Here is a 57,671-nt window from a genome sequence, read left to right on the forward strand (position 1 = left end):
CTGCCATTCCGCCACGCCGGCATATACTGGAGGCGCCACCCAGATTCGAACTGGGGATAAAGCTTTTGCAGAGCTGTGCCTTACCACTTGGCTATGGCGCCATATTTTGGAGCGGAAGACGGGAATCGAACCCGCGACCCTCGCCTTGGCAAGGCGATGCTCTACCGCTGAGCCACTTCCGCATAATGGCTGGGGATATAGGATTTGAACCTATGCATGACGGAGTCAAAGTCCGTTGCCTTACCGCTTGGCTAATCCCCATTAAAAATTTAAAAAACAAAGGGGCGATCGAGGGGAATTGAACCCCCGAATGCCGGATCCACAAACCGGTGCGTTAACCACTTCGCCACGATCGCCACAAAAAGTTAAGTTTCAAAAAAGTTAATTGGCAGGGGCAGCAGGAATTGAACCCACACCAACGGTTTTGGAGACCGTTGTTCTACCTTTAAACTATGCCCCTAAAAACTGGTGGAGGATGATGGATTCGAACCACCGAACCCGTACGGGAGCAGATTTACAGTCTGATGCGTTTGGCCACTTCGCTAATCCTCCAGGATTACATGGTGCCGGCGAGAGGACTTGAACCCCCAACCTACTGATTACAAGTCAGTTGCTCTACCAGTTGAGCTACACCGGCATATTAAATTGTTTTAAAAATGGTGGCTCGGGACGGAATCGAACCGCCGACACGAGGATTTTCAGTCCTCTGCTCTACCGACTGAGCTACCGAGCCATAATAAAGTCTAATCTCATTTCCTTACACTTTATATAGGGCATCAGTGCCATACAGCAGATGTAGTGAACAGTTTGCCTCATGTAAAGATTAAATGGCGGAACCGACGGGATTCGAACCCGCGATCTCCTGCGTGACAGGCAGGCATGTTAGGCCAACTACACCACGGTTCCATATCACTTTCTCAAAGGAAAGTTCAATTGCGGGGGCAGGATTTGAACCTGCGGCCTTCGGGTTATGAGCCCGACGAGCTACCGGGCTGCTCCACCCCGCGTCGTTATAAAGGTTATATGGTGGAGGCTGAGGGGATCGAACCCCCGACCCTCTGCTTGTAAGGCAGATGCTCTCCCAGCTGAGCTAAGCCTCCGAACAACACATTTATGATCATACCATAATCTTGTTGTAAAAATCAACTTCTTTTTTTGAAGTTATTATGACCCGTAGGGGATTCGAACCCCTGTTACCTCCGTGAAAGGGAGGTGTCTTAACCCCTTGACCAACGGGCCTTAATATTATGGCGGAGAGAGAGGGATTCGAACCCTCGAGACGCTTGTGACGCCTACACGATTTCCAATCGTGCTCCTTCGGCCAGCTCGGACACCTCTCCATATGGCTCCCCGAACAGGGCTCGAACCTGTGACAACTCGATTAACAGTCGAGTGCTCTACCAACTGAGCTATCAGGGAATATGCTTCAGAGATCGTTCTCTGAAAACTAGATTCGAAACGAAACACGCGAGTTATCACTTGCAAATTGGATAAGCCCTCGACCGATTAGTACTGGTCAGCTCCATGCATTGCTGCACTTCCACCCCCAGCCTATCTACCTCGTCGTCTTCAAGGGGTCTTACATACTGGGAAATCTCATCTTGAGGGGGGCTTCACGCTTAGATGCTTTCAGCGTTTATCCCGTCCGTACATAGCTACCCAGCGGTGCTCCTGGCGGAACAACTGGTACACCAGCGGTACGTCCATCCCGGTCCTCTCGTACTAAGGACAGCTCCTCTCAAATTTCCTACGCCCACGACAGATAGGGACCGAACTGTCTCACGACGTTCTGAACCCAGCTCGCGTACCGCTTTAATGGGCGAACAGCCCAACCCTTGGGACCTACTTCAGCCCCAGGATGCGATGAGCCGACATCGAGGTGCCAAACCTCCCCGTCGATGTGGACTCTTGGGGGAGATAAGCCTGTTATCCCCAGGGTAGCTTTTATCCGTTGAGCGATGGCCCTTCCATGCGGTACCACCGGATCACTAAGCCCGACTTTCGTCCCTGCTCGACTTGTAGGTCTCGCAGTCAAGCTCCCTTATGCCTTTGCACTCTTCGAATGATTTCCAACCATTCTGAGGGAACCTTTGGGCGCCTCCGTTACTCTTTAGGAGGCGACCGCCCCAGTCAAACTGCCCACCTGACACTGTCCCCGCACCGGATTACGGTACCAGGTTAGAACCTAGATACGATCAGGGTGGTATCCCAACGTTGCCTCCATGGAAGCTTGCGCTCCCACTTCAAAGGCTCCCACCTATCCTGTACAGATCGTACCCAAATTCAATATCAAGCTGCAGTAAAGCTCCATGGGGTCTTTCCGTCTTGTCGCGGGTAACCTGCATCTTCACAGGTATTAAAATTTCACCGGATCTCTCGTTGAGACAGCGCCCAAGTCGTTACGCCATTCGTGCGGGTCAGAATTTACCTGACAAGGAATTTCGCTACCTTAGGACCGTTATAGTTACGGCCGCCGTTTACTGGGGCTTCGGTTCACAGCTTCGGGATTGCTCCCTAACCACTCCCCTTAACCTTCCAGCACCGGGCAGGCGTCAGCCCGTATACTTCGCCTTACGGCTTCGCACAGACCTGTGTTTTTGCTAAACAGTCGCTTGGGCCTTTTCACTGCGGCCCCCTCGTGCTATTCACACTACCGGGGCACCCCTTCTCCCGAAGTTACGGGGTCATTTTGCCGAGTTCCTTAACGAGAGTTCTTCCGCGCGCCTTAGAATACTCTTCTCGCCTACCTGTGTCGGTTTGCGGTACGGGCACCATCACCTGGCTAGAGGCTTTTCTTGGCAGTGTGAGATCATGACCTTCGCTACTGTAATTTTCACTCCCCATCACAGCTCAGCCTTAATGATGTGCGGATTTGCCTACACATCAGCCTTACTGCTTGGACAGACATCCATCAGTCTGCGTCACTACCCTACTGCGTCCCCCCATTGCTCATAACGGCTTACGGTGGTACAGGAATTTCGACCTGTTGTCCTTCGACTACGCCTTTCGGCCTCGCCTTAGGTCCCGACTTACCCTGAGCGGACGAGCCTTCCTCAGGAACCCTTAGGCTTTCGGCGGATCAGATTCTCACTGATCTTTTCGTTACTCATACCGGCATTCTCACTTGTATAATGTCCAGCGCTCCTTACGGTACACCTTCAACCCTTATACAACGCTCCCCTACCCCTGATGCAAAGCATCAAGCCATAGCTTCGGTGGTGTGTTTAGCCCCGTTACATTTTCGGCGCAGAGTCACTCGACCAGTGAGCTATTACGCACTCTTTCAATGGTGGCTGCTTCTAAGCCAACATCCTGGTTGTCTGTGCAACTCCACATCCTTTCCCACTTAACACACACTTGGGGACCTTAGCTGATGGTCTGGGCTGTTTCCCTTTTGACAATGGATCTTAGCACTCACTGTCTGACTCCCGGAAGTAAGTCTATGGCATTCGGAGTTTGACTGAGCTTGGTAACCCTTGCGGGCCCCGCACCCAATCAGTGCTCTACCTCCACGACTCTGTTTTCCGAGGCTAGCCCTAAAGCTATTTCGGGGAGAACCAGCTATCTCCGAGTTCGATTGGAATTTCTCCGCTACCCCCACCTCATCCCCGCATTTTTCAACATGCGTGGGTTCGGGCCTCCAGTGCGTGTTACCGCACCTTCACCCTGGACAGGGGTAGATCACCCGGTTTCGGGTCTACGTCCACGTACTAATTCGCCCTATTCAGACTCGCTTTCGCTGCGGCTCCGGCTCTTCACCTTAACCTTGCACGGGAACGTAACTCGCCGGTTCATTCTACAAAAGGCACGCCATCACCCCTAAAACGGGCTCTGACTTTTTGTAAGCACACGGTTTCAGGTTCTATTTCACTCCCCTTCCGGGGTGCTTTTCACCTTTCCCTCACGGTACTGCTTCACTATCGGTCGCTAGGAAGTATTTAGCCTTGGCAGATGGTCCTGCCGGATTCATACGGGGTTTCACGTGCCCCGCACTACTCGGGATCCGTCTCGGAGGGAACAGACTTTCAACTACAGGGCTTTTACCTTCTTTGGCGGGCCTTTCCAGACCTCTTCGCTTAACCGGTTCCTTTGTAACTCCATGTGAGACGTCCCACAACCCCAAAGAGCAAGCTCTCTGGTTTGGGCTTCTCCGCGTTCGCTCGCCGCTACTGACGGAATCACTATTGTTTTCTCTTCCTCAGGGTACTTAGATGTTTCAGTTCCCCTGGTATGCCTCACACTAACCTATGTATTCAGTTAGGTGTAACTGGAAATTACCCCAGCTGGGTTTCCCCATTCGGACACCCCCGGATCAAAGCTTGCTTACAGCTCCCCGAGGCAGTTTCGTTGTTCGCCACGTCCTTCATCGGCTCCTAGCGCCTAGGCATCCTCCGTGTGCTCTTAGTAGCTTAACCATATTGCTCCGGTTTTGACTGCTCGCTTCCCTTGTTTTGCTTGCGCAAAGCCAAAAGTCGCTCCCATTCAATACCATCGCAAAAGCAATTTAACTACCTTTATACACTTGACTTGTTTAACACAAGTTCAGCTAGGATGATTGTTGATCGGTTACTTGAACCGAACAAGTATTCATCCCTTAAAGGAATGTTCTAATTCGCGTTTGTTTCGTTTCGATATCTAGTTTTCAAAGAACAAGCTCCATGCAAAAGCAAGCTGTTTGAGAGTTTGAGCTCTCAAAACTGAGCAACGAGTGAGTGTTGTGCTCTTCATTTCATCCACACCGAAGTGATGAACCAAAATGAATCGCTATTGCAGGTTCTGAGAACCTGCTTATTTGAATGTTTCCGTTGCAGGAAACGATTCTCCATAGAAAGGAGGTGATCCAGCCGCACCTTCCGATACGGCTACCTTGTTACGACTTCACCCCAATCATCTATCCCACCTTCGGCGGCTGGCTCCTTGCGGTTACCCCACCGACTTCGGGTGTTATAAACTCTCGTGGTGTGACGGGCGGTGTGTACAAGACCCGGGAACGTATTCACCGCGGCATGCTGATCCGCGATTACTAGCAATTCCGACTTCATGCAGGCGAGTTGCAGCCTGCAATCCGAACTGAGACCGGCTTTGTTGGGATTGGCTCCATCTCGCGATTTCGCAGCCCGTTGTACCGGCCATTGTAGTACGTGTGTAGCCCAGGTCATAAGGGGCATGATGATTTGACGTCATCCCCACCTTCCTCCGGTTTGTCACCGGCAGTCTATCTAGAGTGCCCATCCGAAATGCTGGCAACTAAATATAAGGGTTGCGCTCGTTGCGGGACTTAACCCAACATCTCACGACACGAGCTGACGACAACCATGCACCACCTGTCTTGAATGTTCCGAAGAAAAGGTACATCTCTGCACCGGTCATTCAGATGTCAAGACCTGGTAAGGTTCTTCGCGTTGCTTCGAATTAAACCACATACTCCACTGCTTGTGCGGGTCCCCGTCAATTCCTTTGAGTTTCAGTCTTGCGACCGTACTCCCCAGGCGGAGTGCTTAATGTGTTAACTTCGGCACCAAGGGTATCGAAACCCCTAACACCTAGCACTCATCGTTTACGGCGTGGACTACCAGGGTATCTAATCCTGTTTGCTCCCCACGCTTTCGCGCCTCAGCGTCAGTTACAGCCCAGAGAGTCGCCTTCGCCACTGGTGTTCCTCCACATATCTACGCATTTCACCGCTACACGTGGAATTCCACTCTCCTCTTCTGCACTCAAGTCACCCAGTTTCCAGTGCGATCCGGGGTTGAGCCCCGGGATTAAACACCAGACTTAAATGACCGCCTGCGCGCGCTTTACGCCCAATAATTCCGGACAACGCTTGCCCCCTACGTATTACCGCGGCTGCTGGCACGTAGTTAGCCGGGGCTTTCTTCTCAGGTACCGTCACCTTGAGAGCAGTTACTCTCCCAAGCGTTCTTCCCTGGCAACAGAGCTTTACGATCCGAAAACCTTCATCACTCACGCGGCATTGCTCCGTCAGGCTTTCGCCCATTGCGGAAGATTCCCTACTGCTGCCTCCCGTAGGAGTCTGGGCCGTGTCTCAGTCCCAGTGTGGCCGATCACCCTCTCAGGTCGGCTACGCATCGTCGCCTTGGTGAGCCGTTACCTCACCAACTAGCTAATGCGCCGCAGGCCCATCCCCAAGTGACAGATTGCTCCGTCTTTCCAGTTCTCTTCAGGCGAAGAAAACAACTATTCGGTATTAGCTACCGTTTCCGGTAGTTGTCCCAAACTTGAGGGCAGGTTGCCTACGTGTTACTCACCCGTCCGCCGCTAAGTATCAAGGAAGCAAGCTTCCTATCAACTCCGCTCGACTTGCATGTATTAGGCATGCCGCCAGCGTTCGTCCTGAGCCAGGATCAAACTCTCCAATAAAGATGAATTTCAACAACGCGGTTAAACGTTATGAAAATCATCTCAGTATTTGAAAAGAGCGATAAGCTCATTTGAATCTGACGAGATTAAAAATCTCGTTTTTGCTTCGAAATCATACAGTCCGAAGACTTGTACCAATCTCTCAGCGTCGATCTTGCAAGCAAGATCGTTACTCACTCGTTGTTCAGTTTTCAAAGATCAAACACGATTTGTTTTACTCTTTTTTTTTCGTCTCAACCAAGTTTCGGCGGCGACTTAAATAATGTATCACATTTCGTTTGTTTTCGTCAAGAACTTTTTTTAATTTCTTTTTTGAAGGTTTAGTTCTTCACTTTTCCTCTAAAGAATTTATCGTTTGTTGGCGATAAGCTCGTTTGAGGAACGAAATATAATGTATCATATATCACGAATGAGAGTCAACATTTTTTTATAAATTATTAAACAAACAAAAAAGGAAGGTTTCCCCTTCCTTATGTGATCAATATAATGTCAGGCTCTCGGAGAAGATTATGCCTCAATCCAATACCGAATCTCCCGGCCCTCTCCTCCGATCGATGGCCATCCTGCAGATTCTTTTACAATAGAACGAAAGACCAGCTTGCGCAGAACCAAAGGCAGATCTTCTCGAACAAACCTTAACTGCGGATGATGAACCAGTTCATTCATGCTCCACGGCTCTTTGCGACTTCTTAACACACGCAGCAGCAACTCTGAGCATTCACTCATTTTGGACATTACGGAAAACTCACAGGCAAGCAGGACAAGCTCCACTCGCTGCTCCAGCGTCTCGGAGCTTACGGTAAGTTCCTGATATAGCTTCCACAAAGCGCGATCCAGATTCTGTACATGAGTCCACACGGCATGATCTGGATATATCCCCTGTTCAATTAATACAATTCTTGCCCAGTTCCCCAAAGCCTCTAATACATTGTAGTAGGCGTCTACAACATGCCCTTCCTGGATATGACGCTTAGCCTCCACATACATTCTCAAGAAACTGGTAAATTCATGAAGCAGCTTCTGCTCACGCAATTCTGTCCCAAAGGCAGACAGTTCTTCTCGTAAATTACTTAAGGCGCTGTCTGCTTCCCAGATAATCTCACCTTCAATCAGACACTGGGTGAGATTATGATGATTCCCGGTAACGACACTACTCTGTAACTCATGACGGCTCGCATAGATCATTTGATAACGAAGATCACCATATCTATAATGTCCCACCGTCGACTTCAATTGGTCATCATTATGAACAACAAGTACTAATAATTCAAAATCTTGAACTAGGGAGCCGTGGAATCGCTCTCCCGGGTGGGAATAAGCGATAGCCCCAACTGCCCCCGTCTCTTCCGACTGTTCGGACAAAAAAGCAAGGTTCTTTAATTCCACGATTCCCTCCATACATTTCATGGCAGATAAGCGCCAAGTCAGTTATAATGTAATTCTACATCCAGACTGAAGTTTCCTTCTTTTCCAGGTCCGATACTACTCATACGATAGGAGCATTTTTCATGATTTTTAAATCAGCAAAAATTAATGCTTTTCGCACTTGGGGATTACTGCTGACCATGCTAGGTATGGGCCTAATGATACTGGGAACAGCCGGGATTGTATTCTGGGGACATGCAGGCAAGGTATTCGCAGCTGTAGGACTCGTCATCGGACTGATTGCCATGATGGCCAGTCTAGCCATTTATTTCTGGGCTGGCATGCTCTCTACCAGTGCTGTACAAGTCGACTGCCCGGAATGCGGGAAGTTAACCAAAATGCTGGGCAAGACGGATCGTTGTATGTTCTGTCATACCATCCTCACCCTGGACCCTAATAAGGCCAATACAACCAGTCAACAACTGAAAGCGCCTTCTACAACAGCTCCACCCACCGAAGGATAGTACGAATTGATCTCCAACCGCTAGATGTCTTTCACCTTAATTCTATTGAAGAACAAAAAAAAGGCCCGGTATGTCTACCGGACCTTTTTTGACTTGGCTTATAAATGTTACCCTTGTTACTGTTGTAACTAGCTAAGATATGAAGTTAAGTTATGAGTCCTAAGGCCAACAAAACGTTTGACTGCACATATGATGATATCAAACGGGAACAACTTTTGACTTTGCGAAGTAAAGGAAGTTAAGCCAGCAGTCAAAACTGGAGCACGAGCAAATTATTTTGAGTGACCAGCCTGCTTCAATATCTCCCACGCAGAAGCATTGGCAAAACTGCGATTCCACGCCGCTACTCCGCCCAGTTTCAACGAAGCAATCAAATCCACACGCGCCTGAAGGGACACGGCATCTTCGATCCATATTTTCTTGGTCGCTCCGTCTTCCTCATACTCCACATAGTTCTGTCCACTTGCCTGATCCAATTCGGGTTTGAGTTTCTTTTCTTGAATCAGGTCCACAATGGTATTCATGCCTACCGCTTTGGAAGACACCTTAACCTCCCCTTGATCGTTCGTCTCTTCCGTCCAGATCCGGGTATAAAGCGGCACTGCCATAATCAACTTGTTAGAAGGTACTTCATCTTCCTCAAGTATGCGTCTCATGGAAGCCTCAGTCCATGGAAGAGACGCTACCGAACCCGCCTTGGGACTAGCCGCCCAATGTTCATCATAGGCCATCACAATAACATAGTCGGCAAAAGAACCTAATGCACGGCGATCCAGAAAAGCAGACCACATCTCACTGTTGGATTTTGGTGTTACATCGATTGATAACATCAATCCATGTATACGAGCCATCGCCTTGATCTCGCGCACAAACTGAGTAATATTCGGCCCATCATCTGTATAGACGTTCTCAAAGTCGATGTTGATACCGTCCAACTGATACGTCTGTGCATACTCTAACATCTGCTCGATAATATGAGTTCGTGTCGCATAAGAAGCTACGGCTTCTTTGGTAATGTCCGGGTCAAAGCTATTATCCATGAGTCCCCATACTTCCATACCTGAACGGTGAGCCCAGTTCACATAAGCTTGATTTCCCTTGCTTTTCACAGTGCCCTGTCCATCTGTAATGTGGAACCATGTAGGGCTAACCACATTCACACCAGGCATTTTACCGATCGAGCCCACATCAGGCTGACGATTGTACACGGCTTCCCAAACCAGGTTTACCGGTTTATTCTGCCACTTCTTCTCTGCTGCAGTCAGTGTATACTTGGGCATGTCCACCTTCTTTTTCTCGGTGAGCGCAATATGATCATTATCTACGTATCCCGCATATCCATTATCGAGTTGAACAAAACTCTGTTTATCACCCGTCTGCCATACACGTACCCGTGCATTCTTTTCCATATCGGCAATGATTGGTGAGGATTCTCCCCCACGTTTATATAACGGCACCGTTTTGTCCGCTTTGGATGACAACGTATCAATCTCTGCATATTGTATCGTGTCTCCTCCACGCATCAGCAGCACAGCACCTGTTACCGAATCTTCCTGTATAGCTATGCCGTACACTTCCTTCAAAGGTTTGAGCGGAATGTATGCTTCTCCATCCTTAACCTCTGGCTTAACCGTCATAGGATAATCTTTATGATTAAGTTCTGCTTGTGTGCTGCCCTCTTTCATATGAAGGACTCGCTGAGGGGAGGCAATAATAATATCTCCCGACTCTGGTTCATAACGTATGCCCGCATCAATCGCCTCTTGCAGCACCTTTACAGGTAACTTAAGTTGATCTCCTGTACCCGAAGCGTCTCCGTCCATCAGTTGCCCATCCACAAAAATAGGCTGGCTTCTTCCTACCCAGTCGGGGTCTTCATGAGTCTGGTTCAACCATACATTCGTTATGAGCCAGTAAGCACCTCCGGCGATCAGACAAGCCCCGAGAAAACCGGGCCAAAATGAACGTCGCTTCTTACCTGTATATCTGCTTTTTCTACCCAAAAACGTCTACCTCCGTTAATTATGCCGAATCATAAGGATGTGCGCATAAGTTGTTATAGAAATGAGCATTTTGCATAAATGCTAAAAAAAAGCGTGAAGAATCCATACTGAATTCTACACGCTAATATTGTAATTCAACTCTCTTAATCCCTGCAACTTTTACAAACGCCATATACTTCCAATCGATGACCGTGTACTTCAAATCCCGTACTCGATTCTGCTTGTAGCTCCACACTTTTGAGTGAAGGATAGCTGAAGTCTTCAATCTTGCCGCATTGATCACAGATAACATGATAATGATCCGTCACATTGGCATCGAAGCGGCTTGAATTATCTCCGTATGTCAATTCCCGGACCATGCCCGCTTCCAGAAACATCTTCAAATTGTTATATACCGTCGCCACGCTCATACTGGGAAATTGGGGTTCAAGGGCTCGGTAAATTTCATCGGCTGTCGGATGCCCCATGGATTCCATCAGATAGTTCAATATGGCATGACGCTGGGGTGTAATACGGACACCGGTCGTTTTCAGATGCTCCAACGCATGTTGGACACGTGTTGCCATAAAACCCACCGCCTTACCTTTCATTCATTCTCTGCTGAAGAGTATATTGCTGGCTCATCGTACAGAGTTGATTCCCGGCCATTAACAACGACAACACATCTTTCGTGTCGTGTAATCTTGCCAGTGTACATTTATTGTACGGCGATTACAAGTTTATTGTCAACGCGGCCGTCAAGGAACCTCTGTAGAATCATCCTGGGAATTTGCTCCGTCTTCGGTCGTCTGTTCCAAATCTTCAGCCGTATCTTCTGCCTCTTGTGTAACTATATCCGGTGTAGATACAGCTGGATTGCTCTGAATGGTGAGATCGCTGTTCCCTTCGATTTTCACCCTGTACTCACCCTCACCGAGCTGGCCTTCTATCGTTTTATTCTGTACTTTGAAAGGCAGATCCGTGATTAAATCTCCATAACTGCTGGAACCAGCAAGACTATAGTCGCCCCGATCAGGCAGCAGCACGTTAATGGCACCTACAGCACTGTATACATCCCAGTCACCTCCGACTTTGGCAGATACAATGTTAATACTGCCATTGAGCGATTGAGCCTTGATTCCCAGGTTGGCACCGTCGAGTGTAATATTGCCGTTACGTGTCTCTGCCGTGAATTCGCCAACGGAGTCTGCGATACTGATACTTCCCACTTGCGTGGTCAGATCGACATCACCGGAAACGCCGCGGGCCTTCATGTCTCCACGGTTACTGTCGAGGTCCACATTACCAATAGCATTGGCTACGATGACATCTCCGTTCAACGTTTTGCCCGAGATATCTCCAACGGCATTGGTAATTCGAATCCGTCCGTTACCCGTTTCAGCGAATATGGTACTAATGGCTTCCGGACGGTTTAACAATATCGCACCATTGGAAGTTCGAATATCCAGATTAAAGCGACGATCATCGGGAATCGTTATGGTGATATTCATCCGTGGCTGCGTTTTTTCATTTTCTCCATACGTCTTGCCTGTAGCTTTGATATGAATCACTTTCGTACCATCGGTCTCCACAAAAGAAGCATCCGCTACGGCCTTCGCCTGTACTTCCGTTGTCTGATCCACCCAAATAACCGTTCGTACTTCAATCTCCTCCGTGTCTCCCCGTTGCACGGAGATATCCCCGTTCACACCTTCGACTACAAGATCTGACGTATCCATACCAACAGGAACACGAATCGTGCCCTTATCCTCCATATATCCTGCAGCTTGACTGTAGTCCATGGAAGCCGCTCCGAGATTTAGACTCACTCTATTCCATAAGTGCATGTAGTGATCCTGCTCAGTAACAATAAATACAGAAGCCGCCAAAATCAATGAGGTCAGAATACCTTTGGCATCAGGTCTGAAACGTACTTTTATTGATTCATCAGGATTACCTGGATTATCCGATTGAGCCTTTTTTCTTCTACGTGTCCACAGAAAGAGCAAGATATATTCCACGCCTAAAACAACGAGCAAAAATGGCCACCAGTCCACCATGTCATATACATAGTCAGTTCCCCACCGTTTATCCAAAATCAACAGCACACCGACCGCTATGATTAAGGCGGCAGCCGTATAGCGGCCAACCCGGACTTTACGGTTCATCACGTTCCCCCCTTGTATCGTTTCGACTACATTTTTTTCTTGTTCAACATTACCCAGAACTCACGCCCGAACAGGAGCAATCCTCCTATGATCATGAGAATCGCAAATGAATATCCGCCATACATGGCGAGGATCTCTTGGAACCAGCGTGGTTTGCGGAAGAACAGCACCATCAATGATCCTCCCACAATCAGAAGTAATCCGAACGATATGCCTTTCTCCCAGACCATCATTGCATCTCGTGTAGAACGTTCATTGGATACCGGCTTGTCCGAAGTTGCCTGGGTTACTGCTCTACGTCTGCGCATCATGACCCAATCCGCAGATTGCAGCACATCATATACATTGTAAAAGTAAATAACCGGAATACACAAAGCCAGCAAGATGAGCAATGGCACATTGATCTGTATACCAATGGATGAGAAGTACAACACTGCTGAAAGATCAAGCATAACAAGCAGCATAAAGGTCAAACCTCTCATGTACAATCTCAGATAAATATGACCCAAGCCTGGAATAATGGCACTCAATAACCCCGCAATAAATTTATGAGTCCGATTCCTGACCGGTTTGGTCTGAACTGTACTGGTCTTTTTGTTCGATTGACGTCTCCGTTTCATAACATACTCCTCTCTTCTGAACTGACCTTCCGCTCTTCATGCATTTGGTTAGATAGTACCCTAAAGAGCAAGGAGAGTAACTGGAAGAAATATGGATATGACCAAAAACCCTCCGGCACTACTGGCCTGGGGAGGGTTCTAATTCATTTATTCGATCGACACTTTGGTCACGTGTTCCCACTGTCTTAACTTGGATACCAAGCCTACTGTTTTGAAATCATGCGGTACCTGGACATGCAGCACAATCTCAATTTTGCGTTCAACCGATACCATTTCTGCATAAGCGAGATCCTGTTCATTCACGGTAATTTTACGAATTTTGATCTTCTCCTGCTCCATACATGACGACAGCTGTTCCAGGAAACCGGGTTCTGACAGGGTATGAAGTGTAACGACATGCAGTTTGTTCCCTCGTAAATACCTTAGCTCTAATTTGTTAAATACCCAGAGATTAAGCAGTACCAGAACGGTAGATACGATAGAGGCAAAGAAGAACCCAGCACCTGCTGCAAGCCCAATGGCTGCAACAACCCAGATTGAAGCTGCCGTAGTCAGTCCGGTGATGGATTTTCCCGTGAAGAGAATTGTCCCTGCTCCCAGGAATCCGACACCAGTAATTACAGCTGTAGCCAGACGGGCTGGATCGATCCTTACATTTAATTCATTGGCAAAATCTTTAAATCCATAAACAGACAACATCATAATCAGTGCAGAGCCAAGACATACCAGAATATGGGTACGCAAACCGGCGGCATGATTGGACCGTTCCCGCTCCAGACCTACGAGCCCTCCAAGCAGCATGGCCAGTAATAATCGTAATAAAATGTGCCACTCATCAATGAACCAGGGATCGCCCAAAGTCGGTATTCCTCCTCGAAGTTGTTAATATGATTAAAGTTTATTCTTGTGAAAAGTCGTTAATTCCACTCCAGGTGCAATCTGTGTGACTTCCACGGGGTTAAAACCGAATTTGGTATACAGATTCACAGCGGGTTGATTCAGCGTTCCTGTGGAGACGATATAACGTGGAAGATCCGCATGCTGTTCCAACACATACGTCATCAAAGATGCAGCAATTCCCTTGCGAAAGTGATCCGGGTGCACCATCATTCGTGTAATGGTCAGTGTGTTCTCCTCTTCCTCTGCTACAGCGACAGCCCCGATAAGCTCTCCATCATCAAGGATGCAACCGTAAAAGCTTTCCCCACAATCCCGAAGTGTCTCCATCGTATCCATCAAAGGAGGAATCTCCTGAAATCCGATGATCTCGGCTTCCAATCGATAAGCTACATGTTGAAGTCTCCATAACTGCCCCAACGTCTCCAGATCACTCAGTGACAATGGTTGAATGTTCATATCCGTTCCCCCGTCCGAAATACATTTGTCTCCATAATAACAAAAAGAGGCTGTCACAGGGACGAGCCTCTTTCTGTCCGGCCTCACCGGAAGGATTAGCGGTTCAGTACATCTGCAAGCAGTTGGTTGGCAAGAGCTGGATTCGCCTTACCTTTACTTTCTTTCATAACCTGACCAACGAGGAAGCCAATGGCTTTCTGTTTACCAGCTTTATAGTCTTCCACCGATTGAGGATTATTCGCCACAACCTGCTCAACGATCGCAAGAATGGCACCTTCATCACTAATCTGCACAAGACCTTTCTCTTCAACGATCTGCTGTGGAAGCTTGCCGCTCTCCAGCATTTCCTTGAATACCGTTTTGGCGATTTTGCTGTTAATGGTACCCTTCTCCAGCAGTCCGATCATCTCACCCAAACCTTGACCTGTCAGTGGAACCTGAGTCACCTCAAGATTGCTCGTATTCAGGTAACCCAGCAAGTCGCCCATGATCCAGTTGGATACGGATTTGGCATCCTGAGTGAATTTCAAGCTATCCTCAAAAAGATCAGCTATAGCCTTGGATGAAGTAATAACCTCTGCATCATAACTAGGCAATCCATAATCAGCTGTGTAACGAGCTTTACGCTCGTCTGGGAGTTCAGGTATGGTAGCCTTGATCCGCTCTTTCCAGGCTGCATCAATATGCAGCTTCACGAGATCCGGGTCCGGGAAATAACGGTAGTCATGCGCCTGTTCCTTACCACGCATCGACAGTGTTTTCCCTTGCGCCTCGTCCCAGCGACGCGTCTCCTGAACTACTTCACCGCCATCATCCAGAATTTCAGCCTGACGATATTGTTCATATTCCAGACCACGTTGAACACCACGGAAGGAGTTCATGTTTTTCAGCTCGGCTCTTGTTCCCAGCTTCTCCTGTCCATGTGGACGCAAACTGATGTTGGCGTCACAACGCAGTGAGCCTTCTTCCATCTTCACGTCAGACACATCACAGTACTGCATGATCGCACGCAATTTTTCGAGATACGCACGTGCCTCTTCCGGAGAAGAAATCTCAGGTTCGGATACAATCTCAACGAGTGGCGTACCGACACGGTTAAAGTCCACCAAAGAAGCGTATCCACCATCGATATGTGTAAGCTTCCCTGCATCTTCTTCCAAGTGAAGACGAGTGATGCCGATTCGTTTCGTTTCACCATTCACTTCGATGTCAATCCAACCGTTCTCACCGATCGGTTGATCGAATTGTGAGATCTGATAGGCTTTTGGTGAATCGGGGTAAAAGTAGTTTTTACGGTCAAACTTGCTGACATCAGCAATCGTACAATTCAGGGCCATCGCTGCCTTCATTGCGTAGTCTACCGCCTGACGATTCAGCACAGGCAGTACGCCCGGATGTCCGAGACAGACCGGGCAGGTATGCGTGTTCGGCGGAGCTCCAAAAGCTGTGGAGCAGCCACAGAAAATTTTGGAGTTCGTATGCAACTCCACGTGGACTTCAAGTCCAACGACCGTTTCATATTTAGATGCGGACATTTCTATATTCCTCCGTTCCGGGCAGTCTACAGCTGCGGACGCTGCTTATGGAATTCTGTATTTTGTTCAAACGCATGCGCTACACGCAATACGGTTGTTTCATCAAAGGCTTTACCGATAATCTGCAGGCCGACAGGCAATCCATCCGAGAATCCACATGGAATGCTAACAGCAGGTACACCAGCAAGGTTAACCGGAATAGTCAAAATATCGTTCAGATACATCGTAAGTGGATCATCCACCTGTGAACCCAGTTTGAATGCCGTAGTTGGCGCAGTTGGTCCAATAATCACATCATACTTGGCAAATACATTGTCGAAATCCTGTTTGATCAATGTACGCACTTTCTGTGCTTTCAGATAATAGGCATCATAGTAACCCGAGCTGAGTGCATACGTTCCGAGCATGATGCGACGTTTCACTTCTGGACCAAAGCCTTGGCTGCGGGACTGATGATACAGATCCAGCAAGTTATCCGGATTGTCAGCACGTACGCCATAACGTACACCATCAAATCGAGCCAGGTTGGAAGAAGCCTCTGAAGAGGCAAGCAGGTAATACGTAGCCACCGCATATTCGGTATGCGGAAGGGATACCTCTTCCCATGTTGCCCCGAGTCCTTCGAGAACGTTCAATGCAGACAGAACTGTCTCTTTCACTTGTGGATCTACGCCTTCACCGATGTATTCCTTCGGAACAGCAATGCGAAGCCCTTTGACATCACCTGTCAGTCCGCTCAAATAATCCGGAATCTCTACTTTTGCAGATGTCGAATCTTTGGCGTCATAACCAGCAATGGCTTGCAATACATAGGCAGAATCTTCAACATTTTTCGTCAAAGGTCCAATCTGATCCAAGGATGAGGCAAATGCAACCAATCCAAAGCGGGAAACGAGTCCATATGTCGGTTTCAATCCAACAACACCACAATACGAAGCAGGCTGTCTGATGGAGCCACCTGTGTCTGATCCAAGCGTGAAGTATGCTTCTCCCGCAGCCACAGCTGCTGCCGAACCACCGCTGGAGCCTCCTGGAACGCGATCAAGTGCCCATGGATTACGTACAGGGGAGAAACTTGAGTTCTCATTGGAGCCACCCATGGCGAATTCGTCCATGTTGAGTTTACCAATAGTGACGGTGTCCGCAGCTTTCAATTTCTCGACAACTGTTGCATCATACACCGGGTCGAAATTACGTAGAAATTGGCTGCCGCACGTCGTGCGAAGTCCGTTCGTAACGATATTATCCTTAATACCTACAGGTAGGCCGAAAAGCAAACCTTTCTCCTCGCCGCTCACCAGACGATCATCCAGTTGACGTGCACGAGCGCGTGCTTGTTCTTCATCCAGTGCCAAATACGCCTTAACCTTATCGTCATGCGCTCCAATGTTCTGATACGCCTGATCCACCAGATCGCTGACCGACAGCTCTTTGGCATGCAGCTTGTTATGTAACTCAGGCAACGATTGTTCAAATAAACTCACAGTTTTTGTCCTCCTTCCGGTTATCCGTTATTCCATTACAGCAGGCACTTTAAACTGCCCGTCTTCTTCTTCCGGTGCATTGCGCATCACCTGTTCAATCGACAGGCTTTCTTTGGTCTCATCTTCACGCATGACATTGCTTACGTGCAGAACGTGAGTGGTGGGCTCGATGTCTTCTGTATCCAGCTCATTCAGCTTTTCTGCATATTTTAAAATCGCGTTCAGCTGACCTGTCAGGGTCTGTTCTTCTTCAGCAGTCAAGTTGAGCCGGGCCAGCTTGGCCACATGCTGAACGTCATTATTCGAAATACTCATTAGCGGATGCCTCCTTCATTCGTTCTGATTCCCGAAACGACCTGAAACGAATCGCTCGTTTAACGGGCTAAAGTCTCAAGATAACTTTTTTCATTATAGGTGAGATAGTTCGACAATTCAATGCAAATGACCTGACTGACTTCCGGGAAGCTAAAAACGAACTTATAAAATAAAAAAGAGCCGGCATCAGCCGACTCTTAAAATTCTAAATCCATGCACGCAGATTAACCTGCTTTATAAAATCCGCCTGTGACATAACATCGTTCGCGGTTTCCTCTTCCTCTTCCACAGTTTGAAAATCTCCGTTCATCAGATGATGAAACAGCTTCTCATTGTGTGTCGCAAGGGCGTAATCTATCAACGCTTCTCGCTCGACCCGCTCAGCTTCCTGCTTCAGCAGAACCTCTTCCAGATCGACGTCGCCGGATGGAACAAAAAAGTTCCGGTTCACCTGCGGCACTCGAAGCACGTAATCGAACGCATTGTCCGGATTCCGGTCATAAGCGATGATGAAACCATATTCCCCCACAGGAAGATTCTGCTCAAACGCATCCGCGACGATGACAACCTTCTCTCCTAATCGCAGCATCGTCTAACCTCCTGGTAGTCTATCTTAATATTTATTTGTATAGTCTACTAGAAAAGAATAACGATGTCTAGGAATACTAGAATTAAACAACATATTTGTGCAAAATCTTTTTTTCCATTTTTAAAATAATGCTATTTCGGATTTCGTCTACCTGGCTTGCGCTGTGATCGAATCACGACAAACCAATATATAATGAGCGGCGTGGGAAATCAGATTATTCCCCATAACCAAGAGAAACGTCCACGTCTGCGTGCGTCCTGAAAGATCCATGTGCCCTGAACCATCGTCTCCCGATACTGCTCTGCGTACCTCTTCGAGTTCAGCTGCCTTTATCATGATCATCACCTGCTCCCGTTCAATCTGGAGTTAATACGACAGGCTCTGCAGAAACGTTCAATGGAATGATAAAAAATTAAACCCGACAATTTCCCGGGCAATCAGACTTCATTCCGGTAATCTTGCAGCTTGTCGAACCACGGTTGGTTGCGGGCTCCGTTTCGTAATACACGACTCATCCATATATTCTGCTGAGAATTCATCCCTTCACGGGTCACACTAGGGTTATGTATTGAAGCTCGCTCAGTTCCTTTTTCTCTTTTTCCACTTTCCATTATGCGACGGTTTTCTTCAATAATCGGATACTCGACACGCTGTCCCAACGGAATAACTCTTGTTTTCTCCACTTTGATATTCCCCGCTCTCATGATCTACTATTTTCTTAAATTCTTTTTTTCTAAATCAATCTATACTTGCTGCTAACTTGCTATTGGTCTCAAACTGGCTTGTGATGAAGCACATCATACATCTCTATGTAGGGTAAAACAGGCTGATTCTGTGATAAAAAGGAGCTGAAAACAAAAAAAGAACGCAAACCGGGTATAGACCACAGTCTGCGTGCTTCGCAAGGTTGGGTGTTTCTTGGTAATGCTTCAGTTAGATAATGCCTTAACGCTTGTAACAACTAATTGCTATTCTAATGAAAAAGTTGTCACTTGTCCAGACTTTCTTCACATATCATGTCGGATTATCTTGCGGACACGTAAGGATTATTCTGTTTCTCATAACCAATGGTCGTTTTGGGACCATGACCTGGATAAACTTTCACTTCATCAGCAAACGTGTAAAGCTTGTTCTGAATGGAATCAATCAGATCCCGTTCACGCCCTCCTGTCAGGTCCGTTCTGCCCACACCCATGCGGAACAGCACATCACCGGCAAACAGGTCGTTATCACAAAGCAAACTTACACTGCCTGGTGAATGGCCAGGTGTATGGAACACTTTAAACGTATGTCCAATCAGATTCAGCTTCTGCCCTTCGTCCATGGCATATTCAGCAGGATCTGTCGAAAGCGGTGGTGTCGCCTGCGGCCAATTCAAAGATCCATTTAATTTCGGGGTTGTAAGCCAATCACTCTCCAAATCATGAAGATAAACGGGACAACTCTTCAATTTACGGATCTCATCTACCCCACCCATATGATCAAAGTGAGCATGAGTGAGGAGAATGGCTTCGATCTCCAAGTCTTGGATCGCTTTAAGCAGCGGCCCTGGATTCATGCCCGGATCAATAATGACGGCTTTACCCGGATCATCTCCTTGTAAGAGATACGCATTGGTTTGAAGTGGGCCTAATGAAAACGTACGTATGTTAAGCATATCGGCTTAGTAACCCGAAATCAGTTCACGCAGCTCACGGATAATGGCCGCATGTGACTCCGTTCCTTCCCCATAACGTTTGCCTATCTCTTGACGTGCTACAGCCAAATTTTCTTGATAATCTGCTGCTTCACGATCCGGATTAAGGCGTTTGAATTCAATCATAACTTCCTGTACATGCTGCGGACGAGGTCCCCACTGACCCAATACATGACCACCTGTATCTGCGAAAATAACAACTGGCACGGAACGGCCACCCATCGTCAGGAACTCATCCATCACTTCAGGATGGTTCTCCATAATCAGAACCTCTGTTGGGATTCCTGAGATTTCAAGCGCCTGGAACACAACCGGAATATTACGGACAACATCCCCGCACCAGTCCGCAGCCAGAATTAACACACGCAGATCATCGCGATGGTTCAGACTCTCAAAGAACTCACGATCCTCTTCGTTCGACCAGGTAAAGCTATCATAGTTGGCCTGGAATTCACTTTGGTTCTTGGTCATACTCTCGATAAAATCCTTCGGTGGCAGACCTTTACCGAATTTGTGAGACAAGTTGGGTTTACCCATGACTAGACACTTCCTTTCTTTTTACGAGCATTCATCCATTTAATAAGTACATAAACAATCATAAGGGCGAGAGCGACAAGCAAAATCGGCATCACATATGGTGCCGCTTTCTCATCAATATGCTTCCATTGATCTCCAAGAATCATCCCTAAATATATAAACAATGCAGTCCAAGGTATAACAGCGAGTGTAGTGAGCAAGATGAATTTGCCTGCGTGCATTTTCGTGATGCCAGCCGGGATGGAGATTGCATGCCTTACCACCGGAACAAAACGCGCCGTGAAAATGACACCTGTACCATACTTGCGGAACCACTCTTCGGAATGGTCGATGTGTTTTTTCTGGATGAGTATGTATTTACCGTAGCGTTCAAGCACAGGTCTGCCGCCATAACGGCCAATCCAGTAAATAAATAATTGGGCAATCACACCGCCCACTGTTCCGAAAATCATAGCACCGAAGAAGTTGATATTACCTTGTGAAACGAGAAAACCTCCATACGCCAGCACAATTTCGCTCGGGATGACCTCCATCATTAATCCAAGCATGATTCCAAAGTAACCAAGACTTTGAATCCAATCGAACAATTGGCCGACAAGGTTATGAATAAAGTCCATCTCAACCCTCTTTCTCCATCCTGATTGGCGGTGCCCCTCCGCACCATGGATGTTCGTCCCTATTTTATCACAGGCCTGTGGACGTTGCTACTTCACGAGGTTGGGGTAGTGTCCCGTTTGCAGCGGTTCGCATATGGTATGGGGAGAGGAGCGTGAAAAGATGTCACACAAGTCAATACCCGGTTCTCCACCGGTCAAACATAAGCAATCCGGTCAAAACCTTCCTTCAGCCAGGGGGATTCGCAGGGCATGCAGCAAGGAATTGTATCGTACAGCCAAAAGGCTAAAAGTGTATGTCTCCCCCGAACGGATGAAGCAGGCGGAAGAATGTTATTACGGTAAGGTGATTACGAATCTGCTCTGGATCGGTGAGAATCGCGACAACCGCAAAAAATTATGTGAGTGGTGGAACACGGATGTCAGTGCAGAGATCGCCGCACTGTGGGAAGTGGATGTTGAACCATTAAAAGATGCGTTTCAGCATGCATTTGGCGGGTATCGTTTGTAAATATGCAGCAATAAAAGCTTCGCTCTGGGTGGAATTCGCGGTCGTCCTCTAGTGTGCGGTTGGAACAGAGCATGGGGCCGACTACCACAGTGGGCATGAACACAAACAGCGTGTAGATTCTCATGCTCATGCTCAAGCCCACGAGTGGTAACGAATCTGAGGCGTCTTATTCAAGGATTTGAAGCACGCTTAGAAATCTAAGGAATCTGAGACACGTTATATCGGAATTTCTAGCCTTTTATAACATTTTTATTAGGGGATTTCGGGGAATAACGTGTCTGCTGTTCCTTACAGTTTAAAAGAGGAGCTAAAGGCCATATAAGACGTCCTATGTTCCTTAGAAAATCGTATACCCATCCGCTAGGAGCAGCCAGCTTGGAGTTCCAGACTTTTTAGACGCTGACATCCATCATCATATCGCTTGGGTAAGCGTCAAGATCCAGCCGTGATTCAAGGGCTCCGCTTGGTCAACTCTGGAGTAAACGGAAGAGAAGAAGCAGCGGCGGAAGCAAACCTGCGCAGGTTCTCTCCATAATCTTGAGCATGTTCTTCCAGTACAAAACGACGATCATTGCGAACGTTTCCTGCCTCCACTTCCTTAGCCAGCAGTTGATAACGTTCATACATCTGTACACCAGCGGCGGCAGTCTGTTGGGCTCGATCCGTGAATCCTGCCTCCCATTCCCGCCGCGCTGCCTTCTCCATCCAGTACAAAGCCGTGGATTGGCCGACGCTATCATACCGATTCAATGCGATCGCTTGTTCGAAATATTTTCCAGCCTGCTGTCCCTCTCCGAATTGGGCTGCCAAGCGTCCCAATTCGATGTACATCTGAGGGTGACCCGGGGAATGGGACAGGCTGTTCAGAAGGATTGATTCTGCTTCTCGTCCCGGGAGCGCTCGAGCAAGGGATATCACGATATCCGGTCGATTCGGGTTAGACTGAAGGGCTGCCAGAAGATGTACCTTCTGTGCTGGAGTGCCTTCCGGTTCAGACATCGCCTGGCGGTACTGCACTTCTGCTACTGCGTATCGGAAGGTCAGCCACACTGTTCCACCAAGCCAGAAAAGAATAATCATCACTGTCGATACCCTTATTACCCGAACAGTTACTCGCTGAAGAATATGAAAGAAGGAACGCATCGGGACAGTAGATGGACGGGATTGGTCCGGTAGGTATGGAAAGAAACGAGATCTGAATCTGGATTTGGATTTGGAGGAGGTGTATTCCGCAATTCCCTCGGATCGTTTGACTCCCTCTGCTTCCGTCTTCAATGCGTCTGCCCAAGCGCCGAACCAGATGAAAAACATCCAGAATAGTGTGAAGCTCCAGTCAAAGTCCATCGCCCCATGCAGGCCAAAAATAAGCACGGATGGCATGAGATGCGGTGCAAAGTCAAAGATGCTTCGAAGGGTGAGGAGAAACCACCCTGCGACAAGCAGGATGCCGATCAGGCCCGTGTCCAGGGCGAGATCGAGCAGGCCGTTGTGAACCTCGCCTCCAACATAAGGCGAGGATTGAATGGCGCGAAACATGTTGCGCCATGTGTCTCCCCCGTGGCCGAGCCATGCGGCCTCGGTCCACAGCTGGAGGGCGTCCCGCCACATCTGTAGGCGGGACACCCCAGTGCCGACACCTGCCGCGAGGCGATCGGCGGTGGAGGCCACGGCCATCAGTGCGGCGGCGGCTCCCGCCAGCACGATGGCCGTCAAGGTAGCGACGCGGGCCTTGGCGGCGTCGCTGTGCCAGAGGCGGCACAGCAGCAGCGTGCCGAGCAGCGCAGCTGCCCATGCCCCGGCCAGTGCCAGCAGGCCGGGCACAGGTGCAGGCGCCAGCTGGGCAGCAGCCAGCTGGCGGTACAGCCAGGCCGCGCACGCCAGTGGCGCGGCCGTGGCCAGCAGCAGCGGCAGGCGGGCACCGCGCCGCTGCAAAGCGAAGGCGGCGACCGCGGCACAGCCGGTCGCCAGCCAAGCGCCGCGCGACTCGCTCAGCAGGAGCGCCGCTTGCGCGGGCATGAGCGGCAGCACTGCCGCGATGAGTCGCCCGGCCGACACCGGCCGGGCTATGACTCGCGCGGCGGCTGTCAGCCGCTCCAATGCGTACATGCCGACAACGGCACCGTACGCATTAGGGTACTGCAATAATCCGCCGAGCCGTGCACCGGCGGAACTGATCTCGGGGTCAGCAGTCCGCATCACCCCGAAGGGCAGCGGCAATACTCCGCACACGGCTAAGATGCCGCTTAACACAAGCAGGCCGCCTGCTACCTGCCAACCGCAGGCTAACCAGCGCGCACCATCCATGCGCGCAGCCAGTACTGCGGTGAGCAGAGTAAACATCGCAAGCAGGCTCCACCGTAGCATCTCATCCATGCTACCCTGTTTACTCACCGAGCCTGCCCATGCATGTAGCCCAAAACAAATCATCATCCCCAGCGGCCACAACACCCGCCACATTCCCGGAAATCGAAATATGTTCTCGACCATTCCTTCGATGTCACCTTGTCCCTGTCCCAATGACAAGGGTATTCGTTCACTCCCCTTCTTGTGACGAATACCTACAAGGAAAAGAAACAACATGATCAATATACATACTGCTGCGATCAGAAGGACAGGATACAGATCAGCCGAATAGTAAAGCCCCCGACTCAGACACCCTACGAGCAGCAAGACAATGGAGAGTATGCCCAACCCAACAGTCCATCCTGACCCTGAATAATGTTCACATCTCAATATCCGTGAAAAACGATCTGACCCCTCAGTTTGGATAACTCCATTTGATTGATATGTATCATCTTTTTTACATGTACCATCTTTGTTGTATGTAACTTCCCTACGATATGTACGATATGTACGATCTCTACTGTCTCTACCGTCCCTCCTGCCCCCATTACATAAGTCCCTGTTATCTACATGTTCTATACCATCTGCATGGTGAGACCTGTCAAACGCGTGTTTCATCCTTTCCTCATTCTCCGCATTCCCTTGTCTTCGTCTATCCCTTAAAACTCCCTGATCCATTGTCCTATTCTTCATCACCTTCCTCCCTCCTTCCACCGCTCCACATGCATAACAAAAAGACAGAAGATCCCGATAACGGGTCCTTCTGCCTGATATATATCTGACAGTTATGATGTTGCTTGTTATAAAGTATGTGCATTCAATTGAAGTTCACATTCAGAGACCCTAATTGCAGTATGTCCCTGTATTGTCATTGGCACACTCAGCAAAGGTCGCAATTTGCGGAATCCTGAACGGTTTCTTTGCTCGATTTCCCACCGGCCTGCTTGCCATCGCCAGGAAGCAAATCTGCACAAGCCCGCTCCAAATAGGGGTCAGCATGAATGAAATCACGGAAATCCGTATATTCGTTCCACATCTCCGTCACTTCGCCGGCCTGACCGCGAACAGCACGAATCAATATGTTTTTAGGCGTATTCTCCATATCGATGAATTCAAGCAATTGTGTCTTGTATCCCATCAGATCAAGCAACTTGGCACGAATCCCATCCGTAGCCAGTGCGGAGAAACGTTCCTTGAGGATGCCATGGGACAACAACGGATTCATCACGGAAGCCTCTACTTGGTCAAACAGTTCATGCTGACAGCAAGGAACAGATAGAATAACAGAAGCCCCCCAACGAACCGCCTTCTCCAAAGCAGCATCGGTAGCTGTATCACAGGCATGCAGCGTTACAACCATATCCACTTCGTTCAATTCATCGTAGTCCGCGATGTCTCCAACCAGAAACTTCAGATCGCCATAGTGCAATCGATTAGCCAGATCATTACAGTGTTCAATTACATCTGCCTTCAAGTCCAACCCAATAATCTTGAGCGAACGCCGTTGTTGTACAGACAGATAATGATATAACGCAAATGTCAGATAAGACTTACCACAACCAAAATCAACGATGGTCAGTGGACGTCCCTCCGGCAGATGCGGAATAACATCCTGCACCATTTCGAGGAAACGGTTGATCTGTCTGAACTTGTCATACTTGCGGGCGAGCACACGACCTTCTTCGTTCATAATACCAAGTTCAACGAGGAACGATACAGGTACGCCTTCTTCCAATACATATTGCTTCTTGCGGTTATGCGACAGATCCACCGCAGTCTTGGAAGCAGATTTGGTCAGAATGGATACTTTATATTTTTTGCTGATCAAAATTTGATAGTCTGCTTCGGTCGTACAGAGCAGGCCTTGACGAAACGTCTCTTCGCATAGCAAAGTCATGCGCTCAGCCGCTTCAGCCGGAGTCAAATTCTCGTGCAGCACTTTGTTATTATAATGAAATGCAAATTGATAATGCAGCTGATTCTTCAGTGTCACCGGCTTGACTTGCACTTTGGTATACGAGACATTGTCCCGTCTGCGCAGCTGGCTCCAGGTCGCTGTAATCAGCGAATTCTGTTCAAAGATGTCTTGTATAAGCTTTCGCAATGAATCCACGGGGTACATCTCACTTTCGGTTTGATTTGGTCAACCGTTACCATACCACAATTCCGTTCCCTCTCCAAGTAAAGGCAGGTAACAAGCCTTGATCCAATCCATATTTTATGAGTTCATCTCTTGACGATTTAGTTCAGCTAGTCCCTCTTCAACTTCGTTCCGTGGCAGACCGCCCTGCTCCAGTTGTTCGTCCGTAAGTTGGCTCAACCTTTCATAGAACGCCTGTACATCATCTCGGTAGCTCACCGGGAATTCACCACCAAGCTGTAGCAGCCTGTACCAACTGTTCTCTGCCTGGTCGTAGCGCCCTTGTTGTTCACGATACAGGGCAAGCTGTCTTTCGGTTCGAGCAGGAAGTTCATATTCTTTCGTAAGCCCCAGCACACCCTCCACCCGTTCCGGTGCGTCCAATAACTTGGGATTAGCGCCATGATTCAATGCATACAGGTAAAAATGAAGTGATCTCATCAATCGAATGAGGGCCTCATCCTCTGCGTCCATTCTCTCCTGATCCTCGATGCCTTCCACTCTGGCCTTTTCTTGATAAATATATGCCTCTTCTTCAATTAGCCTGGCGGCTTGCTGTAGATTGTCCACTTCAATCATTCCGCGAAAACGGAACATTTCAATAACATCCTCCGCTGGCAATGAGTTCAGTAGGGATAGATTTAATCCAAACTGCCTGCGCATCAGCTCATCCAGTTCGGACAATGCCTCGGTGTGCTTACGCTGCTGTTTGAGCGTGAACACTTTGCCAATTGCCTCTGTCATTTCCTCCATCATGCGGAGCAGATAATCTTTTCTGAACATGCTGTATGCCCCCTCATCATTCGACCCTGTACATCCAATCGTTCTCATAACGTCCCTTTATAGTTATTTTAATTCATGCCATGACAAAAAGCCAAAACAAGACGTGCGCGTCTAAGCTCTGGCCATGAACACACCAAACCCCTGCCTATCCGAAAGGGACGTTGCAGGGGCTCGACTGGAATGGAACTGGATACTCCTCCACAAGAGGGTAGGATCATCCAGAAACCAAACTATATTCTAAATTCTAATGAAATCGACATCAATCACTTCATCAATTACTTCGATAATCCAGCCATGAATTGTTTAATGACCTGAATTAACTCTTCAGGAGCTTCATACATGCTCATATGACCTGCACCAGCAATAACCGCTTGCACGATATGTGGCTTGTCACTTGTAAATGTGCGTTCTGGCGGGATAACAGCATCCTTCTCTCCAGCTACCAGCAATACAGGTAATGGTGTGGCTGACAACACATCACGGCGATCCGGGCGTTCTCGCATAGCAAGTGCAGCGCCAACAGCACCTTGAGGGGCTGTCTGGTAACCAATCTCCTTCACACGTGTGACTTGCTTAGATAACGACTCCACATGTTCCGGTGCGAATAGGCCAGGAACCAGTCCATCTACAAAATTCACGATACCTTCAGTTTGAATGGTGGAAACGGCGCGAAGGCGTTTCTCCTTGGCTTCTTCACTGTCCGGATAGGCTGTGGAATGAATCAGGCCAAATGCATTCAAACGCTCCGGGTGACGTTGTGCAATCGAGAGCGCAATATATCCCCCCATGGAGTGTCCCAGAAGGACCGCCTTATCCACATTCAGCTCATCCATCAGCTGTAATACATCGTTGCCCATCTGTTCGATCGTATAACTTCCTACAGGTGCATCTGTTTTTCCGTGTCCACGCAGATCAGGTACGATACAGCGATAGCTGCGTGCCAGCTCGGGTACGACCTCATCCCAATACGAGGAACTGCCACAGTATCCGTGGAGCAAAATGAGTGCTTCTCCCTTACCTTGTTCGGCATAACAAATCGTTGTTCCATCACACATCACTTTTTCCATATGAATCCCTCTCTCTGCGCGAATTAAATAATTCAGGTTGTATATTATTAAGCCTACGTATCATGAATGAAACGTTTGTCTCCATTTCCATGCTTCAATCGCGGCGTCTGCAATCGTTCGTGACATTCCCATAACCAAGTGAAGCGAGGTCATCTGCAATATGGAATAAGGCCTTGGTCCATTGGCATTAACCACAGCTGCTACACTGTATTGTCCGACAGGAGGCAACTTGCCCCCAACCGATTGAGCCGGAATGAGTGGGTTGTTCGAGAGATAGTATGTACTTACGGCATTCTTTGGACCCAGACACGCATCAATCGCTATGATGGCATGGTGTGCCGGAATATGTGCCAATTTCTTCTCCAGCGTATCTGCATCACAAGGGGAAAACAGCGTGCCAATCACGTTCTCCATTCCATTCTCTTGCAGTAAACTTCCTGTCAGTGGACCCAGAGCATCCCCGGTGGAACGATCGGTACCGATGCAGACAAACGTAATTTCATTTGGAGAATGAAGTTGAACGATGTTTTTGAAAAATAATACCAGATCCTCTGCAGGCACGCCTTTACGGACTTCTCTTCCTTGATGGCGAACCATTTCTCGCTTATACGCTGCCAAGCTGTATTCCCTCCAGTACACTCAGGTCTCCATTGATCCCTGTTGTTGTATCCATCATTGTAACCGATGCTTCGTTTCCCCGCAAAAGCATTGGCCTGAGCACTTCCAATCATGATACAATAACAAGAGTTTCCGATACGGAAGGGATGAACTTAACGATGGATTTAACACAAGCAACAGCAGCCAATATGGAATATATGATTGAAGCGATCAAAACCAAACTTCGGATGGCAAGCGGTGCCGCAATGCAAGCTTCGTCATTCCCACTTGAGAAATATGAAGATCTGTTTGACCTGTATGAAATGATTTTGAGCAAAGAACATCTCAGTATCTCTGAAGTGGAAGCTGTCGCTTCGGAACTGGGTAACCTTCGTAAATCCTAAGCCCAAAAAAGGACCTGTCTTCCACATCAACGTGGAAACAGGTCCTTTTTCACATGTTTATATGCTTAAGGTAGGTCAACCAGAACAAATTCGGCAGGTTCACTGCCTGTGCTCGTAATTTGCAGATCACAGCTTTTACGAATTCGCGCAGCATCCCCCGGCTTGAGGTTGAAGTTACCGTCCGAACAATGAATCTCCACATGTCCACTGATCAGGAAAAGATGAGTACGCCGATCTTCATGTTGCGGGTACATCAATTTCTTCCCGGACTCCAAATGGGACAGGTAACAGGTTACATCCTGGGAAATAGGCAATGCGCCCTCGGTTCCCTCGCCCTCTTGCCCTGATACAATCGGACATAGACGATTCAAATGCTCCTGCGGCTCTACTCTCCGATTCGTATAGGAAGGTTTCAGCATACGCTCCGATGGCAAAAACCACATCTGGAGAAAACGTACCGATTCATCCGCTGACGGGTTGGTCTCGGAATGTTCAACTCCCGTTCCCGCACTCATAACCTGGACCGTTCCCGGTTCAAGCAATTGTTCTGTTCCCATACTATCCGTGTGCTTGAGTGTGCCTGATATGACATAACTGACAAGTTCGAGATCATGATGTGGATGTTTCTTAAAGCCTTCTTGCGGCATCAGCGTGTTGTCATTATGAGCCAGCAGACAGCCAAAATGGGCGTTGCTCGGATCATCATAATCCGCAAACGAAAAGCTAAATTCACTGTGTATCCAACCTCGATCCGACGTGTGCCTTTCTTCCGATGTCACCACTTTAATCATGTTCATCCACCTCCAAGGGTTTAGAGCTGCCACATTACCGCGGCAGTCCATGCGTGTATATGAATTGTATAGATGAATACCAGTTGGTATGTCATCTTTACCCGGGGTCCGGCAACTCTAATCACGCCCCTTCTTAAGGTTATACGCTATCTTCAAGTGAGTGCAGAAGGAACTCACTATCTGCATGCCCCACAAGGGTACCCGCGTCATTTCGGATGTCCGAAGGGAATACTTCAGCCAATCGTGCAATGGTGCTCTCATTGGAATAACCAATCTGTTTCAGGATGGATTGGGTAATGAAGGCCCACTCTTCCTCAGAACCATCCAGTACCTTGAAGGTGATTCCCAGTCTTTCTTTTTTCAGACCAAATCCGAAGACCCCCTTGAATCCACCCTTCGCTACAATGTTATTGTCTTCGAGCAAAACTGAATCTACACGCTCCGTGCCACCTACCATCAACGGATATTCATTCATGGCCGATGTGATCGTCTCCACAGCTGTTCTTGTGGAAGGATCGGCGATAAGATCCGGACAAGCGAGCTTCAGATAGGCGTTCGACAGTGCCGATAACGGCAAAGAAAATACCGGAAAGCCGCAGCCATCCGTCCCAAGCTCAATCTCTTTTTCCTGAATGCCTGCCAGGTCGGCAAACGTTTCGAGAATTTCACGTTGCACCGGATGATCCGGCTCAGCGTAACTGCCCAGGTCCACCTGCTTCATCTGACTGTATCCCAGGATTCCCAGATGTTTGCCGGAACAGTTGTGCAAAATGCGACGTTTCTCCCCTTGTGCACGTAACCATTCATTGCGACTTTCTTCATTAAGCGGATAACTCGGCGCACAGATCAGGCATTCTTCTCCTAATCCGATTTTACCGGATAGCTGCTCCAGCACCCGAATATGTTCCGGTTCCGAACGGTGCGAAGAGGACATGATCGCAATCTCCTGTGCTGAGAGGCCGTAGTGGATGGCAATCCCTGCCCGAATTCCTGGAATAGCTTGAAAAGGTTTGGCAGATGAGCGAGTGAACGCTCGAAAATGAGGATCACCAGCCGAGTATACGATTCGACCATGCTCATCCGTAATACTTATGTGTCCGTAGTGGGCGCATTCCATAACGCCTGCACGGTATTCTTTAATTAACAAGGCACTCTCCATGCGAGTTCTCTCCTTTGTGCTCCCGAATTCATCTCTGCTTTGCGTCACGACGCCGCATGGGATATCTTAAATAGTATAGTACAAAAGCGACGTTTTTACAGTTTTTTCGACAGGTATTTCGGGTATAGCTTTATCAATCTACGTTCATCTACTACAACTACTGAAGGAGAAACTCACTATGCCGCGCAAAACATATTCACCAGCCTCATTCGGTTCAACTCCCGGCACGTTGTTACGTCCACTCCTCAACTGGGGTTTGGCTGGTCTGGCCCTCAGCGCTTCGGTCGTATTTATCCTGGCAGGTCTGGGTGCCTGGCTGGGTGCTGATGTTATTATTCGTCTGGATGATCAAATTCAGCAATTATTTTATCTGAATTCGGATTCACGTCTTCATCTATTCTCGTACACTGCATTCATAACCGCACTGGGCTCATTCAAAATCTCTGCTGTGGCTGCAGGTGGTTTTGCCCTTCTTTTCTTCATGCAACGCAGTCCAAGGTTTGTTATATATGGATATGCGATCTCGGGAAGTTTTGCCATGATGTGGATTCTGAACACGTTATTGAAGGAATTTTTCAGACGAAGCAGACCTGAACTGGATCATCTGCTGGTCGTTCACGGGTACAGCTTCCCTAGCGGACACGCCATGATCTCCATGGGCTTCTACGGCATGCTCTTTGTCATATGGGCCATTGAACGACAGCGGCATGCCACTACCGGTGTGTGGCTACCTGTTCTATGCGGGATCAGTTTTATTTTCTTCATCGGCCTCAGCCGCATCATGCTGGGTGTTCATTATCCTACGGATGTATTTACGGGATTTGCCGCTGGTTTGGCATGGATCTTCTGCATGATCAAAGGCATTAAACGAACCCATTAAAGAATGAATTCCTCCAATTTCCAGTTCATTCATCCTCATCTTTATTGTTTCACAGGGTTGCACGGCGTTTATATACGAAGTAAGCAAACGCGAACAGACAACATCCTACATCAAGTTTAAAGGAGGCGGTTGTTATGTGGGGCATCATTATCAGCATAGTGATGGCAGTCATCATCGGTTTGATCGGAGATGCACTTGCCGGTCACAACATGCCTGGAGGTATCATCGGTGCAATGATTGCCGGATTTGCCGGAGCCTGGCTGGGAGCACTTTTGCTTGGTAACTGGGGACCGGTTATCGGTAACTTTGCCATTATTCCTGCCATCATTGGTACAGCGCTCTTTGTTTTCTTGCTGGGGCTTGTGTCCAGACTGCTAAGACAGGCTGCCTGATTCGGGCAACAAGGTGTTCGTTGTTTCGTATTTGTTTCTTAATTTGAAGAAGGAGTGATTAGACATGAATAAAGCAGAAGAGCAATATCCTGTACAGACTGGTTCGACTTTCGCCAAAGGAATTTTCATCGGGGGTTTGCTGGGAGCAGCTGCAGCACTACTCTTTGCTCCTAAACCAGGACGTGAATTGCGTGGTGACCTTTCCGAGAAAGTGGGCATCGTTACTGACCGCACCAAAGAAGTGGCAACGGTTGTAGGTGATAAAGCCTCTGAACTGGCTAAAACGGTCTCTTCCAAAACTTCTGATATTGCGAAAACGGTAAATCAAGGCCGCAATGATGTAATGGACTCTGTGAGAAAAGCGTCCGCTGATGTGGCTAACGAAGCATCCCGTGCATCTGATGAAGTGGCTGCCGCTTCCGTGGAAGCGAAGGAAGATGCACGTAAAGAACTTAACTCGACTAGCCTGTAAGGCTATACAGATCGAGTGACCAATAGCCAGCTGCACTCCAGCTGGCTATTTTTTATCCAATGCGAGTTGAGGGGGAAGGAAACATGAGTAAAGTTACAATCAACGGCAATACTCCAATTACGGAAGGAACACCGCCGCAACAGTATGATACAAGCGAGCATCCTTTTGAATTGCGGCATGAGGTAAAGCGATTGAACACACGTCTGGACCAGATTGCGGATAGTCTGGAGAGAGCACAGATCAAGGATATTATTGAGAATTACAGCAGTCCGAAAAAGCGGATTATTACGAACTTTACAGCGGGTATGGCTCGAGGACTCGGTCTGACCGTAGGTACCTTTGTCGTTCTGGGTTTGCTGGCGTTCATTCTCAGTCAATTCGTCAATATGCCGATTGTGGGACAATATATCGCTGACTTGCTTGGTTATATTGAAGATTACAAAAACTAAAATGAATTAGCAGAGTAGGTCAAGTCTTACGCTTTCCCGTCGCTCCTCTACTCTGTCCTTCTTCGGCAGAAGACTGTGAGGGTTTTACTTTGAGCAGATCTCCTGTCCATCCTTTCATCATCAGCCATACATACATGCTGATCATGCTTAAGATAATGACGATAAGGACCAGCACAACTCCCCATGATTTGTCGATAAAGGGCAGGTTCTCAAAGTTCATTCCCCAGATCGCACCAGCTGCCGTGGCGGGTATGAACACAGCGGTGACAATGGTCAGCGTCTTCATAATCTCGTTCCCGCGTACACCAGAGATCGCATTATCAATGGAGATTAACGTATCGATCTCTTTCTCGTAGTGATTAAACAAACGTTCCATCCGCTCTACTCGATGTTGGAGCTGTTGGAAGTATCGATTTTCGTTGATTTCGCTGAGGTAAGCCTCATGGGCAGCAGCCATCAGTTCCGAGTAGGGAATAAACAGATTGCTCCAGTACAACAATTCAAATCGAGCGGCGAGAATCTGGTCCATCAAGGTGCGGGCATTGCGGGATTCCATCTTCCGTTCCAGATCACGCAGGTTCATCTCAAAATGATCCATCCCCACATGGTAGTAATGCAGTATAGCTCGAAAAAGTACAAACATCCCGTCCCTGGCCTCACTACATTGCTGTAACATATGGGCGCGTTCATCCGTCTTCATAATGCCTCGTGTATTGTCATCCATATTCAAGGTAACCAGGTTATTGCGATCGACATAGAAAAACATCTGATTATCCTGTCGTTTGTCGTCTCTCTCATTCTTGATCGCATACAACAAGGAGCCAAATATGACGGGCTCTGTACCCTTCACGAAACGGACAGACAAATAATTCGATTCGACTTCCGGAATTTTATGAAGCCAATACTCCATTTCCGGAAATGCCTCTGTCAGCTCCTCCAAAGCATCATTCATGTTGGCGGGGTCAGGTGCAACCCAATCCCACCATTGCCACTGGTCCGAGCAAGATAACTTGTCGCGGCGAGCTTCCAGCTTCATTTGATCCACAATCACATTATCCACTCCTGCACTTATGTTCGTTCATCGCATACCCATCTTTTCGATCCCAAAAAGGACACGTATGCATTTCAGTGCAATTACGTGTCCTTTTTTATGCCGTACTCAACAACATCAGGGATTCTTTTATCATAACATTGAAGCATTCGACATGATCTGTTTCAGCTTCTCTGTAGCTCGCTTCTGAATCCGCGATACACTCATCTGTGAAACACCAAGCTTCTGGGCAATTGCCCGCTGAGATTGGCCATCTTGGAATGCTAGAATAAGTACCTTCTGCTCTTGTTCCTTCAATTGTCCCAATGCCTGTTGCAAGTCCATCCGTTTTTCGACCGAATCGAAGTCATTCACATCTGCACTGATCAGCTCACCCAATGTCGCAGCACTGTCATCCTGAGATAACGGAGAATCCAGTGACACATAGTGATAACATTCCCGACCAGCCAGCACTTCAATCGTCTCTTCCGCGGTCAAATCAAGGTATTCAGCAATCTCGTTCACACCAGGTGAGCGCTCCAGCTTCACTGTTAACTCATCAATGGCATGTTGCACAAGTGCGCCCTTTTCCTTGATCCTCCGGGGCACCTGAATATACCAGGATTTATCTCGCAAATAGTTCTTCATATGACCGATCATGCTCTTCATGGCATAAGGTTCAAACGGAATACCCAGGTTGATATCGTATTGCTTAAGCAATCGAATCAATGCCATCTGCCCGGTCTGATACAAGTCTTCGTATAGATCGGGACGATTCCGAGCAATTTTACCTGCTGCCATCTTTACCATCGGTTCATATTTACGGATGAGAACTGTTGCAATTTCATTATCTTGGGTCTGCTGGTATTCCCAGATCAAACCAATAGCTTCAGACATGGACTCTGGGGGAGTCACTTTTTCATTCATACTTTCTCCTCACTTCTTGCAAGACGTTTTACGAGTACTACCTTCGTACCTTTGCCCGTCTCACTTTCCACACTGACATCGTCCATCAAGGCTTGCATCAGGTAGAACCCAAGTCCGCCAATCTGTGCTTCTGTCAGTTCTTTGTCGTGAAGACCGGCACGTGACACAGCGGGGTTCATATTTTCGAAGCTGGCACCTTCGTCTTTGACAGTAATGGACAGTGTTTCGCCGTCCACTTCAAATACGACTTCAACCATGCCGCCTTCGTGTGAGTAGGCATACAGTACAGAGTTGTTACAGGCTTCGGATACAGCCACTTTCATATCCTCAATGTCTTCATAAGAGAATCCCATTTTGGATGCTACTCCATAAAGATTGAGTCTTACAATATCAACGTAATCAGCTGTCGCCGGTAGATTAAGGGTGACTCTTTGAACTTCTGCATTCATTCCTTTTTCGATCCTTTCCTATTGGGAATTCTTCTGTGTGACAAAGAATTTGGCGATGCCCGTCATATCAAAAAGTTTCTGGATTTGCGCAGGAACTTCCTGTACTTCAAAACGAGCTTCCATTCCATGTCTTGCCTTCAGAACAGATAACAGGATACCAATCCCTGTACTATCGATATACTTCAATTCTTTCATGTTAATCAAAAGATCCTGTTCCTTGTTATCCACGAGCGGCTCCATTACCAAACGGAAGTCAGGAGCAACCGACAAATCCAGTTCGCCAGTCAGATACACCGTGCACACGCCGTCCTGTGTTTCAGTTCTTGCATTGAATTTTTCATTCTTATTTGTATTCATTAGACATCTCTCTCCTGATCAATGGTTTCCTTACCTAATAACCCAACTTCAGCACGCGTGAAACAAAAAGAAGTTTGGCAAATATTTCAATTGGCATGATTCATGGCAGATGGGCCTGAGTTTAACATTTGGCGTTGTTTTTGAAACTGGGCTATTTTCTGTTTTACATTACCCATCTTCACCGGTTTACTAATATAATCATCCATGCCTGCGGCAGTACAGCGTTGCTGAATGCCTTCCATAACATTAGCCGTCATCGCTATAATGATCGGCTGAGTAGACGGGGACAGGCTCTCTCGTATCCGCCGTGTGCACTCCAGACCGTCCATAACAGGCATCTGCAGATCCATGAACACATAGTCATAGGGATAACGGCTGCTCAGGACCATGTCCAGTGCGCTCTGTCCATCTTCAGCGATGTCCGAGAGCAACCCAAGCTTACTGAGCATAATCGCCATCAGCTTCTGGTTAATGGGATGGTCATCCACAATTAATACCGTGGGATATTTATTCTCATTCTTTACATCCGTCAGCTTCTCTTCCCCGTTCCTCTGAACCAGTTCCGTTTCCACATAACGTTTCGCCTGAATCGTAAATATAAACGTTGCTCCCCGTTGCTCCTTGGTGTCGAGATAGATCTGTCCACCCATCATTTCAACCAGCGTCTTGCAGATCGCCAAGCCAAGGCCTGTTCCGCCGTACTTCCGTGTCATGGATGTATCCAGTTGGGAAAACGGCTTGAACAGGCGATCAACTTTGTCTGACGCGATGCCTATTCCCGTGTCCTTAACAGCAAACTCCAACGCCATTTGTCCGTCCTTCTCCTCATTCACTGACACAATCAGATATACCCCGCCCTGGTCGGTAAATTTGATCGCATTAGCAATGAGATTCAAGAGAACCTGGCGTAGCCTTGCCATATCTCCGTAAATCAATTCAGGGACCGAATCTTCCAGGAAATAATCCAGTTCCAAATTCTTTTTGCCTGCTTCTGCCGCAAACAATCCCAGTACTTCCCGAATACAGGAGACAAGTTCAAAAGGATGCTCTTCAAGTTCCATTTTGCCGGATTCCATCTTGGTGAAGTCAAGAATGTCATTGATGACCGTGACGAGTGCATCCGCACTGCGACGAACGATGTCTGCGTATTCCTTCTGATCGTCCTTCAATTCCGTCTCCATCAGCAGATCCACCATGCCGATAACTCCGTTCATCGGTGTGCGAATCTCATGGCTCATCATCGCCAGAAATTCAGTCTTCGCATTGGCTGCAATTTCCGCTTCTTCCTTGGCCTGAATGAGTTGTTGGTTCATCTTCTCCAGTTCCTGTGTCTTCTGGTGAAGCAGCATGGTCTGTGTTTTCAATCGTTTATTGGTGATAAACATCTCCACAAAGCCCTCGATCTTCGATTTCAAAATCTGAGGAATAAATGGCTTAACCATGTAATCAATGGCCCCGGCCGAATATCCGGCAAACAAGTGCTCAGCCTCTCTGCTATTCGCAGAGATGAATATGATCGGCACATCCTTGGACTTGTCCCGTGCCTTAATTAACTTTGCTGTCTCAATTCCGTCCATTCCAGGCATCTGTACATCAAGTACGATAACCGCAAATTCGTCTTTTAGCAGACAGCGGAGTGCCTCTTCTCCAGAAGTTGCCTTAACGAGTTTATATTGTTCCGATTCCAGAACTGCTTCAAGAGCAAGCAAGTTCTCAGGGCGGTCATCTACCAATAATATATGGATTGGTTCATTGAGCCCCATGGCTAACCCTAACCCCCTATTTGATCTTCCGGTATATTTTTTCGGTCCGGTCTAATGGCTCATAGGTATCACTGAACTCTGTAAAATGTATCGATTCTTTAGACCCCAGAACCAGAATACCAAAGTGGCTCAAGCTCTCGTGAAACAGCCCATGCACATGGTTCCGCAATTCATCATTGAAATAAATCATGACATTGCGGCAAAAGATAACATTAAACTCATTAAATGACCGGTCTGTTGCCAGATTGTGCTCGGCGAATATGATGTTCTTCCTTAGAAAAGGATGAAATATCACCGAATTATATTTCGCTGTATAGTACTCGGAGAAGGCTCTGGTACCCCCTGCCTCCAAATAATTTGTAGTAAACAGTTTCATTTTCTCAATACCGTAGACGCCTTCTTTGGCCTGCTGCAATGAGCGATCATTCATATCCGTTGCGTAGATTCTTGCCTTGTCATACAGCCCTTCCTCATGCAACATGATGGCCATGGAATAGACTTCCTCTCCCGTAGAGCAACCCGCATGCCATATTCGGATATACGGATAGGTTCTCAGAATAGGAATAATCTGTTCCCGAAACATTCGGAAAAGCGAGGGATCTCGAAACATTTCCGTCACAGGGATGGACAAATTCTGTACAAAACGTTCAAACGCGGAACGGTCATGAAGCACACGCTCCTGCAAGCCGGATATGCTCTTAACACCTTCGGCATGTGCATGATGCCAGATTCTTCGTTTCAGGGATGGCAGTGCATAGTTTCTAAAATCATATCCATATAAACGGTGCATGCCTTCCAACAGCAACTCAATCTCGATCAGCTCGCGCTCTTCATCTTGCGGCATACGGACCAAATCTGCCCCCGTCTCGGTAGGTTCCCACGGTGTCATAAATTCTCTCCACTTCTTCATTTGTTACTTGCGTATTCGTCGTATTGTCTTTCATTACCCAAACAATGTACTTACGAATAATGAACTTACGAATACAGCCATACGCGCATTAAGGATAATAATTGATCCGTCTGGATCGGTTTTTTCACATAATCAGATGCTCCGGCCTCAATACACTTGCCTCGATCCTCTTTCATGGCTTTAGCCGTAAGCGCGATAATCGGCAACTTTTCAAACTGCGGAATCTGTCTGATTCGTGTCATCGCTTCATAACCGTCCATTTCTGGCATCATCATGTCCATCAGTACCAGATCAATTTCCGGATTTTTCTCCAGAATCTCCAGAGCCTCACGGCCGTTCTCTGCAAACGTTACATCCATGCGATAGCCTTCAAGGACACTTGAAAGGGCAAATACATTACGAATATCGTCATCTACAAGCAATATTTTCTTGCCTTCAAACAACGTTTCCTTGTTGTGCAGCTTCTGCAAGATTCGACGCTTGTCTTCCGGCAAATTGGCCTCTACCCGATGTAGGAACAATGTAGTTTCATCCAGCAAACGTTCCGGTGACTTCACATCCTTGATAATGATCGATTCCGCGTATTTACGCAGCTTCATTTCTTCCTTGGAATCCAGTTCTTTGCCTGTATAAATTATAATCGGCAGATCGTTCAGATATTCATCATCCCGAATCTGGTCGAGCAACTCGAATCCGGTCATATCCGTTAACATCAGATCCAGTACCATGCAGTCATAACGCTGGGTGTGTAACTCATTCAAAGCCTCACTGCCTGTGGATACTGCTGTGATTGCCACATCGTCATGACCAATCAATTCAATAATGGCTTTACGCTGAATCTCATCATCTTCCACAATCAACAATTGTTTCAACTGATTCTCGGTATAGGATTTGATATGCGAGAAAGCTTTATCCAGTGAATCCTTGCTGGAAGGTTTTTTCAGATACGCGATAGCGCCCATCATCAGACCTTGCTTCATATCATCAATAACCGAAATGACATGTACCGGGATGTGGCGTGTTGCCGAACTGCTCTTCAGCTCACCCAGAATGGTCCAACCGTCCATAACCGGCAATTGAATATCCAGAATAATGGCATCCGGGAGATATTGACGTGCCATTTCAAGTCCTTTATCCCCTTGCAGGGCAACAAGTGCCTTGAATCCTCTTCCTCTGGCCATATCCATCAAAATATGTGCAAAGTTCACGTCATCCTCAATAATGAGAAGGATTTTGTCACCTTCCATCAGATTTTCCCGATCATCTTCGATCTGCGTTACTTCAGGCGTATGGGTAGGAGAAAGGTCCGTACCTACGCTACGCTCCGGATCAGGAGAGAGAATGGACTGATGACTTGAAAGCATGGTCCGTGTTTCCATGGACTGTTCATACAGCCCCTCTGAAGATACTGCAGCTTCTTTTGAAGCACCTTCCTCGGCTAGGGCTTCCTCTTCATGATTATCCGGCAGGTACAAGGTAAAGCAACTACCTTCTCCCTCGGATGATTCCACCTGTATTGCACCACCAAGCAAACGTGCCAGTTCCCTGCTAATGGACAATCCCAGACCAGTTCCGCCGTATTTCCGACTTGTTGTCCCATCCACTTGCTGGAACGCTTCAAAGATCAGATCCGTCTTGTCCGATGGAATACCAATGCCGGTGTCTTTTACACTAAATCCGAGATATTCCTGATTCGTGTTCATGTAACCCGGCAGCTCTTCCGGTTTCATCCGTCGTCCAATCAGACTGACCGAACCACGATTGGTAAACTTGAACGCGTTCGACAACAAATTCCGTAAAATCTGTTTGACGCGATGACTGTCGGTATAGACCCATTCCGGTAAATCGCTGTCGAACTCGATGTTCAAATTCAGCTCTTTTTTATTCGCCATCGGTCCAAAGTTTTGCTGAACAAAGCTGGTCAGCTCTTCCATTCGAACCGTCTCATAATTGATATCCATCTTGCCTGCGTCCACTTTGGACAGATCCAGAATCTCATCAATCATCTTCAGCAGATCCGCACCCGACATGTAGATGGTTTGTGCGTATTCCTGCTGCTTGTCAGTCAGATTTCCACCCTTGTTCTCCGACAATAACTGGGACAAAATGAGCAAACTGTTCAGTGGTGTACGGAGTTCATGCGACATATTGGCCAAAAATTCGGACTTGTACTTGCTTGTCATCGACAGCTGTGTAGCTTGCTGTTCCAACTGTGTCTTCGTTTTCTCAATTTCGTCATTCTTCTCTTCGACTTCACGTACCTGCTCTTCAAGTGCCCGCGTCTTGGCAATAAGCTCGGTATTAAAATGTTCCAACTCTTCCTGCTGGCGCTGCAGCAGTTCTTCGGAACGTTTAAGCGCCTCTGTCTGCTCCTCCAGATTCTCATTGGAACGGCGCAGTTCTTCTTGCTGTGTCTGCAATTCTTCCGACTGAACCTGTAGTTCCTCCGTCAGTGCCTGGGATTCACGAAGCAGCTCCTCTACACGCAAACGACGTCGAACGTTGTTCAGAATAACGCCCAGGTTCATGATCAGTTGAGCGAACAATTGTTTATGAAGTTCATTGAACCCTTCAAAGGAAGCCAGTTCAACAACACCAATCAATTCATCTTCGAACACGACAGGATAGATCATGATGCCCGCAGCACGTGTTGAACCTGAAGCTGAACCAATATGCACATAATCTTCCGGCGTATTTTCCAGAACAATCGGTGTCATATCCAGCGCAGCTTGACCAATCAGACCTTCACCGATCCGGTACATTTCTTTACCAACGTCTTCGTTCTCTTCAAATGCATATGCACCGTAGCGTCTCAGTTCGTCGGGATGTTTCTCCTCATCGACCAGATACACGACACCCAACTGAGCACCAAGAACAGGTGTGAACTCACTGATAAACATCTGTGAGATCTGTCGAATGGAACCAATGCCCCGAAGCAGCTCCGGAACTCTTGCGATGTTCGAACTCATCCAGTTCTGATCCTGTTGAGCCTGCACATAGGCTTTCTCGACTTCCAGTTTTTCTTCCAGATCGCTGGATACATCTTTGAATACTGTGGCAATCTGACCAATCTCGTCCGTCGACTTGACCTGGATGCGCCGAATTGTACGATAGCGGCCTTTACCGAAACTGGTGATCATCATCGAAACGGTATTCAGCCCACGCGTAATACTAGGCAGCACCCACATAATGACACCCAGTGCCAGCAACAATCCGGCAATCATGATACTTATGGTGATCTGCACCGCTCTCGTATACGCTGCGTTAGCGTCCTTGATCTCGGCATCAATCTCTTGATCCTGATAGCGAGAAAGAGCATTTAAACTATCCACGGCCTCTTTTTGCACCGCGAGTCCTGTTGCATTGCGGTAGTTATTCGCATCTTCTACCCGGTTTTGGGACATCAGGCTGATCTGTCTCGTTGCGTAGGATGTATAAGCAGCCCACGCCGAATTCACACGATCCACCAGCTGATGCTCAGGTGCACTGTCCGCCCGGTTTCTTACTTCTTCGAGATAACCGTCACCCCGATCTTTCATCTCCTTGAGGTCACCGTCAGCTGCACTAATCGAATTGTTCGGATTTAATAACAAGTTAGCCAGCACTTTGGCAATGTCATTAACTTCTCCACGTGCAGCAGACGTGTATCTTACTTTGAGATAACGCTCCTGATACATCTGATCAATCTGCTGATTACTGCTGTTCAGCCGTTCATAGCTCACAAACGTGAGTACGATCAAAATGGCCATTAGAGCGGTAAAGCCAATCAGCAGTTTATTCCTGATCTTCATTCAGCCCCCGCTCCTTTATCCAAAGTAATCCAGACCAGACATTTATCATCATCCCGTTCCTGGGGAATTTCGTCGTCGAAAAATAATGCCTGCATGGCAGCTTCATTCCATTGATGTGAGCCGGTCAGTTTTTCGACCAGGAATTCGTGTTGCTCCTCCTGCCCACCCTGAACAGCTTCCAATAATCCATCCGTATAGAGTGCAATATGCCCATCACCCTCGTAATGAATCGTTTGTGGTTCAATGTCCATTTTGTCAAATAACCCCACCGGACAGCAGACGCTGTCAAATGTAGTCACACTGCCGTCGTTTCGGAAAAATAAAGCAGGTGGATGCCCTGCGTTAACATAATCAATACGCTTCATTCGTGTATCAACGACCAGATAGATTGCCGTGAAATAGTACTGCACCAATTGTTTTTCCAGATGGAGCTGGTTGAAACGACGGTTCAATTCCTGAATGACCTTCTCTGGATCGACATAGGTCGTAACCGTATCTTTCAACACAGAAGCAATAAACATGGTAAACAAGGATGAAGATATTCCATGTCCCATCATGTCGAGCAAGAGTACTCCGTAACGGCCTTCCCCAAGGGGATACCATGAATAGAGGTCACCCGCAAGCTCAAATGATGGTTTATAGATGGCATGCACTTGAAACAGTGGATCACGGATTGCCGGACTTAATACGGCATTTTGAACCATTGCTGCCAGCTTCAGCTCATCCTGAATGCGTTGATCCCGCTCTTTATGCCAATCCTTCTCCTGTTTCAAACGAAGCGCGAGTCGAATTCTCGCCATCAGTTCGACTTTGTTAATCGGTTTGGTTACATAGTCAGATGCACCCGCATCCAATGCTTCGGCAAGTTTCTTGGAGTCACCGATGGCAGTCACCATAATAATCGGTATATCCTTCAGATTTTCAAATTTCTGCACAATACTGCAGGCTTCGATACCATCCATCTCAGGCATCATCATATCTAGCAAAATCAGGTCAATATCCGACGGTCTTGGACGTGGTTCGTTGCTTTCCTCCCCAATTCCCAAAACTTCAAACATTTCCATAGCGGAACTTGCCGTTACAATGTCACGATAGTTTTCTTTTTTCAGAATTTCTCGAATGATAATGACATTCGTCGGATTGTCGTCAACAATAAGTATTCTCATTGATATCTCCTTATCTGTGGCGTCCGGGTTTGTCGATTCTTATTAGATTAAAACGAACGTTGATTATACAAATTTTGCATACAACACGGCAGTAGACATAATAATTCCTAGTATAACTATAATCTTAAAAGTAAAAAACTTCTATCAGTAAATGGCACCATCGCAGGGGAAATCCCCCGCTTATTACCCTGTTTTTGCAGCGTTCTGATCCCGCTTCCAAACTTGCAAAAACATAGATAAGGAATGGGGAAAGCCCCATTCCTTATCTATGTTTTTGATTAAGCATTTTACAGAAGTGATTCAGAAGCTCGTCCATGTTCAGCAAAGCTTCAACTTGCGACGTATATCGGTTAATCTTTCTTTTTAGCAATAACAAGCACTTTACCCTTGTCAAGTTCACTCTCGTAGAAGTCGGCCTCGGCTTCGGTAAAGCCCATCGATACAATTTTGGCCCGGAGTTCATCACCACGTGAGCGGAACAGATTCGCCAAGGAATCAAATACGCCTTCTTCCTTAATGCCAATTTCTTTGGCATCTGCCGTATCAGCAATTCGATCTGTACGATCTTTCTCATGGGCGAGAACAAAGATATGATCAGCAAGGTATCCGGTAATCTGCAATTCTTTCACCGCTTCTACCGCCTGGACTCCGTTTTCTACCACTTTTGCATAAGCTTGCGCATTGGTTGAATTCATCGTTTCCACTCTCCTCTGATTTAATCTTCTTTATCGAGCTACTTAGTATATAACCATACTATTTGGGAATGAAACGATTTAATAATAACCAATCCTAGGAAACCGTGTCATCAAAAAGATCAATGCCGTCGATCTGGCTAGAGCCTGACTTCATATATACCTTTAACGCCTGATCTCCACGGAGAAATACTTCTCCGTCCTCAGCCACATAATAGGGTTTGCCTAAAGCTTGATGGATCGCTTCAATATTCATCTCGATTCTCTTCCCATTTAACTTGATGTGATTCTCAGAAGCATCGATATGCACATATTGAATGACATCCGTATCTTCACACAAGCCAACCTTCACATCATGAAAGTGATATTCAGGGCACCCCAGATAAGGATCTTCCTGCTTATGCACCGGCTGGCCCTTCTTGGCCAACACATCGTTCATGGTGTCATCCAGAGAAACGCCATTCAGAGTCCGAAAATGCTGGAAAGTCTCGGATCGATCAACAGCCAGAGTCACCTCTGACGCCTTCTCTTCCATTGCCGTCCATTGCATATCGTGAGCAGCGGGTACCGCTGCCGGTTGAACGGAAAAGGGAGAAATTACGCTAAACATCACAAGCAGTAGTTTCATCATGATTCTCACCCTTTCATCAGGTTCATCACCGCTCTGAAGGTTTCTTTTTGGATTACAAAGCGATCATGTTATTTACGCATCCGTTGCCATACATTCGCTGCAACATCAATATACTTCATCCAGTTTTTCCCGCCCTTAGCATCACCATTATATGTAACTTCATAGGATTGTAGGGTACGATCCGTTGATGTAGCAGGCGGTGCAGTTACATGAACCTCTTCAGCATGCTTGGTCTGTTCAGTGTTGTTGCGTTTGGTCTGAAATTTCGCCATCAGCGTCGTGGAGACTTGTTTCGCTGCTGCCGTCACTTCATTCAACACTTCTCCCAGATTCTCAACAGATTCCATAACAGGATCGATTTTTTTCATTTTGTGCTGTACATCCACCGTAATATCATTGGCGTGTCTTACCGTCTGCTTCACTTCATAACTAAGTTCATCAATGGTCTTCTGTACCTCCTGCAATGTCTGTGAGACATTGTCCAAAGAACCTTGGGCGGATTTCAAGGTACGAATTAAAAAGAAAACCAGTACTGCAAATGCCACTGCAATCAGGGCCACGCTAATTTGATAGATCATAGAAGAACCTCGCTTTCCATATGTGCATCAGTTTGTTATTGCTATAGTTACCCGGCGATTTCCCGGACGAAACAAAATAACTTGTTACTTCAACTATGCCCGCGGTTGGAAAAAAAACCAATGTTTCAACCGGATAGCCCCCGGTTAAAGTTAGACTACACAAGGCGGTGAGGTGAACACAACTCACTCCACAATTAAGTAAACGAAAGGATGAAACCTCATGTTGAAATGGTCTGTATTATTTCTAATTATTGCACTGGTAGCAGGTATTTTCGGATTCTTCGGTATTGTTGAAGCAGCTGCTTCAATCGCTAAAGTACTCTTCTTCATCTTTGTAGTACTGTTCGTAATCTCCCTTATTACGGGACGCAGCCGAATGCGATAACCCCAGGCTCTCTTATGACTGAATGCTTAATAATGAATACATACAAAAGCCGATCGTGCTACCAAGCCGATTGGCTTTTGTGCGTTCAGACATAGGTCAACTTTTCTATATTATGTATTGCACTCCCTCCTGCTTTATTCCAATCCGCTCGCCCACTGAATCGCTAAAAACAGGACTTTTTTGAGATAGCCAACCCGGTTTTATCCCACCGAAGTATGATATTTACAGGCTTGCTATATACCCACATATGCGCCAGTTGACACTGGAGAATGCAAGAAAATATTGTTATAATTTGTGATTCATAGGGTAGCTTGCTTGGTTACTTTTAACACAGGACAACAAATTACATAACAAACCGAGGAGGAAACACAAATGAAAAAAATCGTAAGTTTTGCCGCTGCATTAACGTTGATGGGTTCGATGGCTGCCGCTGCTGGTGCTGAGGAAGCGGTTACTGGAACAGTGACTCCGGAAACAGGAACAGAAGCTACGACGACGCCAACAACGACAACAACTCCGGCTGTTGAAGTGAACAAACCTGCTGTTGAAACGGTGGAAGGTTCTGCTGAGACAGTAACAGGTACAACTACAGAAACTACAGACACAGAGGGTACTTCAACGACAACGGAAACTCCAGCTACAACTACAGATGACAAAATGTTTGAAGAGCCACTTGTAAAACCAGGCGATGAAGTGCTGGTACCTACAATGTTGCTGAACTTGCTTGAGCGCACTTGGTTCTATGATGCACCTAACGGTAAACCAATCGGTGCACTGAGCTCCCAAGTCATCGACACAACAGGTGAAGTCGTTGACGGATTCGACGGTGGCGAGTGGGTGCAAGTATACACGTGGAAAGGCAAAGCGTGGATCCACGTTGCCATTCAATAATATCGTATAATCGTTCTAACGATAAGTAAAGAGGACAGCGCGCATTATCGCGGCTGTCCTCTTTTGATTTTCCAACATGTTCACGCCCTGTTCAAGTGTTTCCCGTGACCTCATCCATCTTCGGTTCCACATGTACATGCACATGCATGATGTTATGCGATCGCTTCAACCGCTCTTCCACTCGGTCACAGATCTGATGGCCTTCAATCAGGCTGAGGCCTCCGTCCACTTCAATCACCACATCCACAAGTACATGACTGCCATGCACACGTGCCTTCACATCCTTGATCATCTCAACGCCGGGAACCCGAGCCACAGAGGATCTAAGATCCGTCAGTTCTTTCTGATCAAATCCATCCGTCAGACGATGAGTTGAATCCCGGAAAATCTCCCAAGCCGTCTTGCAGATCAACAAACCTACAGCAATCGCAGCTACTTTATCCAGCCAAGGAAGTCCGAACTGCGCACCTATAATCCCAACTGCAGCGCCTATACTGACCCATGCATCCGAACGATTATCTTTGGCCGCAGCCATCAGTGCCTGACTGTTAATTTGTTTAGCCAGACGGTGATTGTAACGATACACGCCCAACATCACGACCGCACAGACCACAGCCACCGCTGCCGCCCACAGATTCGGAGCTACAAAGGCGCCTTCATACCAGGAACGAACGGCTTCAACCAATACTTGCAGACCAACCATAGCCATAATAAATGAAGCCACCAAGGCAGCAACAGTTTCCGCTCTAAAATGACCATAAGCATGATCCGAATCAGGTGGTTTCTGGGAGATCCGAAGCCCGATCAGTACAGCAACAGACGCCACAATGTCCGTAAGGTTATTAAAACCATCCGCCAGCAATGCGCTGGAGGCAAATAAATATCCACAGATCAGCTTAAAGGCGGACAAGACGAGATAGGCTACGATGCTAACCCAAGCCCCTCGCTCCCCTTTTCGTATTTCTTCATAAGCGTTCAAACCGGGCGACACTCCTTTAACGTTTCGTATTACGGTTTTTCCATGTTACCAAATGCGGAGCGTGTGGGTCTACAGAAACAGTGTTGCCAGGCTGCATTGCTGTAGGCAAGCCGAAACAAAGTTGCCAGAAGGCAGGGCTGTAGCCGATGAGAAAGAATGTTGGTCTGGGTCAAACCAAAGGATTTGAGCATTTTATCAGGTTGCCCTTGTGGGGCTTTTGTAAAACGTATAAAATAGGTACATCCCGTCCAATCTGGACGGCTTACTGTAAGACCGGGAGGGAAATAACGATGAGCGAAAATAACGAACCGAAAAAGGTCAGTTTGCAGGATGCTATACGCCAGAAGCTGGCGCAAAAGAAAGAACAAGCAAATTCCGGTAACCAATCCAGCGCCTACTTTGAAGGCGGACCTAAAGCGATGAAGAGTCAAAACAACAAGAAACCTAACAACCAACGTCGCCGTACTGGTGGATCTTAGGTCTTAGAGCCTCAGAAAAACCCATTGGATTGCAAAAAGAACCGCAAGCCCTCTGCAGAGAGGCTTGCGGTTCTTTTGTGTTTCTATGTTCCTATGCATAATGTGCCTGTAGATCAGACTTATTTTAAGCTTCTACCGGATACATTTTATTGCGCAGTTCTTTGATTTCATCACTTTCCAGATATTCGTCATAGCTCATTTGGCGATCAATGATGCCATTCGGCGTAATTTCGATAATCCGGTTAGCAATCGTTTGGATGAACTGATGGTCATGGGATGTAAACAGCATGGTGCCGTCAAAATCAATCATGCCATTGTTCAGCGCTGTAATGGATTCGAGATCCAAGTGGTTCGTAGGCTCATCCAGAATCAATGCGTTAGCACCAGTCTGCATCATTTTCGCCAGCATACAGCGAACTTTCTCGCCCCCGGAGAGTACACTTGCCTTTTTCAAGGATTCCTCACCAGAGAACAGCATACGTCCCAAGAATCCACGCAGATACGTTTCATCCTGATCTTTGGAATATTGACGGAGCCAATCCACGAGCGTCATGTCTACACCGTCAAAATACTTGGAGTTGTCTTTCGGGAAATAAGCTTGAGTTGTTGTTACGCCCCAAGTGTATTCGCCGCTATCCAATTCCGTTTCACCCATAAGAATATCAAACAACAGTGACTTGGCATTACCATTCGGGCCAACAAATGCAATTTTATCCCCTTTGTTCACGACAAAGCTGATATCATTCAGCATGTTTACACCATCAATGGATTTGCTGATGCGATCTACGGTCAACAATTGTTTACCGGCTTCACGCTCAGGTTTGAAGTTGATAAATGGATATTTACGGTTCGATGGACGAAGGTCATCCAGCGTAATTTTGTCGAGTTGTTTCTTCCGGGAAGTCGCCTGCTTTGATTTCGAGGCATTCGCCGAGAAACGTTGAATAAAGGCTTGAAGCTCTTTAATCTTCTCTTCTTTTTTCTTGTTGGCATCACGTTGCAAAGCAAGTGCCAATTGGCTGGACTCGTACCAGAAGTCATAGTTACCTACGTACAGCTGGATTTTACCAAAGTCGATATCCGCAATGTGCGTACATACTTTGTTCAGGAAGTGACGGTCATGGGATACCACAATAACAGTACCTTCATAGTCCATCAAGAAGTTCTCAAGCCATTGAATGGATTCGAGATCCAAGTGGTTGGTAGGCTCATCGAGCAACAGGTTGTTTGGACGACCAAACAATGCTTGTGCAAGCAGGACACGAACTTTTTCGTTACCACTCAGTTCATTCATTTTCTTATCGTGCATGTCACGGTCGATACCCAGACCGATCAGGAGTGCCGCTGCATCCGGCTCAGCATCCCAGCCGTTCAACTCGGCAAATTCACCTTCAAGCTCACCTGCACGCAGGCCATCTTCTTCCGTGAAGTCCGCTTTGGCATACAGCGTATCTTTTTCTTTCATAATGGCATAGAGACGACTATGACCCATAATTACCGTTTCGAGAACTGGATACTCATCATATTCAAAGTGGTTTTGCTTCAAAACGGCCATACGTTCGCCCGGGGTGATGTGCACCTCTCCCGAGTTTGATTCAATTTCACCGGACAAAATTTTCAAGAATGTTGATTTACCGGCTCCATTGGCGCCGATGAGGCCGTAACAGTTTCCTGGTGTGAATTTGATATTTACATCTTCAAAAAGTGCACGTTTTCCGTAGCGGAGCGTGATGCCGCTTGTACTGATCATTAAGCATACCATCCTTTATTGGTTAATCTGCATACTGCATGAATAGCAAGTTGCGTAAATCATGGATTCAATATCCCGATGCCTATTCTGGCACCATATTATAACACAAAAAAGCGGCAAATTCGAAAATTGGCCGCTTTTTACTTATTAAAGATTTGGTAAATACACTGTTCATGCAGGCATATCCCTACATTAACATATTTGGATCACTTTTGTTAGTCCTGTTTACCTTCCTCGTGGTGAATACGAAGCGTTTCGCCATGACCTAGCACCCGAATTCGCTCTTTACCGATGCCAAGCCGCTCACGTTCGACTTCCAGCCGATCCAATGCTTCCTTGGGCGTATCATCCGCCAGCTTAAATGTGCCGTAATGCATCGGCACCATGAGCTGGGAACCGGATTCAACGAATCCTTGCAACGCTTCTTCAGGTGTCACATGCTGAGAGGTCATGAACCATTCCGGATCGTAGGCACCGATGGGCATCAGGGTAACACCAATGTCAAAACGCTCTCCAATCGTTTTGAAACCCTGGAAGTAACCTGTATCACCCACAAAATACAACACAGGCGGGCTGCCAGATTCTTTGGCTGTTTCGTTCTTCCCTGATTCCGTTGACGATTGGTCCTGATCGCTCGTTGTTGCAGCACTTTCCGCTGCTGAAGTCGTCGCCGGATGATTCGGTTCCAACACATAACCGCCCCAATGGGATGTATTGGTGTCGAACAGCGTTCGGCGAGTCCAGTGCTGTGCCGGAACAAAAGTTATTTTGACTCCGCCAAGTGTCATATGATCCCACCATTTCATCTCCTGGCATCGATGGAATCCTTTGCGGATCATTTTGCGCTTCAGACCATCGGGTACGATCAGCAACGTCTTGGCTGTAATCAGCTTACGCAAGGAAGCCAGATGCAGATGATCATAGTGGGAATGGGATATTAGAATGACATCCAACGGTGGAATGTCCTGAATCGGAATGCCGGGGGCACCGAGCCTTCGTTGAAATCCCATTTTTTCGGCCCACACCGGGTCAGTCACGATGTTCAATCCATAATATTGAATGAAAAACGTGGAGTGACCAATCCAGGTAATACTCGTGTCATCCCGGTTGGCATGCAGATAATCCAGTTCAGGCGGGTGTTTGGGCACGGTGTAGGAATAGTCCTTCACTTTGTTGCGCCGTTGCTCCCTCCATTGCTTGAATTCCTTCAGCGTTTTGTCCGTACTTACATTATCAATGTTGTTATAACGGATTTTAGGCATGAAAGGGCCCTCCTCCCTTCCTATTTCTTAACAACAGATTACCCCAAATGGGAATGCACGTACCAGCCGATCAATCCTGCGGATTTTTGCATACGGCCAGATACACGAACAGAAAGGCAATCGCAGCCACAATAATGAGTGGTGGGGCGTACATAATGGTGAATGTCTCAAAAAAGCTCAATCCGGTTATACCAGGTATCCCCGTGACTCCCTCAGTAGATAGTGGATGCAGCAAGGGAGACATGAGTAAGAACATGTTCAGCAGCATGAACAGACTCATCCTTTCTTTTTACCAGAATTACCGCGTACATAATTGGCATCGAACAGGAACAGCTTCATAATCAGCACAAGCGAAGGAATGAGCACGAGCAGCCCCAGACTGAACGCCGTAATCAGCGCAATCCCCATCGTACGATTCGTAAAACTGTCGTAAATATTAATGTAAGGATACAGGATATACGGCAGGTGGGACCGTCCATAGCCATACCAGGCAAAGGCAAACTGAAGCATGACAGCGATAAAACACCAGCCCAGATATTTGCGTTTCCACACCAGCGACACCGCAATGACAAAACATATAAACGAAGCAATGAACATCCATGAAATATTCACCATCTGCTCAAAGTGTGCGGGATTCTGTTTGTTAATCTGCAGAAAAGCCAGAAAGCTCGCGAAAATAGTCGGCAAGCTCCAGAGCAGCGCATACTCTCGAAGCACCTCAAAGGCCGGCTCATCCGCCGCCCGCTTCGCATAGTAGGAAAGAAACATCGCCGAGATATACAGCACACTAACCAGTGCAAGCAAAACAACCGACCAGGTATAGGGATTCGTCAAAAATTCACGCCATCGAAAAAACACCTGATCGCCCACCTGCTCAATGATCCCACCTTCGGATATCGCCAAAATGGTAGAGAACACCGCTGGGATCAGCAATCCCGTCGCTCCGTACAATGCCATGTAGATCCGGCTGTTCTTCCCATGGTTGCCATAGGTATTGTAGGCGTAATACACGCCCCGGATGGCAAGCAGTACAATGGCCAGGGAACCTGGAACCAGCAAAGCCGTCCCGTAATAAAAGGCGCTGTCCGGATAAAATCCGACCAGTCCGACCACAAAAAAGATCAGAAACACATTCGTCACTTCCCACACGGGAGACAGGTAGCGCTGAATGATGTTATGAATTTTGTTCTCGTGACCGGTTAAGATGCTGTAAAAGCTGAAAAAACCAGCACCGAAATCAATCGAAGCGACGATCAGGTAACCGAATAAAAATGTCCACAGTATCGCGATGCCTGCAATTTCGAAACTCAATGCACGATCCCTCCTTCAAGCCCCAGCGTCTCCAGTTCCTTTTCTGCTTCCTTATTACGGAAAAGCTTGCTGAGCACTCGAATGCACGAGAAACACAGGATCAGATACAGCAAGATGAACAACACCAGCATCCACCCTACCGAAGTTGACGTCGTAGCTGCTTCCGCCACCTTCATATACCCACGTAAAATCCAAGGCTGCCTGCCAACTTCGGCGAACATCCACCCCAGTTCAATGGCAATCATGGCGAGAGGTCCCAGCAAGACAATGCCGAGCAGCAGCCATTTGGGATACGGCTTACGCCCTGGCAACCAACGACGCAGTACATAGAGCACAGGAATCATCAGGATAATCACGCCGGTTGTGACCTTCAGATCAAACATATAGTGAATAGACAGTGGTGGCCTCAGATCCGCAGGATATTCTTCAAGACCTTTCACTTCCGTATCTGGACGATTACCTGCCAAAATGCTAAGAGCATACGGAATCTCAATGGCATATTTCACTTCATTGTTCTCGTCCAGAATTCCGCCATAGACGAGCGGTGCCTTCTTCATTGTTTTGAAATGCCATTCTGCGGCAGCCAGCTTCTCCGGCTGATACTTCGCCAGAAATTTACCGGAGGAGTCTCCAATCATGACGGTGCTGATCGCAAATACGAGCGCAGACACCGTCGTGAGTTTCAGTGCTTTTTTGTAATACACATGGTCTCGTCCCCGGAGCAAACTGAAGGCAGCGATCCCCGCAAGAATACCAGCACTCAGGGTGTATGAGGAGGCAAGTACATGGGACACTTTAGTTGGCGTTGCCGGATTCAGCATCGCAGCAATTGGATGGATATCCTTCATGATGCCATTAATCAGGGTGAATCCCTGAGGCTGGTTCATAAAGGAATTCACCGTTGTAATGAATATCGCAGATGCAGATGAGCCGAGAGCTACCGGAATCAACAGCAGCATATGCGTATATTTCTTTTTAAAACGATCCCATGTATAGAGGTAAATCCCAAGAAAGATCGCCTCGATAAAAAAGGCAAACGTCTCCATAAACAGCGGCAGGGCTATCGCCTGTCCCGCGACCCGCATAAACATCGGCCACAGCAGGCTGAGCTGTAATCCGATCGAGGTACCCGTAACGACGCCAACGGCAACGGTGATGACAAAACCTCGCGCCCAACGGCGTGCCAGCAAGGTGTAATGAATATCATTGGTTCGCAGCCCTCGCCACTCGGCCAAGGCAATCATGAGGGGAACGCCTACACCAATGGAGGCAAAGATGATGTGTACAAACAGGGTAAGGCCGGTCAGTATCCGGCTGAGCAAAACAGGGTCCAGGGATGACATGGTTACACTCCTCTTTCACATAATCGTTTATGTACGACAGCAGATCACTCTGCTTGAACGTGTATCTCAATAACTCATGATTCGAATGATGCTTTTCACCACGGCATACAGTACAACCACAGCTGCGACCAGACAGACGATGATGAGTGTTTTCTCTTGTTTACGGAACATATAGCTGCCGTCCTCCTTTGGCATGGGATGCAAATTATGGCTCTATATACAGTGTGCAAAAGAATAGGTTTTTTTATCCGGGACATTGAAAAAACAAAAAAAAGCCTTTACCTCTCATCACGCTTGCGCGCCGAAAGGTAAAGACTTTATCGAATAGATCTGATAACCATTGTGCTAGAAAAAGTAAAACATTTTCTTACTTCTTAATCATTATGTTTAGAGCAACACATCCTGCTTGGGCAGTCGAACCTTGAACGTACTTCCTTTGTCAGGTGCAGATATGAAAGTCAGTGTACCGTTGTGATCCTCTACAATTTTGCGGGAAATGTACAATCCGATTCCTGTTCCACCAATCTGCCGATGATCCGAATTATCCACACGATAGAATTTGTTGAACAGCATGTCCTTTTCTTTCTCGTCAATACCTATTCCGTAATCACGTACATCGATACATAACCATTCCTCTTCTTCCCATAACGTAACATCAATGCGGTCGGCTCCCGGTGAGTACTTGACCGCATTACCCACCAGATTATGAAGAACCTGAACCATCCTGTTCTGGTCAGCATAAGCAAAAAAGTCCCCATTAAACGTATGAACATGGATTCGTTGAACGGACTTCATATTCCACTGATCAACTACCCCTTCTACCAGTTCAATCAGCGGTACATAGGTCATATGGTAGGTCATACCTTCGTTGTCAAGCCGCTGAATATCAAGCACATCATCCAGCAAACTGCTCAGCCGCTTGCCCTCTGAGGAGATGGTCTGCATGAATTCCTGCTGTTGAGCTGCCGGAAGGTCATACATCATCATGAGTTCCACATATCCCATAATGGTGGCTACAGGTGTTCGAAGCTCATGGGATACTACGCTGATCAGCTCATTTTTCATCCGATCCAGCCGCTCTTCTCCTGTCCGGTCACGGAATACCAGCAGGAATCCATGATTTTTACCCGGGACATCCATCTGTTTCATATACAAGGAAAACACACTTTTCTCCACATTGTTAAATATAAATTCGGTCTCAATAAATGCCGTTTCACCATTTAGGAATGCCCTCGTCTGTTCCGACAGATTGAAGTTATCCGTCAATACCATCGTATCAATGGCCTGCGCCAAATCTTCAATGGATCTGCCCAGGAAATCACCCAGACCAAACATCTCTTCTATCCTTCGGTTGACGATGGTTATGTTGCCTAGTCGATCAGACATGACAAGACCTTCCCGAACAGACTCTATAAATTGCTCACTGATATCCCGCTGTTCCTGAATAGCAATCTTTTCATTGAACAACTCCGAATTAAGCTGCTCCAGTGCAAGGGCATGACGCACACGATCTTCTTCTGCTCTGGTTCGCTCTGTAATATCCTTAATAAACAGGTTATACAACGTCTCATTTTTGCCAAGCTGAATTTCAACAATTTTGTACTCAATTGGAAAGACGGAACCGTCTCGGCGAATACCTGAAATTTCATCTACGGTCGTGTATCTCTTACCTTCAACATATTCGAATCGCTCCAGCAATTTCTTAATCTCCATACAACTGGCCCCTTGAAAAAGAGACGGTGCTTCCTTCATGAGAATCACTTCTTCCCGAAGCAATCCAAACATTCTTTCGGCCTCCGGGTTAAACTCAACAATGATTCCATTGGAGTCCACAGCGATAATCGCATCAATCGACGATTCAATAATTGCACGTTTGACTTCTTCACTATTCTTGAGTTCCTTGGTCCGCTCGATGACCCTATCCTCCAGCGTTAACTTGTCGAGTCGGATCTGTTCGAACTGTTCCAGCAGCACATCAGCCATTTTGCGCAAATTACCAATAAGAATCTGCACTTCGGTTACATGGCTCGTTGGCCATTCCATCTTCCCATTGCGAAATAACAATCTCGGAAGAGAACCTGTCATCCTGGTTAGTCTTAACAGCGGGCTAACAACCTTACTGCTCAGAGGAGCCGCCACAATCATGGAAGCAACGATGATGATGAACAGGGATTGCAATGTGGACAGGTAGATCGATTCTATTCGGGGATAATACTTGGTCGAGTTGGTCTCAATGAATACCCGATAAGGTGTTACAGCTGTCATCTCCGCTTCATAGATGAAAGATGCCTCTTTCCAGTGATTCAATACATCGCTGTAATGGATATTATCGGAGCTTAACAGAATCAGATTATCCCTCGACTTTAGAAGACGGAATTGGTTCATATCCAGGTACTCGCCAGTCTGAAGTGTATTCAAACCAGAAGCCACGACTATATCATTCCGATCCAGCAGAATCACATTCACACCCAATAGATGGTGATAACGTGCCATATTCTGATCCATATTCTCCGAGGTAACATACTGTTCGTCTAGATCCTGAACAACGGCATTCGCGGCGTGTTTCATATCACGTAAAATGGCATCATTCATCTGACTCAATTGTCTGCGGCTATCTGCGGATAACAATACGAGGGAAACAAATACCACGAAGGCAACTACGTATTTAAACGCAATCCTTGTAAGTGGGATGGTACCCGTACGCTTGGATTTGTGCTCACCCGTGGTAATCCAGAAATCCACCACAATACCCGCGATCAGGGCATTCACCATGCCAATCACGGCAATATACATATACTCATACTTCAAATCTTCTATATTCAGGCCCAATATATAATGCCCGCAATACATAACTGGAAGTAGCATCACGACCCAGAAGACAGCATTAGCCTTGATTAGACTGCCATTCTTCCAACGGAGCTGCCAACCGAGCATCCAGATCAGTTCAATGAAATGCGCAATCATCACAGTTAAATTCCGCGGTTCGAAGCCGACAATGATGGTATTCAGCAGATGAATAACTGTAATAGTGACAAATCCATAGATAGCCCCATGCAAACGAAGAGCAATGAGTGCCGCTGCGCTGCCAACCATAAACTGTACACCATAGAATAAAGTAAGCGGAAAAATAGTGCTTAGTGAGCCAATAATGATCAGAATGCTGGTTCCAATCCAGGGTACCCTCAGCTTAAGTACCACCCACTCCAGCAGCTGTCTTACATCTAAACGATTCATAAATCACTGCCCTCACGGCTGATTTTTAGTTCTGTATTTAACAACAACGTTCGTTCCTCCTATAAACTAAAGCGGATACAATCTACTTTTTTCCCCAGAAATCGTTCTAATCCATTATACTGTAATTAGTACTTGATGTAGCTTTGGGAAATTCTGATCGCTCGGCAAACAAACTGCATTCATGCTAAAATATTGAAGTTCATCAAAAAGCCTGCGATCCACCTACATACACATCCTATATTTTGGGATAGAAACATTAAATTTTTTGCAGTATTTTTAAGCAAATCACCGTAATTTTTTAGTATTTTCTTAACATATTATTTTCACCAGGAGTGTGACCCTATGACGATCAAAGTACTTCTTATAGAAGATGAGAAAAATCTGGCTGACATGATTGCTTTCTTTCTTGAGGAGGAAGGATACATCACTGAACGGGTTCATCATGCCCGTGAGGCACTTCAACTGTTCCCGCAATTTCAACCGGATATTGTTGTAACGGACCTGATGCTGCCTGAAACGGATGGAAATGATCTTGTAGAAGCATTCCGCCAGCATTCCACTGTGCCCATTTTGATGATCTCGGCAAGCA

The 57,671-nt window shown here is 47.2% G+C and carries 52 protein-coding genes, 15 tRNA genes and 2 rRNA genes (2 of these 69 only partly in view); 11 read left to right on the forward strand and 58 right to left on the reverse strand.

Going from position 1 to position 57,671, the window contains the following annotated elements; genetic code table 11:
* From NYE45_RS25040 to NYE45_RS25125, 18 genes are all read right to left on the reverse strand, one after another.
* Positions 1–21 (reverse strand) — tRNA-Leu (locus tag NYE45_RS25040); it reaches 58 nt to the left of the window's first position.
* Positions 22–27: 6 nt separating this feature from the next.
* Positions 28–101, reverse strand: a tRNA-Cys gene (locus NYE45_RS25045).
* Between the two features lie 6 nt (positions 102–107).
* Positions 108–182 (reverse strand) — tRNA-Gly (locus tag NYE45_RS25050).
* 4 nt (positions 183–186) lie between these two features.
* Positions 187–261 (reverse strand) — tRNA-Gln (locus NYE45_RS25055).
* A 22-nt stretch (positions 262–283) separates the two neighbouring features.
* Positions 284–356 (reverse strand) — tRNA-His (locus tag NYE45_RS25060).
* A gap of 30 nt (positions 357–386) precedes the next feature.
* Positions 387–460 (reverse strand) — tRNA-Trp (locus tag NYE45_RS25065).
* A gap of 6 nt (positions 461–466) precedes the next feature.
* Positions 467–552 (reverse strand) — tRNA-Tyr (locus tag NYE45_RS25070).
* A 9-nt stretch (positions 553–561) separates the two neighbouring features.
* Positions 562–637, reverse strand: a tRNA-Thr gene (locus tag NYE45_RS25075).
* Between the two features lie 20 nt (positions 638–657).
* Positions 658–733: transfer RNA gene (locus tag NYE45_RS25080), tRNA-Phe, on the reverse strand.
* 95 nt (positions 734–828) lie between these two features.
* A tRNA-Asp gene (locus NYE45_RS25085) sits at positions 829–906 on the reverse strand.
* Between the two features lie 27 nt (positions 907–933).
* A tRNA-Met gene (locus tag NYE45_RS25090) sits at positions 934–1,007 on the reverse strand.
* Between the two features lie 17 nt (positions 1,008–1,024).
* Positions 1,025–1,100: transfer RNA gene (locus NYE45_RS25095), tRNA-Val, on the reverse strand.
* 67 nt (positions 1,101–1,167) lie between these two features.
* Positions 1,168–1,239, reverse strand: a tRNA-Glu gene (locus NYE45_RS25100).
* Between the two features lie 9 nt (positions 1,240–1,248).
* Positions 1,249–1,340 (reverse strand) — tRNA-Ser (locus tag NYE45_RS25105).
* A 3-nt stretch (positions 1,341–1,343) separates the two neighbouring features.
* Positions 1,344–1,419: transfer RNA gene (locus NYE45_RS25110), tRNA-Asn, on the reverse strand.
* A gap of 67 nt (positions 1,420–1,486) precedes the next feature.
* A 23S ribosomal RNA gene (locus NYE45_RS25115) occupies positions 1,487–4,415 on the reverse strand.
* 413 nt (positions 4,416–4,828) lie between these two features.
* Positions 4,829–6,381: ribosomal RNA gene (locus tag NYE45_RS25120) — 16S ribosomal RNA — on the reverse strand.
* Together the 16S and 23S rRNA genes with 15 tRNA genes alongside form the textbook arrangement of a ribosomal RNA operon.
* Before the next feature lie 507 nt (positions 6,382–6,888).
* Positions 6,889–7,767, reverse strand: coding sequence for a nucleotidyltransferase-like protein (locus NYE45_RS25125; protein ID WP_340014444.1), 879 nt, complete (start codon positions 7,765–7,767; stop codon positions 6,889–6,891).
* 122 nt (positions 7,768–7,889) lie between these two features.
* Here NYE45_RS25125 and NYE45_RS25130 point away from each other — a divergent pair, with 122 nt between their 5' ends.
* Complete coding sequence (locus NYE45_RS25130) at positions 7,890–8,270, forward strand: DUF2614 family zinc ribbon-containing protein (protein ID WP_145152286.1); 381 nt, start codon at positions 7,890–7,892, stop codon at positions 8,268–8,270.
* 272 nt (positions 8,271–8,542) lie between these two features.
* Here the strand turns inward: NYE45_RS25130 and NYE45_RS25135 are convergent, their stop codons facing one another.
* From NYE45_RS25135 to NYE45_RS25205, 15 genes are all read right to left on the reverse strand, one after another.
* Entirely contained in the window at positions 8,543–10,273 is a 1,731-nt protein-coding gene (locus NYE45_RS25135) for a glycosyl hydrolase family 18 protein (RefSeq protein ID WP_340014445.1), read from the reverse strand.
* A 143-nt stretch (positions 10,274–10,416) separates the two neighbouring features.
* Positions 10,417–10,839 (reverse strand): peroxide-responsive transcriptional repressor PerR, encoded by a 423-nt coding sequence (gene perR / locus NYE45_RS25140; RefSeq protein WP_026081471.1) that lies wholly within the window; start codon positions 10,837–10,839, stop codon positions 10,417–10,419.
* Positions 10,840–11,010: 171 nt separating this feature from the next.
* Positions 11,011–12,420 carry a DUF4097 family beta strand repeat-containing protein gene (locus NYE45_RS25145; protein ID WP_340014446.1) on the reverse strand — a complete coding sequence of 470 codons (1,410 nt, stop codon included), beginning with the start codon at positions 12,418–12,420 and terminating at the stop codon, positions 11,011–11,013.
* A 26-nt stretch (positions 12,421–12,446) separates the two neighbouring features.
* Positions 12,447–13,040: a hypothetical protein gene (locus NYE45_RS25150; protein ID WP_145152296.1), complete on the reverse strand. Its 594-nt coding sequence runs from the start codon at positions 13,038–13,040 to the stop codon at positions 12,447–12,449.
* Between the two features lie 147 nt (positions 13,041–13,187).
* Positions 13,188–13,898 (reverse strand): MgtC/SapB family protein, encoded by a 711-nt coding sequence (locus NYE45_RS25155; RefSeq protein WP_062836484.1) that lies wholly within the window; start codon positions 13,896–13,898, stop codon positions 13,188–13,190.
* Between the two features lie 33 nt (positions 13,899–13,931).
* A complete protein-coding gene (locus tag NYE45_RS25160) occupies positions 13,932–14,396 on the reverse strand; it encodes a GNAT family N-acetyltransferase (RefSeq protein WP_340014447.1) in 465 nt (154 codons plus the stop codon).
* Between the two features lie 95 nt (positions 14,397–14,491).
* Positions 14,492–15,931, reverse strand: a complete 1,440-nt coding sequence (gatB, locus tag NYE45_RS25165; RefSeq protein ID WP_062836483.1) for an Asp-tRNA(Asn)/Glu-tRNA(Gln) amidotransferase subunit GatB — start codon at positions 15,929–15,931, stop codon at positions 14,492–14,494.
* Positions 15,932–15,957: 26 nt separating this feature from the next.
* Positions 15,958–17,415: an Asp-tRNA(Asn)/Glu-tRNA(Gln) amidotransferase subunit GatA gene (gatA, locus tag NYE45_RS25170; RefSeq protein ID WP_340014448.1), complete on the reverse strand. Its 1,458-nt coding sequence runs from the start codon at positions 17,413–17,415 to the stop codon at positions 15,958–15,960.
* Positions 17,416–17,442: 27 nt separating this feature from the next.
* The gene (gene gatC, locus NYE45_RS25175; protein ID WP_036607033.1) at positions 17,443–17,730 is read right to left on the reverse strand and encodes an Asp-tRNA(Asn)/Glu-tRNA(Gln) amidotransferase subunit GatC; all 288 of its coding nucleotides are present in this window, start codon (positions 17,728–17,730) and stop codon (positions 17,443–17,445) included.
* A gap of 205 nt (positions 17,731–17,935) precedes the next feature.
* Entirely contained in the window at positions 17,936–18,319 is a 384-nt protein-coding gene (locus NYE45_RS25180; protein WP_340014449.1) for an ATPase, read from the reverse strand.
* Between the two features lie 147 nt (positions 18,320–18,466).
* Positions 18,467–18,655 (reverse strand): hypothetical protein, encoded by a 189-nt coding sequence (locus NYE45_RS25185; RefSeq protein WP_340014450.1) that lies wholly within the window; start codon positions 18,653–18,655, stop codon positions 18,467–18,469.
* 101 nt (positions 18,656–18,756) lie between these two features.
* Complete coding sequence (locus NYE45_RS25190; protein WP_340014451.1) at positions 18,757–19,023, reverse strand: hypothetical protein; 267 nt, start codon at positions 19,021–19,023, stop codon at positions 18,757–18,759.
* A 320-nt stretch (positions 19,024–19,343) separates the two neighbouring features.
* Entirely contained in the window at positions 19,344–19,976 is a 633-nt protein-coding gene (locus NYE45_RS25195) for an MBL fold metallo-hydrolase (RefSeq protein WP_340014452.1), read from the reverse strand.
* A 6-nt stretch (positions 19,977–19,982) separates the two neighbouring features.
* A complete protein-coding gene (locus tag NYE45_RS25200; RefSeq protein ID WP_017692292.1) occupies positions 19,983–20,552 on the reverse strand; it encodes a thioredoxin family protein in 570 nt (189 codons plus the stop codon).
* A 2-nt stretch (positions 20,553–20,554) separates the two neighbouring features.
* Positions 20,555–21,169 (reverse strand): DedA family protein, encoded by a 615-nt coding sequence (locus tag NYE45_RS25205; RefSeq protein ID WP_145325788.1) that lies wholly within the window; start codon positions 21,167–21,169, stop codon positions 20,555–20,557.
* 160 nt (positions 21,170–21,329) lie between these two features.
* Here NYE45_RS25205 and NYE45_RS25210 point away from each other — a divergent pair, with 160 nt between their 5' ends.
* Positions 21,330–21,677 (forward strand): dehydrogenase, encoded by a 348-nt coding sequence (locus NYE45_RS25210; protein ID WP_340014453.1) that lies wholly within the window; start codon positions 21,330–21,332, stop codon positions 21,675–21,677.
* Positions 21,678–22,127: 450 nt separating this feature from the next.
* On the opposite strand, the gene NYE45_RS25215 is transcribed toward NYE45_RS25210, so the two are convergent.
* From NYE45_RS25215 to yyaC, 5 genes are all read right to left on the reverse strand, one after another.
* Positions 22,128–24,713 (reverse strand): O-antigen ligase family protein, encoded by a 2,586-nt coding sequence (locus tag NYE45_RS25215; protein WP_340014454.1) that lies wholly within the window; start codon positions 24,711–24,713, stop codon positions 22,128–22,130.
* A gap of 187 nt (positions 24,714–24,900) precedes the next feature.
* On the reverse strand, positions 24,901–26,142 hold the full coding sequence (locus tag NYE45_RS25220; protein ID WP_340014455.1) for an SAM-dependent methyltransferase: 1,242 nt from the start codon (positions 26,140–26,142) through the stop codon (positions 24,901–24,903).
* A 96-nt stretch (positions 26,143–26,238) separates the two neighbouring features.
* Positions 26,239–26,943, reverse strand: a complete 705-nt coding sequence (locus tag NYE45_RS25225; RefSeq protein WP_340014456.1) for a DUF6483 family protein — start codon at positions 26,941–26,943, stop codon at positions 26,239–26,241.
* 275 nt (positions 26,944–27,218) lie between these two features.
* A complete protein-coding gene (locus NYE45_RS25230; RefSeq protein ID WP_340014457.1) occupies positions 27,219–28,010 on the reverse strand; it encodes an alpha/beta hydrolase in 792 nt (263 codons plus the stop codon).
* A gap of 60 nt (positions 28,011–28,070) precedes the next feature.
* Complete coding sequence (gene yyaC / locus NYE45_RS25235) at positions 28,071–28,628, reverse strand: spore protease YyaC (protein ID WP_340014458.1); 558 nt, start codon at positions 28,626–28,628, stop codon at positions 28,071–28,073.
* A 158-nt stretch (positions 28,629–28,786) separates the two neighbouring features.
* Here yyaC and NYE45_RS25240 point away from each other — a divergent pair, with 158 nt between their 5' ends.
* The gene (locus tag NYE45_RS25240) at positions 28,787–29,011 is read left to right on the forward strand and encodes a DUF1128 domain-containing protein (RefSeq protein ID WP_017692283.1); all 225 of its coding nucleotides are present in this window, start codon (positions 28,787–28,789) and stop codon (positions 29,009–29,011) included.
* A 65-nt stretch (positions 29,012–29,076) separates the two neighbouring features.
* Here the strand turns inward: NYE45_RS25240 and NYE45_RS25245 are convergent, their stop codons facing one another.
* Together NYE45_RS25245 and NYE45_RS25250 are read right to left on the reverse strand one after the other, a co-directional pair.
* Entirely contained in the window at positions 29,077–29,802 is a 726-nt protein-coding gene (locus NYE45_RS25245) for a pirin family protein (RefSeq protein ID WP_076333561.1), read from the reverse strand.
* Between the two features lie 139 nt (positions 29,803–29,941).
* Entirely contained in the window at positions 29,942–30,961 is a 1,020-nt protein-coding gene (locus tag NYE45_RS25250) for an asparaginase (RefSeq protein WP_062836473.1), read from the reverse strand.
* Positions 30,962–31,139: 178 nt separating this feature from the next.
* On the opposite strand from NYE45_RS25250, the gene NYE45_RS25255 reads away from it, so the two are divergent.
* The 4 genes from NYE45_RS25255 (at position 31,140) to NYE45_RS25270 (ending at position 33,154) form a co-directional block, all read left to right on the forward strand.
* On the forward strand, positions 31,140–31,841 hold the full coding sequence (locus NYE45_RS25255; RefSeq protein ID WP_340014459.1) for a phosphatase PAP2 family protein: 702 nt from the start codon (positions 31,140–31,142) through the stop codon (positions 31,839–31,841).
* Between the two features lie 134 nt (positions 31,842–31,975).
* Positions 31,976–32,233 carry a GlsB/YeaQ/YmgE family stress response membrane protein gene (locus NYE45_RS25260; RefSeq protein ID WP_017692278.1) on the forward strand — a complete coding sequence of 86 codons (258 nt, stop codon included), beginning with the start codon at positions 31,976–31,978 and terminating at the stop codon, positions 32,231–32,233.
* 64 nt (positions 32,234–32,297) lie between these two features.
* Positions 32,298–32,705 (forward strand): YtxH domain-containing protein, encoded by a 408-nt coding sequence (locus NYE45_RS25265; RefSeq protein WP_036606997.1) that lies wholly within the window; start codon positions 32,298–32,300, stop codon positions 32,703–32,705.
* An 83-nt stretch (positions 32,706–32,788) separates the two neighbouring features.
* Complete coding sequence (locus tag NYE45_RS25270; protein WP_340014460.1) at positions 32,789–33,154, forward strand: DUF5665 domain-containing protein; 366 nt, start codon at positions 32,789–32,791, stop codon at positions 33,152–33,154.
* Positions 33,155–33,173: 19 nt separating this feature from the next.
* Here the strand turns inward: NYE45_RS25270 and NYE45_RS25275 are convergent, their stop codons facing one another.
* The 11 genes from NYE45_RS25275 to NYE45_RS25325 form a co-directional block, all read right to left on the reverse strand.
* Positions 33,174–34,205, reverse strand: a complete 1,032-nt coding sequence (locus tag NYE45_RS25275) for a magnesium transporter CorA family protein (RefSeq protein ID WP_340014461.1) — start codon at positions 34,203–34,205, stop codon at positions 33,174–33,176.
* 132 nt (positions 34,206–34,337) lie between these two features.
* Positions 34,338–35,111 carry a sigma-70 family RNA polymerase sigma factor gene (locus tag NYE45_RS25280; protein WP_169481484.1) on the reverse strand — a complete coding sequence of 258 codons (774 nt, stop codon included), beginning with the start codon at positions 35,109–35,111 and terminating at the stop codon, positions 34,338–34,340.
* Positions 35,108–35,560 (reverse strand): anti-sigma B factor RsbW, encoded by a 453-nt coding sequence (rsbW, locus tag NYE45_RS25285; protein ID WP_062836469.1) that lies wholly within the window; start codon positions 35,558–35,560, stop codon positions 35,108–35,110. The genes NYE45_RS25280 and rsbW overlap by 4 nt, the downstream gene beginning before the upstream one ends.
* An 18-nt stretch (positions 35,561–35,578) precedes the next feature.
* Complete coding sequence (locus NYE45_RS25290; RefSeq protein WP_017692272.1) at positions 35,579–35,917, reverse strand: STAS domain-containing protein; 339 nt, start codon at positions 35,915–35,917, stop codon at positions 35,579–35,581.
* 86 nt (positions 35,918–36,003) lie between these two features.
* A complete protein-coding gene (locus NYE45_RS25295; RefSeq protein WP_340014462.1) occupies positions 36,004–37,680 on the reverse strand; it encodes a response regulator in 1,677 nt (558 codons plus the stop codon).
* Between the two features lie 16 nt (positions 37,681–37,696).
* Positions 37,697–38,569, reverse strand: coding sequence for a protein-glutamate O-methyltransferase CheR (locus NYE45_RS25300; protein ID WP_036606984.1), 873 nt, complete (start codon positions 38,567–38,569; stop codon positions 37,697–37,699).
* Positions 38,570–38,655: 86 nt separating this feature from the next.
* Positions 38,656–42,381: a response regulator gene (locus NYE45_RS25305; protein WP_340014463.1), complete on the reverse strand. Its 3,726-nt coding sequence runs from the start codon at positions 42,379–42,381 to the stop codon at positions 38,656–38,658.
* Positions 42,378–43,547, reverse strand: coding sequence for a fused response regulator/phosphatase (locus NYE45_RS25310; RefSeq protein ID WP_062836466.1), 1,170 nt, complete (start codon positions 43,545–43,547; stop codon positions 42,378–42,380). Before NYE45_RS25310 ends, NYE45_RS25305 begins: the two co-directional genes overlap by 4 nt.
* A 350-nt stretch (positions 43,548–43,897) precedes the next feature.
* Entirely contained in the window at positions 43,898–44,242 is a 345-nt protein-coding gene (locus NYE45_RS25315) for a general stress protein (RefSeq protein ID WP_062836465.1), read from the reverse strand.
* Positions 44,243–44,336: 94 nt separating this feature from the next.
* Positions 44,337–44,870 carry a hypothetical protein gene (locus NYE45_RS25320; RefSeq protein ID WP_340014464.1) on the reverse strand — a complete coding sequence of 178 codons (534 nt, stop codon included), beginning with the start codon at positions 44,868–44,870 and terminating at the stop codon, positions 44,337–44,339.
* Positions 44,871–44,938: 68 nt separating this feature from the next.
* On the reverse strand, positions 44,939–45,448 hold the full coding sequence (locus tag NYE45_RS25325; RefSeq protein WP_340014465.1) for a DUF948 domain-containing protein: 510 nt from the start codon (positions 45,446–45,448) through the stop codon (positions 44,939–44,941).
* 220 nt (positions 45,449–45,668) lie between these two features.
* On the opposite strand from NYE45_RS25325, the gene NYE45_RS25330 reads away from it, so the two are divergent.
* Both NYE45_RS25330 and NYE45_RS25335 read left to right on the forward strand, forming a co-directional pair.
* Positions 45,669–45,833, forward strand: a complete 165-nt coding sequence (locus NYE45_RS25330; protein ID WP_017692264.1) for a DUF1328 domain-containing protein — start codon at positions 45,669–45,671, stop codon at positions 45,831–45,833.
* Between the two features lie 372 nt (positions 45,834–46,205).
* The gene (locus NYE45_RS25335) at positions 46,206–46,724 is read left to right on the forward strand and encodes a hypothetical protein (protein ID WP_340014466.1); all 519 of its coding nucleotides are present in this window, start codon (positions 46,206–46,208) and stop codon (positions 46,722–46,724) included.
* A 91-nt stretch (positions 46,725–46,815) separates the two neighbouring features.
* Here NYE45_RS25335 and NYE45_RS25340 read toward each other — a convergent pair whose 3' ends face one another.
* Entirely contained in the window at positions 46,816–47,703 is an 888-nt protein-coding gene (locus NYE45_RS25340; RefSeq protein WP_340014467.1) for a cation diffusion facilitator family transporter, read from the reverse strand.
* A gap of 290 nt (positions 47,704–47,993) precedes the next feature.
* Here NYE45_RS25340 and NYE45_RS25345 point away from each other — a divergent pair, with 290 nt between their 5' ends.
* The gene (locus NYE45_RS25345; RefSeq protein WP_017692261.1) at positions 47,994–48,182 is read left to right on the forward strand and encodes a hypothetical protein; all 189 of its coding nucleotides are present in this window, start codon (positions 47,994–47,996) and stop codon (positions 48,180–48,182) included.
* Between the two features lie 124 nt (positions 48,183–48,306).
* Here NYE45_RS25345 and NYE45_RS25350 read toward each other — a convergent pair whose 3' ends face one another.
* From NYE45_RS25350 to NYE45_RS25375, 6 genes are all read right to left on the reverse strand, one after another.
* Entirely contained in the window at positions 48,307–49,932 is a 1,626-nt protein-coding gene (locus tag NYE45_RS25350; RefSeq protein ID WP_062836460.1) for an ATP-binding cassette domain-containing protein, read from the reverse strand.
* 215 nt (positions 49,933–50,147) lie between these two features.
* Positions 50,148–51,194, reverse strand: a complete 1,047-nt coding sequence (locus tag NYE45_RS25355; protein ID WP_340014468.1) for an MBL fold metallo-hydrolase — start codon at positions 51,192–51,194, stop codon at positions 50,148–50,150.
* A 70-nt stretch (positions 51,195–51,264) separates the two neighbouring features.
* A complete protein-coding gene (locus tag NYE45_RS25360) occupies positions 51,265–51,462 on the reverse strand; it encodes a hypothetical protein (protein WP_145152351.1) in 198 nt (65 codons plus the stop codon).
* Between the two features lie 8 nt (positions 51,463–51,470).
* Complete coding sequence (locus NYE45_RS25365; protein WP_340014469.1) at positions 51,471–52,505, reverse strand: cytochrome d ubiquinol oxidase subunit II; 1,035 nt, start codon at positions 52,503–52,505, stop codon at positions 51,471–51,473.
* Positions 52,502–53,848 (reverse strand): cytochrome ubiquinol oxidase subunit I, encoded by a 1,347-nt coding sequence (locus NYE45_RS25370; RefSeq protein ID WP_340014470.1) that lies wholly within the window; start codon positions 53,846–53,848, stop codon positions 52,502–52,504. Before NYE45_RS25370 ends, NYE45_RS25365 begins: the two co-directional genes overlap by 4 nt.
* Positions 53,849–54,235: 387 nt before the next feature.
* A complete protein-coding gene (locus NYE45_RS25375; RefSeq protein ID WP_340014471.1) occupies positions 54,236–57,082 on the reverse strand; it encodes an ATP-binding protein in 2,847 nt (948 codons plus the stop codon).
* Positions 57,083–57,424: 342 nt separating this feature from the next.
* On the opposite strand from NYE45_RS25375, the gene NYE45_RS25380 reads away from it, so the two are divergent.
* Positions 57,425–57,671 carry the beginning of a response regulator transcription factor gene (locus NYE45_RS25380; protein ID WP_340014472.1) on the forward strand. 452 nt of this gene lie beyond the right edge of the window, so only the first 247 of its 699 coding nucleotides appear in the window; its start codon is at positions 57,425–57,427; its stop codon lies off the right edge, out of view.

Origin of the sequence: Paenibacillus sp. FSL K6-1318 (assembly GCF_037976905.1) — a bacterium.
Classification (GTDB): Bacteria; Bacillota; Bacilli; order Paenibacillales; family Paenibacillaceae; genus Paenibacillus; species Paenibacillus amylolyticus_A.

Bases quoted from the DNA above. Each gene is read 5' to 3' on its own strand.
- NYE45_RS25270 (WP_340014460.1), top strand. From the start codon at position 32,789: ATGAGTAAAGTTACAATCAACGGCAATACTCCAATTACGGAAGGAACA.
- NYE45_RS25225 (WP_340014456.1), bottom strand. From the start codon at position 26,943: ATGTTCAGAAAAGATTATCTGCTCCGCATGATGGAGGAAATGACAGAG.
- NYE45_RS25245 (WP_076333561.1), bottom strand. From the start codon at position 29,802: ATGATTAAAGTGGTGACATCGGAAGAAAGGCACACGTCGGATCGAGGT.
- NYE45_RS25355 (WP_340014468.1), bottom strand. From the start codon at position 51,194: ATGCCTAAAATCCGTTATAACAACATTGATAATGTAAGTACGGACAAA.
- NYE45_RS25350 (WP_062836460.1), bottom strand. From the start codon at position 49,932: ATGATCAGTACAAGCGGCATCACGCTCCGCTACGGAAAACGTGCACTT.
- gatB (WP_062836483.1), bottom strand. From the start codon at position 15,931: ATGTCCGCATCTAAATATGAAACGGTCGTTGGACTTGAAGTCCACGTG.
- NYE45_RS25195 (WP_340014452.1), bottom strand. From the start codon at position 19,976: ATGCTTAACATACGTACGTTTTCATTAGGCCCACTTCAAACCAATGCG.
- NYE45_RS25150 (WP_145152296.1), bottom strand. From the start codon at position 13,040: ATGAAACGGAGACGTCAATCGAACAAAAAGACCAGTACAGTTCAGACC.
- NYE45_RS25295 (WP_340014462.1), bottom strand. From the start codon at position 37,680: ATGGGGCTCAATGAACCAATCCATATATTATTGGTAGATGACCGCCCT.
- NYE45_RS25335 (WP_340014466.1), top strand. From the start codon at position 46,206: ATGAAAAAAATCGTAAGTTTTGCCGCTGCATTAACGTTGATGGGTTCG.
- NYE45_RS25230 (WP_340014457.1), bottom strand. From the start codon at position 28,010: ATGGAAAAAGTGATGTGTGATGGAACAACGATTTGTTATGCCGAACAA.
- NYE45_RS25375 (WP_340014471.1), bottom strand. From the start codon at position 57,082: ATGAATCGTTTAGATGTAAGACAGCTGCTGGAGTGGGTGGTACTTAAG.
- NYE45_RS25180 (WP_340014449.1), bottom strand. From the start codon at position 18,319: ATGCTGCGATTAGGAGAGAAGGTTGTCATCGTCGCGGATGCGTTTGAG.
- NYE45_RS25190 (WP_340014451.1), bottom strand. From the start codon at position 19,023: ATGAGAGCGGGGAATATCAAAGTGGAGAAAACAAGAGTTATTCCGTTG.
- NYE45_RS25145 (WP_340014446.1), bottom strand. From the start codon at position 12,420: ATGAACCGTAAAGTCCGGGTTGGCCGCTATACGGCTGCCGCCTTAATC.
- NYE45_RS25240 (WP_017692283.1), top strand. From the start codon at position 28,787: ATGGATTTAACACAAGCAACAGCAGCCAATATGGAATATATGATTGAA.
- rsbW (WP_062836469.1), bottom strand. From the start codon at position 35,560: ATGAATGCAGAAGTTCAAAGAGTCACCCTTAATCTACCGGCGACAGCT.
- NYE45_RS25345 (WP_017692261.1), top strand. From the start codon at position 47,994: ATGAGCGAAAATAACGAACCGAAAAAGGTCAGTTTGCAGGATGCTATA.
- NYE45_RS25290 (WP_017692272.1), bottom strand. From the start codon at position 35,917: ATGAATACAAATAAGAATGAAAAATTCAATGCAAGAACTGAAACACAG.
- NYE45_RS25130 (WP_145152286.1), top strand. From the start codon at position 7,890: ATGATTTTTAAATCAGCAAAAATTAATGCTTTTCGCACTTGGGGATTA.
- NYE45_RS25280 (WP_169481484.1), bottom strand. From the start codon at position 35,111: ATGAATGAAAAAGTGACTCCCCCAGAGTCCATGTCTGAAGCTATTGGT.
- NYE45_RS25220 (WP_340014455.1), bottom strand. From the start codon at position 26,142: ATGTACCCCGTGGATTCATTGCGAAAGCTTATACAAGACATCTTTGAA.
- NYE45_RS25320 (WP_340014464.1), bottom strand. From the start codon at position 44,870: ATGATGAAACTACTGCTTGTGATGTTTAGCGTAATTTCTCCCTTTTCC.
- NYE45_RS25260 (WP_017692278.1), top strand. From the start codon at position 31,976: ATGTGGGGCATCATTATCAGCATAGTGATGGCAGTCATCATCGGTTTG.
- NYE45_RS25370 (WP_340014470.1), bottom strand. From the start codon at position 53,848: ATGTCATCCCTGGACCCTGTTTTGCTCAGCCGGATACTGACCGGCCTT.
- NYE45_RS25265 (WP_036606997.1), top strand. From the start codon at position 32,298: ATGAATAAAGCAGAAGAGCAATATCCTGTACAGACTGGTTCGACTTTC.
- NYE45_RS25315 (WP_062836465.1), bottom strand. From the start codon at position 44,242: ATGAATTCAACCAATGCGCAAGCTTATGCAAAAGTGGTAGAAAACGGA.
- NYE45_RS25330 (WP_017692264.1), top strand. From the start codon at position 45,669: ATGTTGAAATGGTCTGTATTATTTCTAATTATTGCACTGGTAGCAGGT.
- NYE45_RS25300 (WP_036606984.1), bottom strand. From the start codon at position 38,569: ATGACACCGTGGGAACCTACCGAGACGGGGGCAGATTTGGTCCGTATG.
- NYE45_RS25160 (WP_340014447.1), bottom strand. From the start codon at position 14,396: ATGAACATTCAACCATTGTCACTGAGTGATCTGGAGACGTTGGGGCAG.
- NYE45_RS25200 (WP_017692292.1), bottom strand. From the start codon at position 20,552: ATGGGTAAACCCAACTTGTCTCACAAATTCGGTAAAGGTCTGCCACCG.
- NYE45_RS25250 (WP_062836473.1), bottom strand. From the start codon at position 30,961: ATGGAGAGTGCCTTGTTAATTAAAGAATACCGTGCAGGCGTTATGGAA.
- gatC (WP_036607033.1), bottom strand. From the start codon at position 17,730: ATGAGTATTTCGAATAATGACGTTCAGCATGTGGCCAAGCTGGCCCGG.
- NYE45_RS25210 (WP_340014453.1), top strand. From the start codon at position 21,330: ATGTCACACAAGTCAATACCCGGTTCTCCACCGGTCAAACATAAGCAA.
- NYE45_RS25215 (WP_340014454.1), bottom strand. From the start codon at position 24,713: ATGAAGAATAGGACAATGGATCAGGGAGTTTTAAGGGATAGACGAAGA.
- perR (WP_026081471.1), bottom strand. From the start codon at position 10,839: ATGGCAACACGTGTCCAACATGCGTTGGAGCATCTGAAAACGACCGGT.
- NYE45_RS25305 (WP_340014463.1), bottom strand. From the start codon at position 42,381: ATGAAGATCAGGAATAAACTGCTGATTGGCTTTACCGCTCTAATGGCC.
- NYE45_RS25310 (WP_062836466.1), bottom strand. From the start codon at position 43,547: ATGAGAATACTTATTGTTGACGACAATCCGACGAATGTCATTATCATT.
- NYE45_RS25205 (WP_145325788.1), bottom strand. From the start codon at position 21,169: ATGGACTTTATTCATAACCTTGTCGGCCAATTGTTCGATTGGATTCAA.
- NYE45_RS25185 (WP_340014450.1), bottom strand. From the start codon at position 18,655: ATGATAAAGGCAGCTGAACTCGAAGAGGTACGCAGAGCAGTATCGGGA.
- NYE45_RS25360 (WP_145152351.1), bottom strand. From the start codon at position 51,462: ATGCTGCTGAACATGTTCTTACTCATGTCTCCCTTGCTGCATCCACTA.
- NYE45_RS25325 (WP_340014465.1), bottom strand. From the start codon at position 45,448: ATGATCTATCAAATTAGCGTGGCCCTGATTGCAGTGGCATTTGCAGTA.
- NYE45_RS25255 (WP_340014459.1), top strand. From the start codon at position 31,140: ATGCCGCGCAAAACATATTCACCAGCCTCATTCGGTTCAACTCCCGGC.